At 29.7% G+C, this 57671-nt stretch carries 39 protein-coding genes (1 of these 39 running past the window's edge); 19 read left to right on the top strand and 20 right to left on the bottom strand.

Annotation, left to right across the window (positions count from 1 at the left end; all coding sequences use genetic code 11):
- Positions 1-15: 15 nt before the first annotated feature.
- Positions 16-1707: a formate--tetrahydrofolate ligase gene (locus AB0T67_RS09675; protein ID WP_455432246.1), complete on the bottom strand. Its 1692-nt coding sequence runs from the start codon at positions 1705-1707 to the stop codon at positions 16-18.
- A 190-nt stretch (positions 1708-1897) separates the two neighbouring features.
- On the opposite strand from AB0T67_RS09675, the gene secDF reads away from it, so the two are divergent.
- The 6 genes from secDF (at position 1898) to AB0T67_RS09645 (ending at position 23774) form a co-directional block, all read left to right on the top strand.
- Positions 1898-4918 carry a protein translocase subunit SecDF gene (gene secDF, locus AB0T67_RS09670; protein WP_369220135.1) on the top strand — a complete coding sequence of 1007 codons (3021 nt, stop codon included), beginning with the start codon at positions 1898-1900 and terminating at the stop codon, positions 4916-4918.
- A gap of 87 nt (positions 4919-5005) precedes the next feature.
- Entirely contained in the window at positions 5006-6124 is a 1119-nt protein-coding gene (locus AB0T67_RS09665; protein WP_369220134.1) for an adenylate kinase, read from the top strand.
- 127 nt (positions 6125-6251) lie between these two features.
- Complete coding sequence (obgE, locus tag AB0T67_RS09660; protein WP_369220133.1) at positions 6252-7241, top strand: GTPase ObgE; 990 nt, start codon at positions 6252-6254, stop codon at positions 7239-7241.
- A gap of 170 nt (positions 7242-7411) precedes the next feature.
- Complete coding sequence (locus AB0T67_RS09655; protein ID WP_369220132.1) at positions 7412-22432, top strand: HYR-like domain-containing protein; 15021 nt, start codon at positions 7412-7414, stop codon at positions 22430-22432.
- A gap of 130 nt (positions 22433-22562) precedes the next feature.
- Positions 22563-23126 (top strand): Crp/Fnr family transcriptional regulator, encoded by a 564-nt coding sequence (locus AB0T67_RS09650; protein WP_369220131.1) that lies wholly within the window; start codon positions 22563-22565, stop codon positions 23124-23126.
- Positions 23127-23192: 66 nt separating this feature from the next.
- Entirely contained in the window at positions 23193-23774 is a 582-nt protein-coding gene (locus tag AB0T67_RS09645; RefSeq protein WP_369220130.1) for an NAD(P)H-dependent oxidoreductase, read from the top strand.
- A 186-nt stretch (positions 23775-23960) separates the two neighbouring features.
- Here AB0T67_RS09645 and AB0T67_RS09640 read toward each other — a convergent pair whose 3' ends face one another.
- From AB0T67_RS09640 to surE, 4 genes are read right to left on the bottom strand one after another with little or no spacing between them, the layout of a single operon-like run.
- Positions 23961-24476, bottom strand: coding sequence for a C40 family peptidase (locus tag AB0T67_RS09640; protein WP_369220129.1), 516 nt, complete (start codon positions 24474-24476; stop codon positions 23961-23963).
- 15 nt (positions 24477-24491) lie between these two features.
- On the bottom strand, positions 24492-25604 hold the full coding sequence (gene lpxB / locus AB0T67_RS09635; RefSeq protein ID WP_369220128.1) for a lipid-A-disaccharide synthase: 1113 nt from the start codon (positions 25602-25604) through the stop codon (positions 24492-24494).
- Positions 25605-25614: 10 nt separating this feature from the next.
- Complete coding sequence (locus AB0T67_RS09630) at positions 25615-25902, bottom strand: hypothetical protein (protein ID WP_369220127.1); 288 nt, start codon at positions 25900-25902, stop codon at positions 25615-25617.
- Positions 25890-26660 carry a 5'/3'-nucleotidase SurE gene (gene surE / locus AB0T67_RS09625; protein ID WP_369220126.1) on the bottom strand — a complete coding sequence of 257 codons (771 nt, stop codon included), beginning with the start codon at positions 26658-26660 and terminating at the stop codon, positions 25890-25892. The genes AB0T67_RS09630 and surE overlap by 13 nt, the downstream gene beginning before the upstream one ends.
- Before the next feature lie 377 nt (positions 26661-27037).
- Here surE and AB0T67_RS09620 point away from each other — a divergent pair, with 377 nt between their 5' ends.
- Entirely contained in the window at positions 27038-29158 is a 2121-nt protein-coding gene (locus tag AB0T67_RS09620) for a carboxy terminal-processing peptidase (RefSeq protein ID WP_369220125.1), read from the top strand.
- 43 nt (positions 29159-29201) lie between these two features.
- Here AB0T67_RS09620 and AB0T67_RS09615 read toward each other — a convergent pair whose 3' ends face one another.
- Positions 29202-29996, bottom strand: coding sequence for a DUF2797 domain-containing protein (locus AB0T67_RS09615; RefSeq protein ID WP_369220124.1), 795 nt, complete (start codon positions 29994-29996; stop codon positions 29202-29204).
- Positions 29997-30062: 66 nt separating this feature from the next.
- Here AB0T67_RS09615 and AB0T67_RS09610 point away from each other — a divergent pair, with 66 nt between their 5' ends.
- Positions 30063-31565, top strand: coding sequence for a GH3 auxin-responsive promoter family protein (locus AB0T67_RS09610; protein ID WP_369220123.1), 1503 nt, complete (start codon positions 30063-30065; stop codon positions 31563-31565).
- Here the strand turns inward: AB0T67_RS09610 and AB0T67_RS09605 are convergent.
- A complete protein-coding gene (locus AB0T67_RS09605) occupies positions 31560-32234 on the bottom strand; it encodes an energy transducer TonB (protein ID WP_369220122.1) in 675 nt (224 codons plus the stop codon). The two genes, AB0T67_RS09610 and AB0T67_RS09605, sit on opposite strands and share 6 nt — an antisense overlap.
- Before the next feature lie 227 nt (positions 32235-32461).
- Between AB0T67_RS09605 and AB0T67_RS09600 the strand changes: the two genes are divergently transcribed.
- Together AB0T67_RS09600 and AB0T67_RS09595 are read left to right on the top strand one after the other, a co-directional pair.
- Positions 32462-33019 carry a Crp/Fnr family transcriptional regulator gene (locus AB0T67_RS09600; RefSeq protein WP_369220121.1) on the top strand — a complete coding sequence of 186 codons (558 nt, stop codon included), beginning with the start codon at positions 32462-32464 and terminating at the stop codon, positions 33017-33019.
- Between the two features lie 66 nt (positions 33020-33085).
- Positions 33086-33628: a hypothetical protein gene (locus tag AB0T67_RS09595; RefSeq protein ID WP_369220120.1), complete on the top strand. Its 543-nt coding sequence runs from the start codon at positions 33086-33088 to the stop codon at positions 33626-33628.
- 54 nt (positions 33629-33682) lie between these two features.
- On the opposite strand, the gene AB0T67_RS09590 is transcribed toward AB0T67_RS09595, so the two are convergent.
- From AB0T67_RS09590 to AB0T67_RS09580, 3 genes are read right to left on the bottom strand one after another with little or no spacing between them, the layout of a single operon-like run.
- Positions 33683-34936: a tetratricopeptide repeat protein gene (locus AB0T67_RS09590; RefSeq protein WP_369220119.1), complete on the bottom strand. Its 1254-nt coding sequence runs from the start codon at positions 34934-34936 to the stop codon at positions 33683-33685.
- Between the two features lie 6 nt (positions 34937-34942).
- Positions 34943-36454, bottom strand: a complete 1512-nt coding sequence (locus tag AB0T67_RS09585) for a M56 family metallopeptidase (protein WP_369220118.1) — start codon at positions 36452-36454, stop codon at positions 34943-34945.
- Positions 36451-36819 carry a BlaI/MecI/CopY family transcriptional regulator gene (locus AB0T67_RS09580; RefSeq protein ID WP_369220117.1) on the bottom strand — a complete coding sequence of 123 codons (369 nt, stop codon included), beginning with the start codon at positions 36817-36819 and terminating at the stop codon, positions 36451-36453. The genes AB0T67_RS09585 and AB0T67_RS09580 overlap by 4 nt, the downstream gene beginning before the upstream one ends.
- A gap of 648 nt (positions 36820-37467) precedes the next feature.
- Here AB0T67_RS09580 and lysS point away from each other — a divergent pair.
- On the top strand, positions 37468-39162 hold the full coding sequence (gene lysS, locus AB0T67_RS09575; RefSeq protein ID WP_369220116.1) for a lysine--tRNA ligase: 1695 nt from the start codon (positions 37468-37470) through the stop codon (positions 39160-39162).
- A gap of 137 nt (positions 39163-39299) precedes the next feature.
- Complete coding sequence (locus tag AB0T67_RS09570) at positions 39300-41324, top strand: ComEC/Rec2 family competence protein (RefSeq protein WP_369220115.1); 2025 nt, start codon at positions 39300-39302, stop codon at positions 41322-41324.
- A 5-nt stretch (positions 41325-41329) separates the two neighbouring features.
- Here AB0T67_RS09570 and AB0T67_RS09565 read toward each other — a convergent pair whose 3' ends face one another.
- From AB0T67_RS09565 to AB0T67_RS09550, 4 genes are all read right to left on the bottom strand, one after another.
- Positions 41330-41848, bottom strand: a complete 519-nt coding sequence (locus AB0T67_RS09565) for a thioredoxin family protein (RefSeq protein WP_271230727.1) — start codon at positions 41846-41848, stop codon at positions 41330-41332.
- 93 nt (positions 41849-41941) lie between these two features.
- The gene (locus AB0T67_RS09560; RefSeq protein WP_369220114.1) at positions 41942-43489 is read right to left on the bottom strand and encodes a peptide MFS transporter; all 1548 of its coding nucleotides are present in this window, start codon (positions 43487-43489) and stop codon (positions 41942-41944) included.
- An 80-nt stretch (positions 43490-43569) separates the two neighbouring features.
- Positions 43570-45126, bottom strand: coding sequence for a peptide MFS transporter (locus AB0T67_RS09555; protein WP_369220113.1), 1557 nt, complete (start codon positions 45124-45126; stop codon positions 43570-43572).
- A gap of 3 nt (positions 45127-45129) precedes the next feature.
- Entirely contained in the window at positions 45130-47274 is a 2145-nt protein-coding gene (locus AB0T67_RS09550; protein ID WP_369220112.1) for a S9 family peptidase, read from the bottom strand.
- 142 nt (positions 47275-47416) lie between these two features.
- Here AB0T67_RS09550 and AB0T67_RS09545 point away from each other — a divergent pair, with 142 nt between their 5' ends.
- Genes AB0T67_RS09545 through AB0T67_RS09535 form a run of 3 tightly spaced genes read left to right on the top strand, consistent with a single transcriptional unit; the run spans position 47417 to position 50891 of the window.
- Complete coding sequence (locus AB0T67_RS09545; RefSeq protein WP_369220111.1) at positions 47417-48688, top strand: hydroxymethylglutaryl-CoA reductase, degradative; 1272 nt, start codon at positions 47417-47419, stop codon at positions 48686-48688.
- Between the two features lie 4 nt (positions 48689-48692).
- Complete coding sequence (locus AB0T67_RS09540; protein ID WP_369220110.1) at positions 48693-49634, top strand: GYDIA family GHMP kinase; 942 nt, start codon at positions 48693-48695, stop codon at positions 49632-49634.
- Positions 49635-49682: 48 nt separating this feature from the next.
- Positions 49683-50891, top strand: a complete 1209-nt coding sequence (locus AB0T67_RS09535) for a BaiN/RdsA family NAD(P)/FAD-dependent oxidoreductase (protein WP_369220109.1) — start codon at positions 49683-49685, stop codon at positions 50889-50891.
- Between the two features lie 88 nt (positions 50892-50979).
- Here the strand turns inward: AB0T67_RS09535 and AB0T67_RS09530 are convergent, their stop codons facing one another.
- From AB0T67_RS09530 to AB0T67_RS09515, 4 genes are all read right to left on the bottom strand, one after another.
- On the bottom strand, positions 50980-51426 hold the full coding sequence (locus tag AB0T67_RS09530) for a KTSC domain-containing protein (protein WP_271230734.1): 447 nt from the start codon (positions 51424-51426) through the stop codon (positions 50980-50982).
- 130 nt (positions 51427-51556) lie between these two features.
- A complete protein-coding gene (locus tag AB0T67_RS09525) occupies positions 51557-52177 on the bottom strand; it encodes a hypothetical protein (protein ID WP_369220108.1) in 621 nt (206 codons plus the stop codon).
- 76 nt (positions 52178-52253) lie between these two features.
- Positions 52254-52538 (bottom strand): hypothetical protein, encoded by a 285-nt coding sequence (locus AB0T67_RS09520; RefSeq protein ID WP_369220107.1) that lies wholly within the window; start codon positions 52536-52538, stop codon positions 52254-52256.
- Between the two features lie 21 nt (positions 52539-52559).
- The gene (locus AB0T67_RS09515) at positions 52560-52793 is read right to left on the bottom strand and encodes a hypothetical protein (protein WP_369220106.1); all 234 of its coding nucleotides are present in this window, start codon (positions 52791-52793) and stop codon (positions 52560-52562) included.
- A gap of 196 nt (positions 52794-52989) precedes the next feature.
- On the opposite strand from AB0T67_RS09515, the gene AB0T67_RS09510 reads away from it, so the two are divergent.
- From AB0T67_RS09510 to AB0T67_RS09495, 4 genes are all read left to right on the top strand, one after another.
- On the top strand, positions 52990-54069 hold the full coding sequence (locus AB0T67_RS09510; protein ID WP_369220105.1) for a diphosphomevalonate/mevalonate 3,5-bisphosphate decarboxylase family protein: 1080 nt from the start codon (positions 52990-52992) through the stop codon (positions 54067-54069).
- A 107-nt stretch (positions 54070-54176) separates the two neighbouring features.
- Positions 54177-55103 carry a mevalonate kinase family protein gene (locus AB0T67_RS09505; RefSeq protein ID WP_369220104.1) on the top strand — a complete coding sequence of 309 codons (927 nt, stop codon included), beginning with the start codon at positions 54177-54179 and terminating at the stop codon, positions 55101-55103.
- A gap of 11 nt (positions 55104-55114) precedes the next feature.
- A complete protein-coding gene (locus AB0T67_RS09500; RefSeq protein WP_369220103.1) occupies positions 55115-56032 on the top strand; it encodes a geranylgeranylglycerol-phosphate geranylgeranyltransferase in 918 nt (305 codons plus the stop codon).
- Positions 56033-56078: 46 nt separating this feature from the next.
- Positions 56079-57128, top strand: a complete 1050-nt coding sequence (locus AB0T67_RS09495) for a pseudouridine synthase (RefSeq protein WP_369220102.1) — start codon at positions 56079-56081, stop codon at positions 57126-57128.
- Between the two features lie 62 nt (positions 57129-57190).
- On the opposite strand, the gene AB0T67_RS09490 is transcribed toward AB0T67_RS09495, so the two are convergent.
- Both AB0T67_RS09490 and AB0T67_RS09485 read right to left on the bottom strand, forming a co-directional pair.
- Positions 57191-57553: a heavy-metal-associated domain-containing protein gene (locus tag AB0T67_RS09490; RefSeq protein WP_369220101.1), complete on the bottom strand. Its 363-nt coding sequence runs from the start codon at positions 57551-57553 to the stop codon at positions 57191-57193.
- Between the two features lies 1 nt (position 57554).
- Positions 57555-57671: the end of a TonB-dependent receptor gene (locus AB0T67_RS09485; RefSeq protein WP_369220100.1), read on the bottom strand. It continues 2115 nt past the right edge of the window; 117 of the gene's 2232 nt are visible here — the last part of the coding sequence; its start codon lies beyond the right edge, outside the window — the gene reads right to left on this strand; its stop codon occupies positions 57555-57557.

Genomic DNA, 57671 nt, shown 5'->3' with positions numbered 1-57671 from the left:
ATTTTATAAATAGCTTTAAGATAATCCTGAAATTACACCATTATTATCAATAGTCATATTTTCTGATGCAGGTGTTGCTGGTAAACCTGGCATACGCATCATTTTTCCTAATACAGGAATTATAAATTGTGCACCAGCTGCTATTTCAATTTCCCGAACATGTACCGTAAAACCTTCAGGTCTTCCTATTAATTTATCATCATCAGAAAAAGATTTTTGTGTTTTTGCCATACAAACTGCAAAATCATTAAATCCTAATCGATTAATTCTACGTAAATTTAATTCTGCTTTTTTATCATAGGTTACTCCTACTGCTCCGTAAATTTCTTTAGCAATTCTTGCTATTTTTTCTTTCACAGGACTTTTCCAATTGTATAAAGGCTTAAATTGTGTTGCCTTATTTTCAACAACATTTACCACAGCTTTTGCTAATTCCTTAGTTCCTTGACCTCCTTTTACCCATCCTTCTGAAACAACTGCTTCAACTCCTAATTTAGCACAAGCTTCAATAACAAAATTCACTTCTTCTTCAGAATCTGAAATAAATGAATTAATCGCTACTACTGGCTCAATGTTAAACTTACGAATATTTTCGATATGCTTTTCAAGGTTTTTAAATCCATCTTGAACACATACTATATTTGGCGTATTATATGCTTCTTTCTGTGCACCTCCATGATGACGTAATGCTCTAACAGTAGCAACTAAAACCACACATTTAGGATTTAAACCTGCATATTGTGATTTAATATTTAAAAATTTCTCTGCTCCTAAATCAGCTCCAAAACCTGCTTCTGTTACTACATAATTAGATAATGACAAACCCATTTTTGTAGCAATAATAGTGTTTGTTCCTTGGGCAATATTTGCAAAAGGACCTCCGTGAATAATTGCTGGATTTTCCTCTAATGTTTGTACTAAATTTGGTTTTATTGCATCTTTTAATAAAATAGCCATCGCATCTTGTGCTTTTAAATCACGTGCAAAAACAGGCTTTTTATCAAAAGTAAAACCGATAAATATATTTGCTAATCTAGCTTTTAAATCTTCAAAGTTTAGCGACATACAAAGTATTGCCATTACTTCGGATGCCGGAGTAATATTAAAGCCATCTTCACGAGGGATACCATTTGCTGTACCTCCTAAACCAATAGTTATTTGACGCAACGCACGGTCGTTCATATCAATTACTCGTTTCCATAAAATAGTACGAGGATCGATATTTAAATTATTAGTTTTACTCTGTAAATTATTATCAATCAAAGCAGCTAATAAATTATTAGCCTTTTCAATAGCATTAAAATCACCTGTAAAATGTAAATTAATATCTTCCATCGGAAGAACTTGTGAATATCCGCCACCAGCGGCTCCTCCTTTTATTCCAAAAACAGGTCCTAAAGATGGTTCTCGTAATACAACAGTTGCTTGTTTGCCAATTTTATTTAATCCTTCAGTTAAACCAATAGAAACAGTAGTTTTGCCTTCTCCTGCAGGTGTTGGTGTTAAAGCAGTAACCAAAACTAAGTTGTTTTGTGCTATTTTTTGTTCATCAATTAAATCTAAAGGAAGCTTCGCTTTATATTTCCCATACATTTCTAAATCGTCTTCTTCTATGTTCAGTTTTGTTGCAATATGTTTAATATGCTTTAGTTTTTTTGCTTGTGCTATCTCAATATCACTTAAATGTTTTATTACTAATTCTATCATTTCTTCTTATTTTTTTCATAAAATATCGCCTAAATATACCCTTTTTGATGATTATAAAAACCAATATACTTACGTTTTATTTACGCTAAACAGACATGAATCATATAAATATAGCAAAAGAATTGGCAAACCTTTTTCGAAATACTATATTTGCTCGTTTTAAAAAAGAATTCGATTTAAATTAAAATAGATGCAAAACAAAGGTCTTATTAAATTATTTGCTATCCTTTTTGGATTAGTAAGCTTGTACCAATTGTCGTTTACATTTTTTGCTAATAAAGTAGAAGATAGCGCTAAAGTATATGCAAAGGAAAACGCTAAAGGTAACAGCGGTAGAGAGTTAGCTAGCTTTGAAAGAAAATATCTGGATAGCGTCGCAAATGACGAAGTTGTAAATTTAGGCGTTGCTAAATATACTTATAACGACATTAAGGAGCGTGAAATGAACCTTGGTTTAGACCTAAAAGGAGGTATTAATGCTATTTTACAAGTATCTGTAAAAGATATCTTAGTTGCTTTAGCTAATAACTCAGAAAACACTGTTTTTAGAACTGCTTTAGCAAAAGCTAGTGAAGCTCAAAAAGACAGTCAAGAAAACTACTTAGACTTATTTTTAACGCAATTCGAAACTGCTAGTAACGGAAAAGTTAAATTAAGTGATCCTGAAATTTTTGGAACAAAAGCTTTACGTGATCGTGAGGTTATCTTATTTAACGATAATAACGAAAAAGTAAAATTAGCTTTACAACAAGAAATTAATACTTCTATTAATACTTCTTTTGAAGTTTTACGTAGTCGTATTGATAAATTTGGTGTAACTCAACCAAGTATTCAACGTATTGGTAATTCTGGAAGAATTCAAATTGAATTACCAGGTGCTAAAGATATTGAGCGTGTTACTAAATTAATTACAAGTACTGCTGAATTACAATTTTGGGAAGTATATACAAATGCAGAAGTTCAAAACTTTTTCTTTACTGCAAATGCAAGAGTTGCTGAATTATTAAAAGATAATACAGTAACTGCTACAACAGAGGTTAAAGACACTACAAAAACAGATGATATTGATGATTTATTAGGAGAATCTACTAAATCTACAAAAAAAGCTGATACTCAAAAGAACTTATTTACTTATTTATATCCTAATGTAGCTCAAAATCAACAACAAATGAGCTCGTTAGTTGCACAAGCTAAAGTTCAAGATACTGCACAAGTAAATAGCTTACTTGCTGATAAATCTGTAAGAGCTTTATTACCTGCAAATTTAAAATATGTTAAATTTTTATGGGATTATAAAGCACAAAAAAGTGCTGATGGTACTGCTGAAATTATTGGATTATATGCAATAAAATCGAACAGAAATGATAAAGCTACTATTGATGGAGATGTAATTGCTGATGCAAATCAAGATTTCGATCAAATGAGCAAACCTGTTGTATCTATGTTAATGAACGGTACAGGAACTAAAAAATGGGCGAAAATGACTGGCGATAACGTTGGTAAATTCGTTGCCGTTGTTTTAGATAACTACGTATATACAGCACCAGTTGTAAACGGAGCTATTACAGGAGGAAGTACTCAAATTTCTGGAGGAACAATGACTGTTGAAGAAGCTCAAGATATTTCAACTGTATTAAAAGCTGGTAAATTACCTGCTCCTGCAAGAATTATTCAAGCAGAAGTTGTTGGACCATCATTAGGTCAAGAATCTATTGACGCAAGTATTTGGTCATTCGGATTAGCTATTTTATTAATATTAGGTTGGATGCTTTTATACTACGGTAAAGCGGGTCTTTATGCAAACATTGCCTTATTAGTAAACATTTTATTTATCTTCGGATGGTTAGCTTCATATAATGCAGTTTTAACTTTACCTGGTATTGCTGGTATTATTTTAACAATCGGTATGTCGGTAGATGCGAATGTTATTATTTTTGAAAGAATTAAAGAAGCCTTAAAAGGTGGACAAACTTTAGAAACTGCCGTTGATGAAGGATTTAGTTTTAAAGGAGCTTTATCTGCTATTATCGATGCAAATATTACAACATTCTTAACAGGTGTTATTTTATTTATTTTCGGAACAGGACCAATTAAAGGTTTCGCCTATACTTTAATGTTAGGTATTGCAACATCTTTATTTACTGCAATTTTTATTACTCGTTTATTTATTGATAAATCTGTTGAAAAAGGAAGTGCTTTACCTTTTAACACAAATATCTCTAAAAACTGGTTTCAAAATATAAACATTGAATTCTTAAAGAAACGTAAGTTAGCTTACATTATTTCTGGATTCTTTATTTTAGCTGGATTAATATCAATCTTTACTTTAGGTTTAAAACAAGGAGTTGATTTTAAAGGAGGTCGTTCTTATGTTGTTCGTTTTGATCAGCCAATGAATGCAACTGAGGTTGCTTCTAGTTTAAAAGATGCTTTTGGAGCTGCTCCTGAAGTTAAAACTTACGGTTCAGATAATCAATTAAAAATAACAACTGCTTTTAAAATTGATGAAGAAGGTAGTGAAGTTGATGATTCAGTTCAAAACTCATTATTTACAGGATTAAAATCTTACTTAGGAACTACTTCTTATGAAGACTTTAAACCAGGATTCGAAAAAGCAGGTAGCGGAATTATGAGCTACATGAAAGTAGAACCAACAATTGCTGATGATATTAAAAAATCAGCTTTATGGGCGGTAATCGGTTCATTAATTGTTGTTTTCTTATATATTTTATTACGTTTTAGAAAAATAGCTTTCTCTATTGGTGCAGTAGCAGCAGTATTTCATGATGTATTAGTTGTATTAGGTGTATTTTCTATCTGTTATAAATTCATGCCTTTTGATATGGAAATAGGACAATCATTTATTGCAGCAATTTTAACAGTAGTTGGATACTCGTTAAATGATACCGTGGTAATTTTTGATAGAATTAGAGAGTATGCAGGAAGCAGTAAAAACTTTACAGCTGATTTAGTTAACAAAGCATTAAGTAGTACTTTAGGTAGAACAATTAATACCTCTTTAACTACATTATTAGTAATGTTAGCAATTTTCTTCTTTGGAGGAGACAGTATTAAAGGATTTATGTTCGCATTAATCGTAGGTGTGGTTGTAGGTACGTATTCATCTTTATTCGTAGCAACACCAATTATGTTTGATACTTCTAAAGAAGAAGAGGAAAAACAAGAAGATAAAATTCAAGAAACAGTATAATTACAATTTATATTTTACAAAAACCGTTTTGAATTTTATTCAAAACGGTTTTTTCATTTACAATCAAGCAACTATCTTTGCAGTATTATGAAAATCACAAAACTTCACGATTTATATTTTAAAGAGTTTATTTCTTCAGATGAAATAGCTAGTATTGTTAAAACATTAGCAAAACAAGTAAAAGCAGATTTACCCAAAAATGAAGTTCCTTTATTTATCGGAATTTTAAACGGATGCTTTGTTTTTACTGCTGATTTTTTACGCGAATATAAAGGTGATTGTGAAATAAGTTTTATAAAGTTGGCTTCTTACGAAGGAACAACTTCTACTGAAAAAGTAAAAAACCTTATTGGTATCAACGAAGATTTAACAAACCGTACGGTTGTTATTTTAGAAGATATCATTGATACAGGAAACACTTTGCAGGAAATTTATGAGATTTTTAAAACAAAACAATTAAAAGAATTAAAAATAGTAACACTTTTTTACAAACCTGATGTGTATCGAAAAGAACTATCAATAAATTATATCGGAAAAAGTATTGAAGATAAATTTATTGTCGGTTACGGTTTAGATTATAAAGGTTATGGACGAAATTTGCCAGCTATTTATCAATTAACAACACAACCCAAAATGACAAACATCGTATTATTCGGACCTCCAGGAGCAGGTAAAGGAACGCAAGCAGATTTATTAAAAGAGAAATATAATTTAGTCCATATTTCTACTGGAGATGTTTTTCGTTTTAATATCAAAAATGAAACTGAATTAGGTTTACTTGCTAAAACTTATATGGATGACGGAAATTTAGTTCCTGATGAAGTAACTATTAATATGCTTAAAGCCGAAGTTGAAAAAAATACTGAAGCTAACGGGTTTATTTTTGATGGTTTTCCAAGAACTCAATCGCAAGCAGAAGCTTTAGAAGCTTTTTTAAGTGAAAAAAATGAACGTATTAACGGAATGGTAGCTTTAGAAGTCCCTGAAGATTTATTAGTTGAGCGTTTATTAGAAAGAGGAAAAACTAGCGGAAGAACTGATGATACTGACGAAAGTAAAATTAGAAACCGTTTTAATGAATACAATACTAAAACAGCTATTTTAAAAGATTTTTACCAAGAACAAGGTAATTATTATGGAATAAACGGTGTTGGATCTATAGAAGATATTACAAAACGTTTATCAGAAGTATTTGATAAATTATAAAAACTACTATTATTAGTAAAAGCAGTAACCTTAAAGAAACCTTAAAAAACTTCTTTAACTTGCTCAAAATAATAGTAGCTATAACGATTAGTGCTGTTTAAATAAAACAGCTAATAACTTAGAAAAAATGACTGAAGGAAATTTTGTTGACTATATAAAAATCTACGCATCTTCTGGTAAAGGAGGTCGAGGATCTGTACATTTACATCGTGAAAAGTATATTACAAAAGGTGGTCCTGACGGAGGTGACGGTGGTCGTGGAGGTCATATCATTTTACGTGGTGATAAAAGTATGTGGACACTTTTTCATTTAAAATTTAAACGTCATTTTAGAGCAGAACCAGGTGGTGATGGTAGTGCTAGTCGTAGTACTGGACATGACGCTAAAGATGTTATTGTTCCTGTTCCATTAGGTACTATTATTCGTGATGCTGATACTGATGAAATTTTATATGAAGTTTCTAAACATGATCAAGATGTAGTATTGTTAGAAGGAGGAAAAGGTGGTTTAGGTAACTGGCACTTTAAATCTTCAACAAATCAAGCACCTCGTTATGCACAACCTGGTATTGATGGTACAGATGGTTGGTTTCGTATTGAGCTTAAATTATTAGCTGATGTTGGTTTAGTTGGTTTCCCTAATGCTGGAAAATCTACTTTATTATCAGTAATAACAGCTGCAAAACCGAAAATTGCAGATTACGCTTTTACAACCCTAAAACCAAACTTAGGAATTGTAGAACATCGTAATCATAAAAGTTTTGTAGTTGCTGATATTCCTGGGATTATTGAAGGAGCTGCCGAAGGAAAAGGATTAGGTCATTATTTTTTACGTCATATTGAACGTAACTCTACCCTATTATTTTTAATTCCTGCGGATAGTGATGATATCAAAAAAGAATATGAAATTCTATTAAACGAATTACGTAAACACAATCCTGAATTATTAGACAAAGATCGTTTGTTAGCTATTTCGAAAGCAGATATGCTAGACGACGAATTAAAAGAAGAAATTAAAAAAGATTTACCTGAAGGTATTGATGCCTTATTTATCTCTTCTGTAGCTCAATTAGGTTTACAAGAATTGAAAGATAAATTATGGGATATGTTGAATTAATATTTCAACTAAAATAATTTTATAAAAAAGCAACCTCAAATGAGGTTGCTTTTTTTGTTAGTTATAAGTCTAAATTACCTTTTACTTTAACTGTTTTTATATAGAGTTATTTAACTTCTTAAACATTTTTTGTATATTTATGTTAAAATGCTAATGTTAAATCCATTCAAATGAAAAAGAAAACATTATTTATATTAATTCTATTTATATACACAAATCTACTTTTTGCTCAATTAAGTAGTGTACATTATTTACCGCCATTAAAACAAGGTGCAAATAATCAAGCTATAAAAGAACAAGCTTTTTATCTTTCAACACCAGAAACATTAGCTTTTAATATTAATGTTTTTCAAGGAACAAATACAACAGCTGTTTCAACCCTTAATATCTCAAATACCTCGCCAGGACAATACAATATTGCTAATGGTGATAATAATATTACACTTGTAACAAACGCAAATACAGGAATTCCACTTTCGAATAGTGGTTTACGTTTTGAATCTGTAAATGGCGAAAAATTTTATGTTAACTACAGAGGAAGATCACAATCTCAAGCAACATCTTTAACATCAAAAGGAGACAAAGCTTTAGGTACTTCATTTAAATGGGGAGGTAGACCAAATTATGGTAATGGTCACACATCGTTAAATGCAACATTAGGTATTATGGCTACACAAGATGGTACAACTACCATCAACATATTTAATTATGGTAGTGATTGTGAATTTAGACTGCAAGGTGATGATGATGGTATTACTGATAATAGTCTTACAGTTACGCTTACTAAAGGTCAAACTTATGTATTAGAAGCATACAGAAATGCTACTATTGCAAATATTGATTGTTGGCTAGGTGCTAGTATTCAATCGGATAAAAAAATAGCGATATCAAATGGAAACCTAAATGGAGCTCCAAGAGTCGCAAAAAATAGTAGAGATGCATCAATTGACCAACCTGTTCCTGAAAATTTATTAGGTAGAGATTATATTTTTATCCGAGGAAATGGTGTAGATGATATAGAAACTCCTATTATTATTGCAACCCAAAATAATACTGATATATTAGTTAATAATGTTATTGTTAAAACACTAAATACTGGTGAGTATTATGTTATTGATGGTAGTAATTATACACCTGCAAGTGCTGGAGGTAATATGTATGTTACAACAACTAAAGAAGTTTATGCTTATCAATATTTATCAGGAGCCAGTGGAATACATACAGGTGGACTTAATTTTATTGCACCAGTTAATTGCCTGTTACCTGATAAATTAAGTAATATATCTAATATTAAAGATGTAGATGGTAAAAATTTTAATGGAGGAATTACCATTATAGCTTCAACAAGTACTCCTAATGCAAATATAATTGTTACAGATGATACAGGTGTTAAAGCATTAATAAATGAACATAGTTTAGGTGCAACTCCTGACTGGAAAACATTTTATATACCAAACCTTACAGGTAATGTGTCTGTTGAATCAACAGGGCCTATTGCTGTAGGTTTTTTAGGTGTTAGTGGAGCTGCAGGAATTGCAGGTTATTTTTCTGGTTTTGATACCGTCCCTGTTGTTGAACTAGATATAACTGGAGGTGGTTGTTTACCTGGTGCTGATGTATTTGAAGTTTCAGCAAATTTTGATGCTTATCAATGGTTTCAAAATGGAGTAGAAATGCTCGGAGCAAATACAAATGCATTTACTCCAACAGAACCTGGCGCTTTTTATGTAAGAGTAACCAAAGGAACTTGTACTTATAATTCGGCAGTATTACCTGTATATAATTGTGATCCTGAAATATTAATCAAAAAAACTGTAGACACTTCTCCTGTTATAGAAGGTGATGTTGTTACGTTTACAATAACGGTTCAACATCTTGGTATTAATCCTGTAACGAACTTAGTTATAGAAGATTTACTTCCATCAGAATTAAATTTTCAAACAGTAACGCCTAGCTTTGGAACATGGACAGCTCCTAATTGGATTATTGGAGATATGTTTAGTGGAGAAATGTATACTTTAATTGTAAAAGCAACAGTGAACGAAGTTCCTGCAGGAATTACTGTTACAAATACTATTAACAATACTCAAACAGAAGTTGAAGCTGATATTTTAACTGATGATCCGACAGAAGATATTACCATCATAAATAATGAACTTACAATCACTAAAACCGACCAAGCTCCAACAGATGGAAGTTATGATACTGTAGGTGAAAAAATCACCTATAACTTTGTTGTAACAAATACGGGTAGCCAAATTATACCTAATGTTACTATTTCTGATATAAATATTGATGCAGGTAGCTTATCTCCTACTTCTGTAAGCAATTTAGCTATTGGAGCTGTTACTAACTTTACTGCAACACATACTATTACACAAGCTGATATCGAAGCTGATCAAGTTATAAATACTGCTACTGTACAAGGAACTTTATCTAACGGATTTATAATTTCAAGTACTTCTGATGATCCTGATACCGGAACTTTAGGTGATGCTACAATTACTCCTATTGATCAAAAAGGAGAATTAGTCTTAGAAAAAATAGCACAACCTGCACTAGATGGATTATACGATACTTTAGGTGAAGAAATAACTTATGAATTAACAGTAAAAAACACAGGAAATGTAAGTTTAAATAACATTACTATTACTGATTTAAATATTGATGTAGGAAGTTTAACACCAGCAACAATAGCAAATTTACCTGCAGGAGCGTCGGCTATTTTTACAGCAAAACATACTATTGTTCAAGTAGATTTTGATAATGGTAATGTTACAAATACTGCAACTGTTAGCGGTACTGAAGTTATAGAAGGAACACTAATAACTGATACCTCTGATGACCCTACAACAATAGCTTTAAATGACCCTACTATTGTTACTGTTCCTCAATTTGGACAATTAGAAGTAACAAAAATAAGCGACAACCAAACTAATGGACCTTATAACACATTAGGACAAACTATAAAATATACAATTATTGCCAAAAGTATTGGAAATGTTACATTAACAAACATTAACGTTGTAGATCCTAATGCCGATACAGTTATCTTAATTAATACAACAGGTACTGATACCGCTACAGATAATATTGTAGATAGTATGATGCCTAATGATACTGCTACTTTTGAAGCAACTCATGTAATTACACAAGAGGATTTGGATAATGCTCAAGTTATAAATACAGCAACTGTAGGTGCTCAAGACCCTAGTATGGGAAGTGTTACTGATTTATCTGATGATCCAACAGACAATACAACTACAACTAATGATCCAACAATAGTTCCTTTAATTTCAGTACCAGAAATATCAGTAACAAAAACAGCTGATGACGATAGTAATGTAAAAGAAGGACAAATAATTACCTATACCTATACCATAACTAATACTGGTAATGTTACTTTTGATGATATAAGTCTTTCTGATATTCATTCTGGTACAGGTACATTAGGTTCTATTACTTTACAAAGCACTACTGGTATTGATGATGGACTTGATAATATTGTTAATCAATTGGCTCCTACTCTAAATGCTATATGGACAGCAACTTATACAATAACTTCTTCAGATATTACAAATCAAACAGATATTACAAATACTGTTACTGTAAGTACTACACCTAAAACAGGTACTATAACTTCTTCTGATCTTATAGCTACAGAGGTTGTAACTGTTAATCCTGAAGAAATTATTTGTTCTAATACTACTTTAGCACATAATTTAACTGCTGATGTTAATCCCTCTGTTACATCATTTAGTTGGTCTGCAACTGATACTCCGTATATTTCAGGAGAAACAAGTACTACATCAACAAATACAAATATTACTGATACATTAATAAATATAGGTACAACAAATCAAGATGTAGTGTACACTATTATTGCTAAAAATGCTAGTAATGATGTAGTAGATACTTATACATATAAAGTTACAGTACAACCTTCACCTAATGTATTAAATACAAATCAATCTTTAAATATATGTACAGGAGGTTCTTTAAATGAAAATTTAAGTGCAGATATTGATAATTTTAATAGTGGAGTTACTTTTTCTTGGTCAGCTACTGATAATTCAAATATTACAGGAGAAACTACTACGACGAGTACAAGTAATAAAGTTGAAGATACATTAATTAATACTTCTACAAGTCCTCAAGATGTTGTTTATACTATTACTCCTACTGCTACAATCAATAATTGTACAGGATCTATCTACACTATTACAGTAACAGTTGCTCCTTCAATTATATTACCAACAGATGGAACTTCAACTGTAAGTTGTATTGCAAATGCGACACAACCAACTGCACCTATTGTAAATGATATCAATGGAAATCCGATTACACCTGTAATATCTCAAAATACAAGCCCTACTTGTGAGGGTGAAAAAATATATACCTATACATATACTGATTGCTCAGGAAATGTATCAATTTATAAATTTACTTATACTATCGATTTAATTACCGCACCAATTATTTCAACTGCAGATGGTCAAAGCGATGTAGAATGTTTGGCTGATGCAACTACTCCAACACCACCAACAGGAATTGTGGATACTTGCGGAAATACTGTAAATGCGGTGTTAGTTTCAATAATTGATACACCAAATCCGATTACTTGCGAAGGAACAAGAGTTTATAATTATACGTATACCGATTGCTCAGGATTAGTTACTCCGTGGAAATATACCTACATTATCGACTTAATTACCACACCAATTATTTCAACTGCAGATGGTCAAAGCGATGTAGAATGTTTGGCTGATACAACTACTCCAACACCTCCAACAGGAATTGTGGATGCTTGTGGAAATTCAGTTATTGCTGTTTTAGTTTCAACAATTGATACACCAAATTCGATTACTTGCGAAGGAACAAGAGTTTATAATTATACGTATACCGATTGCTCAGGATTAGTTACTCCGTGGAAATATACCTACACTATCGACTTAATTACCGCACCAATTATTTCAACTGCAGATGGTCAAAGCGATGTAGAATGTTTGGCTGATGCAACTACTCCAACACCTCCAACAGGAATTGTGGATACTTGCGGAAATACTGTAAATGCGGTGTTAGTTTCAACAATTGATACACCAAATCCGATTACTTGCGAAGGAACAAGAGTTTATAATTATACGTATACCGATTGCTCAGGATTAGTTACTCCGTGGAAATATACCTACACTATCGACTTAATTACTGCGCCAATTATTTCAACTGCGGATGGTCAAAGTGATGTAGAATGTTTGGCTGATGCAACTACGCCAACACCACCAACAGGAATTGTGGGTGCTTGTGGAAATTCAGTTATTGCTGTTTTAGTTTCAACAATTGATACACCAAATTCGATTACTTGCGAAGGAACAAGAGTTTATAATTATACGTATACCGATTGCTCAGGATTAGTTACTCCGTGGAAATATACCTACACTATCGACTTAATTACCGCACCAATTATTTCAACTGCAGATGGTCAAAGCGATGTAGAATGTTTGGCTGATGCAACTACGCCAACACCACCAACAGGAATTGTGGGTGCTTGTGGAAATTCAGTTATTGCTGTTTTAGTTTCAACAATTGATACACCAAATTCGATTACTTGCGAAGGAACAAGAGTTTATAATTATACTTATACCGATTGCTCAGGATTAGTTACTCCGTGGAAATATACCTACACTATCGACTTAATTACCGCACCAATTATTTCAACTGCAGATGGTCAAAGCGATGTAGAATGTTTGGCTGATGCAACTACTCCAACACCACCAACAGGAATTGTAGATGCTTGTGGAAATACTGTAAATCCAGTATTAGTTTCAACAATTGATACACCAAATCCAATTACTTGTGAAGGAACAAGAGTTTACAATTACACCTATACCGATTGTTCTGGATTAGTTACTCCATGGAAATATACTTATACTATCGATTTAATTACTGCTCCAATTATTTCAGCTGCGGATGGTGAAAGTGATGTAGAATGTTTGGCTGATGCAACTACTCCAACACCACCAACAGGAATTGTAGATGCTTGTGGAAATACTGTAAATCCAGTTTTAGTTTCAACAATCGATACACCAAATTCGATTACTTGCGAAGGAACAAGAGTCTATAATTATACCTATACAGATTGTTCTGGATTAGTAACTCCGTGGAAATATACCTACACTATCGACTTAATTACCGCACCAATTATTTCAACTGCAGATGGTCAAAGCGATGTAGAATGTTTGGCTGATACAACTACGCCAACACCTCCAACAGGAATTGTGGGTGCTTGTGGAAATACTGTAAATGCGGTGTTAGTTTCAACAATTGATACGCCAAATCCGATTACTTGCGAAGGAACAAGAGTTTATAATTATACGTATACCGATTGCTCAGGATTAGTTACTCCGTGGAAATATACCTACACTATCGACTTAATTACCGCACCAATTATTTCAACTGCAGATGGTCAAAGCGATGTAGAATGTTTGGCTGATGCAACTACTCCAACACCTCCAACAGGAATTGTGGATACTTGTGGAAATACTGTAAATGCTGTTTTAGTTTCAACAATTGATACACCAAATCCGATTACTTGCGAAGGAACAAGAGTTTATAATTATACGTATACCGATTGCTCAGGATTAGTTACTCCGTGGAAATATACCTACACTATCGACTTAATTACCGCACCAATTATTTCAACTGCAGATGGTCAAAGCGATGTAGAATGTTTGGCTGATGCAACTACGCCAACACCACCAACAGGAATTGTGGGTGCTTGTGGAAATTCAGTTATTGCTGTTTTAGTTTCAACAATTGATACACCAAATTCGATTACTTGCGAAGGAACAAGAGTTTATAATTATACTTATACCGATTGCTCAGGATTAGTTACTCCGTGGAAATATACCTACACTATCGACTTAATTACCGCACCAATTATTTCAACTGCAGATGGTCAAAGCGATGTAGAATGTTTGGCTGATGCAACTACTCCAACACCACCAACAGGAATTGTAGATGCTTGTGGAAATACTGTAAATCCAGTATTAGTTTCAACAATTGATACACCAAATCCAATTACTTGTGAAGGAACAAGAGTTTACAATTACACCTATACCGATTGTTCTGGATTAGTTACTCCATGGAAATATACTTATACTATCGATTTAATTACTGCTCCAATTATTTCAGCTGCGGATGGTGAAAGTGATGTAGAATGTTTGGCTGATGCAACTACTCCAACACCACCAACAGGAATTGTAGATGCTTGTGGAAATACTGTAAATCCAGTTTTAGTTTCAACAATCGATACACCAAATTCGATTACTTGCGAAGGAACAAGAGTCTATAATTATACCTATACAGATTGTTCTGGATTAGTAACTCCGTGGAAATATACCTACACTATCGACTTAATTACCGCACCAATTATTTCAACTGCAGATGGTCAAAGCGATGTAGAATGTTTGGCTGATACAACTACGCCAACACCTCCAACAGGAATTGTGGGTGCTTGTGGAAATACTGTAAATGCGGTGTTAGTTTCAACAATTGATACGCCAAATCCGATTACTTGCGAAGGAACAAGAGTTTATAATTATACGTATACCGATTGCTCAGGATTAGTTACTCCGTGGAAATATACCTACACTATCGACTTAATTACCGCACCAATTATTTCAACTGCAGATGGTCAAAGCGATGTAGAATGTTTGGCTGATGCAACTACTCCAACACCTCCAACAGGAATTGTGGATACTTGTGGAAATACTGTAAATGCTGTTTTAGTTTCAACAATTGATACACCAAATCCGATTACTTGCGAAGGAACAAGAGTTTATAATTATACGTATACCGATTGCTCAGGATTAGTTACTCCGTGGAAATATACCTACACTATCGACTTAATTACCGCACCAATTATTTCAACTGCAGATGGTCAAAGCGATGTAGAATGTTTGGCTGATGCAACACCTCCAACACCTCCAACAGGAATTGTGGATACTTGTGGAAATTCAGTTATTGCTGTTTTAGTTTCAACAATTGATACACCAAATCCGATTACTTGCGAAGGAACAAGAGTTTATAATTATACCTATACAGATTGTTCTGGATTAGTAACATCTTGGAAATATACTTATACTATCGATTTAACTACCGCACCAATTATTTCAACTGCGGATGGTCAAAGTGATGTAGAATGTTTGGCTGATGCAACTACACCAACACCACCAACAGGAATTAAAGACGCTTGTGGAAATTCAGTTATTGCTGTTTTAGTTTCAACAATTGATACACCAAATCCGATTACTTGCGAAGGAACAAGAGTTTATAATTATACGTATACCGATTGCTCAGGATTAGTTACTCCGTGGAAATATACCTACACTATCGACTTAATTACTGCGCCAATTATTTCAACTGCGGATGGTCAAAGTGATGTAGAATGTTTGGCTGATGCAACTACGCCAACACCACCAACAGGAATTGTGAATACTTGTGGAAATACTGTAAATCCAGTTTTAGTTTCAACAATCGATACACCAAATTCGATTACTTGCGAAGGAACAAGAGTCTATAATTATACCTATACAGATTGTTCTGGATTAGTAACTCCGTGGAAATATACTTATACTATCGATATTCCTACTTTTACTATTAACCAAGCTAATGGAACATCAACAGTAAATAATATTATTGATGCAGTTCAACCAACAACACCTATTGTAGAAGATGTTTGTGGTAATAATATTATTCCAGTAATTACAGAAAATGCAACTCCTATTTGTGATGGTACTAAAACATATACCTTTACATACACTGATTGCTCAGGAAATACTGATGTATATACCTACACTTATACTATCGATGTAACCTCAACTTTAAACATTGCAGATACATCAAAAATAATATGTAGTAATACATCTTTAACATCAGACCTTACTAATTTAACAAGTATTACTGGTGTTACATTTGAATGGTTAGCTACAACAAATCCAAATATAAGTGGTGCTTTAAATGGTAACGGAACAATATTAAATGATACCTTAATAAACATCTCTGGAAATAATCAAGATATAATATATACAATTACTCCTTTTAATAGCGATGGTTGTAAAGGTGATACATTTAAATATACAGTAACTGTTAATCCAGAACCTTTTAATGCAATAGCTCCTACAGATACTACTTGTAGCGGAATACCTTTAAATCATGATTTAAAAACAAATGTAAATATTACAAATACTACATTTTCTTGGGTAGCTTCACAAAATACAAATGTTACAGGACAAACAACAACAGTTTCTAATACAACGAGTATTACAGATACATTAATAAATACGACTCAAAATACACAAACAGTCATATACACAATAACACCAACTTCTAACAATGGTTGTGTAGGTATCCCTTACACATATAGTGTAAACGTTACTCCAAAAACAGATATAGCTGTCACAAAAATAGCGATATCTGCATTAGATGGAAGTTATAATCTGGTAGGAGAAATTATTGAATATCAAATTACGGTACAAAATAAAACCAATACTGATATTAACAATATTAGTATTACTGATGAAAATGCAAACACAGGTAGTATTACACCATCATTAGTAACTACAATTGCGCCACTAGGAAGTACAATTTTTAACGCTTCTCATACAATTACTCAAGCAGATTTAGATGCAGGAAAAGTAATCAACAGTGCTATAGCTACAGTAAGCGATTCTTGCGGAACAATAACCACAAGTAATTCTGATGATCCTAATACGGTAAATCCTAATGATGATACAATTACATTATTAGATCAAAACCCATCAATATCATTCGATAAAATAGTTACTTTTAATGATGAAAATAACGATGGTACACCTCAACAAGGGGAAACATTAACTTATAATTTTACCGTAACTAATACAGGAAATGTAACGTTAAGTTCTATTTTAATAAACGATCCTTTAATTACCGTTAACGGATCATTAACTAGTTTAGCTCCTCAAGTTACAAATACTACATCATTTTTTGCTACCTATACAATTACTCAAGCAAATATTGATGCAGGAAGTATCACAAATTCAGCAACTATTACGGCAACTTCACCAAGTGGTACAGTTATAACTGATACTTCGGATGACCCTAACGACTCAACAAATAATGATATCAATGAAGATGGAGAACCTGATGATACAACCATATTTACATTTATTGAAAAACCAATATTAACGCTATCAAAAACAGGAGTTTTTATAGATGCTAATGGCGATAATTTAGCACAAGTTGGCGAAACAATAATTTATACTTTTGATGTTACAAATACAGGAAATGTTACTATTTCTGATATTTTAATAACAGATCCGATAGTTGCCGTTACTGGTAACGCAATAACTTTAGCTCCAAATCAAACCAATAGTACTGCTTTTACAGCTAATTATGTATTAACTCAAAATGATATAAATAACGGAACTATTACCAATACTGCAACTGTATCAGGAACATCTCCAAACGGAACAATTATTACTGATACTTCAGATGACCCTACAACAACTGCTGATAATGATGCTACAATAACAACATTATCTCAAAATTCTCAATTATCATTATTAAAAACGGCTCAGTTTAATGATGAAAATCAAAATGGATTTCCTAACGAAGGAGAAACAATTACATACATTTTCGATATCAGAAATACAGGTAATGTTTCTATTACTAACATCATCATAAATGATCCTAAAGCGACAGTAAATGGAGGTTCAATCGATTTAGCTCCAAATCAAACTGACAACACAACATTTACCGCAACTTATACCATAACATTAGCAGATATCAATTCAGGAAACACGACTAATAGTGCAACTGTATCAGGTACAAATCCTTCAGGAAATAGTATTACTGATATTTCTGATGATCCTACAAATACAACAAACATCGATTTAAATTCCGATGGAGATTCTGATGATGCTACCATTACTACTTTAATTCCTAATCCAAAAATGAGTGTTACTAAAACAGGTGTTTTTCAAGATGAAAATAACGATGGAATAACACAAGTAGGCGAAACAATACTCTATACTTTTAATGTTAGCAATACAGGAAATGTTACCATTTCAGATATCATAATAACAGATCCATTAGTTACAGTTTCTGGAACACCAATAACTTTAAATCCGTTAGAAAACAATAGCACAATGTTTACCGCTGTTTATACTATTAATCAATTAGATATTGATACAGCAACGATTAGTAATACAGCAATTGTAAACGGACAAAGTCCTAATGGAGATATTATTACTGATACTTCGGATGACCCTAATAATGATACAAACAATGATACTAATGGTGATGGTGAACCTGATGACACAACTATTACCACTTTACCAATTAAAGGAAGTATTAGTTTAACAAAAGAATCGTTACCTGCAACAGATTTAAGTTATGATACTGTTGGCGAAAAAATCATCTATCAATTAATTGTAACTAACACAGGAAATACAACATTAAAAAACATCAATATAACTGATAGTAATGCTGATTTAGGAAGTATAACTCCAGCTACAATTTCTGAAATAATACCTGGAGCTAGTACAATTATCAATGCAGAACATACTATTACAAAAGATGATTTAAATAATGGTTTTGTTACAAATACGGCTAGTGTTACAGCTACAGATCCTTCTTTAAATATTATTGAAGATACTTCTGATGATCCTAATAACACAACAGATAATGATACAAATAATGATGGTGAACCTGATGATATAACAAATACTGTATTATCTCAAAAACCATCAATATCATTAGAAAAAACAGCCATTTTTAATGATGAAAATGATGATAATTTCCCACAAATAGGAGAAACAATAACGTATAATTTTAATGTAACAAATACAGGAAACATAACAATAAACAACATCACCGTTACAGATGCTTTAGTTGCAGTAAATGGTGGACCAATTACATTAACCTCAGCAGAAACAAATAGTAATACATTTTATGCCGAATATGTAATTACTCAATCAGATATCGATTTAGGAATTATTACCAATACAGCTACCGTAAACGGAGAAGCTATCAATGGAAATAATGTAACCGATACTTCTGATGATCCAAATAACACAACTAATAATGATATAAATAATGATGGTGAACCTGATGATACAACTAGTACGACTTTACCTAATAATCCAGAATTAACATTATTCAAAACAGGTGTTTTTATAGATACTAATAATGACGGATCAGCTCAAGTAGGAGAACAAATTAAATATATTTTTGATGTATCTAATACAGGAAATGTTACTATTTCTAACATTAACATAACAGATGCTATTGTTACAGTTTCAGGAAATCCAATAACATTAATTCCTGGAGAAACAAATAGCACTACTTTTACAGCTATCTACACATTAACTTTAGCTGATGTAAATGCTGGTAATATTATTAATACAGCAACGGTTAATGGTACAACTCCTTCTGGAAATAATATTGTAGATAACTCTGATGATCCAACAACAACAGATAATAACGATGCAACAATAACAACACTTATTAGAACTCCTAAATTAGAGCTATACAAAGTAGGAACTTTTAATGATGAAAACGGAGATGGAAATCCTCAAACAGGGGAAACAATTTCTTATACTTTTGATATTAGAAATGTTGGTAATGTTACCATCACTAATATTATTATTACAGATCCTATTGTTACAGTTTCAGGAGGAGCTATTACTTTAAATCCTTCTGAAATGAATAACACTCATTTTTCAGCTATTTATACTATTACTCAACAAGATATAGATGCAGGAAGCTTAACAAATACAGCACTTGCAACAGGTCTTGATACTGATGGTGTAATTGTTTCTGATGTAAGTGATTATTCTGATGACCCTAACAACCCTAATAATATCGATTTAAACGGAGATGGAGATCCAGATGACCCTACAGTAACAAATCTTACAGGAAATCCTCAATTAAATTTAATCAAAACAGCAATATTTAATGATATTGATGGAAACGGATTTGCAAATGTAGGTGAAACAATAAATTACACATTTACTGTTACCAACTCAGGAAACTTAACTATAAGTAATATCAATATTTCGGATCCATTAGTAAACGTTAGCGGAATGCCAATAACATTACTTCCTTCTGAAACGGACAATACTACATTTAGTGCAACATATACGTTAACTCAGTTTGATTTAGATAAAGGAACTATAACCAATAGTGCCATAGTTAAAGGGCAAGACCCTAATGGTACTATTATTTCTGATACTTCGGATGACCCTAATAATAGTACTAATGTAGATAATAACAACGATGGTAATCCTGATGATGCTACAGTTTCAATATTAAACACAAAAGAAAGCATCAGTATAACAAAAGAAACTTTACCAGCTACCGATGGAGCTTACGATTCAATTGATGAACAAATAAACTACGCTATTGTTATTACTAACACAGGTAATGTAACACTTAGCAATATTGTTATTTCTGATATCAATGCTGATGCAGGAAGTATTTTTCCTGATACAATACCTACACTTGCACCAGGTGAAAGTATAAACGTTGTAGCAATTCATACAATTACTCAAACCGATTTAAATACAGGAGTTGTTTTAAATACGGCTACTGTAAATGCGGTTGATACTTTTGGAAACACAATAACAGATACTTCGGATGATCCAAACAATTCAACAGATAATGATACAAATGGTGATGGTGAACCTGATGACACAACAAGTACAACTATGATACAAACGCCAGCAATATCATTAATAAAATCTGCTGATACAGCTCCCGATGGTTTATGGAATGCCGTTGGTGAAGTTATTACTTATACCCTAGTTGCTGTTAACACAGGTAATGTAACACTTAGTAATATTATTATTTCTGATACAAATGCTGATACAGGAAGTGTACTTCCTAATAATATTGCATCAATTGCTCCAGGAGAACAAGTTGTAATTACGGCGAGTCATACTATTACACAAGATGAATTAAATACAGGTTATGTAACAAACACAGCTATTGTTACAGCTCAAGATACTAATGGAAATAGTATTACTGATGAATCTGATGATCCAAATAACCCAACAAACAATGATACAAATGGTGATGGTGAACCTGATGATGCAACTATAACGCTTACTCCACAAAGCGCAACAATTAACGTAACCAAATCTGTTGATAAAATATCTTATACTAATATTGGAGAAATACTAACCTATAATATTACTATTACGAACAACGGTAATGTAACATTGTTAAATCTTATTATTTCTGATGCTAATGCTATTATAACAAGTGCTAATACAATTCCATCGTTAGCTCCTGGAGAAGTTTTTGTAGCCACAGCTGAACATATAATTACTATTGATGATATCAATAATGAATATGTTTCAAATACAGCTTATGTAAGTGGAACTGTAATTAATAGTACTGATACTATAAAAGAAGATTCTGATGATATCGATGATTTAACAAATACTGATATCGATAACGATGGCGATTTTGAAGATCCTACAATAAGTATTTTTAACGGTTCATCTGATTTGAGCATAACCAAAACAGTTGATAATTTAAATCCAATAGTTAACAGTGAAGTTGAATTTACTATTACACTAACAAATAAAGGTACAGTTACAGCTAATAACATCAATATAAAAGAAGTAATACCTAGTGGATATAAATTTATTTCTTACACTAGTTCTGTAGGTTCTTATTCTGATACAACAGGAAACTGGAATGTACCTACTATAAATAGTGGAGACAACGAAACCTTATATATAATTGTAGAAGTTTTAGGTATTGGTGATTATATAAATACCGCTACAATCAGCAACTTTGAAGGAGCTAATGATAGCGATACACAAAATGATACTGCCTATGCTGTAGCAGCACCTAAATGTTTAGAAGTATACAATATATTTACGCCTAATAATGATGGAGGAAATGATTCTTTTGTAATCAGTTGTATAGAAAAATACCCTAACAACACACTAGAGGTTTTCAATAGATGGGGAAATACTGTTTTTAAAGTTAAAGGTTATAAAAATAACTGGAAAGGAATTTCTAACGGAAGAGTAAATATTCAAAAATCAAAAAAATTACCTGTTGGTACTTACTATTATGTTTTAGATTTAGGAAATGATACCGAACCAAAAGTAGGTTGGATATACATTAATAGATAAACTATTTTTTATAAATAACTTTTATTAAAAAGCAATCTCAGATGAGGTTGCTTTTTAATTTTTGATAACTTCGTTACTTACCTATAAAAACAACAATACTAAGTTTAATTGAATAATGAAAAATGATTTAATGAAGAATTTTTTAAAATCTTTTGATACACTAACCGATAGTGAAATTAATGATTTTATTAATTCAGCAACAAGTAAACATTTAAAAAAACATGATTATTATATTAAAGAAGGTGAAATATGTAGCTCGATTACTTTTGTTTTATCTGGTATATTAAGGTCGTATCATACTTCCGAAAAAGGAGATGATTTTACATACTGTATTACTTTTCCTAATAATTTTATGACTGCTTACTCTTCTTTTTTAACGAATCAACCAACAAAAGAAAATATACAAGCAATTACAGAAACTGAATTGTTAATTATTCCGAAAGAAAAAATTCAACTTCTAGCCCATCAAAATAACAATTGGACACACTTTCAAAAAATAATAGCAGAACAACAATATGTTGAATTAGAAAAACGAATATTTTTATTACAAAGTAGTGATGCCAAAAAACGATATGCTAACCTGATGAAAAATCAACCTAAATATATCAAAAATATTCCGTTGCAATATTTAGCTTCTTATTTAGGTATTTCGCAAAGACATTTAAGTCGAATACGTAAAGAAATTTCTTTTTAAGACATTTGTCATGTAGAATTAAAATCGGTAACTATAATTTAGCTATTAATAATTAACAGCTAAAAAATGAGTAAGAAAATAGTAATTATAAATGGGCATCCGAATAAAAATAGTTTTAATTTTGGATTAGCAGAAGCATATAAAAAAGGAGCATTAGAAAGTAATGCTGAGGTTAAAGAAATTATTATTGCTAACTTAAAATTCAATCCAAATCTTGGAGATGGTTTTCAAAAAATATCAGCATTAGAACCCGATCTTTTAGATGCTTGGGAAAAAATTAAATGGGCAAATCATTTAGTTTGGGTTCATCCTGTTTGGTGGGGAGGATTACCCGCAATTACGAAAGGTTTTATCGACAGACTTTTTTTACCTGGTTTAGCATTTAAATACAGAGAAAATTCTGTTTTTTGGGATAAACTATTAACAGGAAAAACGGCACATATTATTACTACGCTCGATCAGCCAAGTTGGTATTATTGGTTAGTTTATGGAAAACCAAGTGTAAATCAGTTAAAAAATTCAACTTTAAAATTTTGTGGAATTAAACCTGTTAAAGTATCCTATTTTGGAATTATTAAAACTTCAGATGATAAGTTAAGACAAAAATGGATTGCTAAAGTTCAAAAACTAGGAAAACTTAATAAATAACAATACTAAAAAAAGCAACTTCATTTTTTGAGGTTGCTTTTTGTTTTTTAATTAAAACTAAATTTATATAATTAGTAAAAAATACTAGCCCCGATTGAAGCAATTGTTTGAGCTCTTTTTTGTTTTTTTCAAACAAAAAAAGCGAGTGCGGAAAGCGGGAAATTGCTTCAAATAAAAATTTAAATACTACAAAACTCTTTTTGCTTTTACAAAAGATTTTCGCCAATAATTAGTGTGTAACGAACTTATAATTACGCCACTCGAAGTACTCGAATGTATAAAACGAATATCTTTATTTTTTACCGAAGTAACCAAACCAACATGATTTACATTCCCTCTTTTCCTTGATGTTTTAAAGAATAATAAATCGCCACGCTTAACCTTTCCTAAAGAAATTTGATATCCTTTTGCATACATTTGGCGCGATGTTCTAGGTATTTGAACATTACGATGTTTAAAAGAAGTGTAAATTAAACCCGAACAATCCATTCCTCTTTTAGTCGTTCCTCCATATTTATACGGAGCTCCTTTATAACTAACGGCTGTCCAAACAATTTTATCAGCAATAGTTACTTTTTTTGATGAATTAGTAGATTTATGTGTTGATTTTTTAGGTTTTTTATAAGAGTTTACATTTTTTGACGATCCACAAGAAATCACTAAAAAAGAAAGTATTAAAATAAATAATAGTTTTTTAATCATAAATAATACTGTTTTTTAACTCGTTAAACCATCTACAATTAATTTCGCTGTTTTTTCTGATGCTCCTTTTCCTCCTAATATTTGTTCTAAATCGAAATAATCTAAAAACAGTTTATTTCTGTATTCAGGTTCTAAAATACGTTTTAATTCAATTGATAAATTTTCTTTGGTAAAATCATCTTGAATCAATTCTTTAACCACTTCTTTATTCATAATTAAATTAACCAACGAAATATATTCTAAAGTAATAATTCGTTTTGCAATTTGGTATGAAATTTTACTTCCTTTATAACAAACCACTTGAGGTACTTTAAATAAGGCTGTTTCTAAAGTTGCTGTACCCGAACCAACCAAAGCAGTATTTGAAATACTCAATAAATCGTAGGTTTTATTATTGATAAATTTCACATTTTTATCTCCAATAATAGTTTTATAAAATTCGTAAGGCTGACTAGGAGCACCTCCAATAACAAACTGATAATCAGAAAAATCATCAACTAAAGACAACATTACTGACAACATTTTTGTAATTTCTTGTTTTCGGCTACCAGGTAATAAAGCGATAATATCTTTTTGCCCCAAATCATGAGTTATTCTAAAAAGAGTTTCATCTACTTGTTCTCTACCTTCAATTCCATCAATTAACGGATGTCCTACAAAATTTACATCGTAATTATATTTCTGATAAAACTCCTTTTCAAACGGAAGAATAACAAACATCGCATCAATATCTCGTTTAATATCTGCAACTCTACCTGCTCTACTAGCCCAAACTTGAGGAGAAATATAGTAATTTGTTTTAAAACCTTGTTGTTTTGCCCATTTGGCAATACGTAAATTAAAGCCTGAATTATCTATAAAAAGAATTACATCGGGCTTAAAATTAGCAATATCTTTTTTACAAAAAGACATCATACCTAATATTTTTCTTAAATTAAGTAACACTTCAACAAAGCCCATAAAGGCACGTTCCTTATAGTGTTTTACAAGTGTACCTCCTACTTCTTGCATTAAATCGCCACCCCAAAAACGAATATCTGCTTTTGGATCTTCTTTTAATAAAGATTTCATCAAATTGGCTCCGTGTAAATCTCCAGAAGCCTCCCCTACAAGAATGTAATATTTCATTAATAGTCTTTTATATGAATTTTAAAATAAGTGAGGTTATAGCTATAACAACCGTTGTTATTAAAACACCTCTTGCTCTATAATCTTGTTTCTTTTTTAAAAACACCCAAAAAACAAATAAGTTAGGAAGTGCAGCTAAAGCTAATACAGCTCCTAAAACACCACCTTCAAGCACTTTTTTTAAGGTTTCGGTAATTGTATCATCAGAAATAAATTCTAAATAGACAAAAAGACCACAAGCTGTGGCTATTAAAGATACTAAAATCCCGATAAATACTTCTTTATTTATATATCCCATGAGTTTAATTTTTGAATTGCGTGATGTGCTGTCATATCAAACTGAACAGGAACTACTGAAATAAAACCATTTTCTAACGCCCAAATATCGGTATCTTGTCCTTTATCTCTATTGATAAATTCACCTGATAACCAATAATATTCTTTACCTGTAGGACTTTTACGTTTATCAAAATCTTCTTTCCAATATCCATTTGCTTGACGACAAACACGAATACCTTTAATATCTTTTTCTTTTAACTTCGGAATATTTACATTTAAAACTACGCCATCTGGCAATCCGTTTAGTAATACATTCAATACTATTTTCTCTATAAATTTTTTAGCGGCTCTAAAATCAGCATGCCAATCAAAATCTAATAAAGAGAAACCAATTGCAGGAATCCCTTCAATACCAGCCTCTACAGCAGCACTCATAGTTCCTGAATAAATGACATTTATCGATGAATTTGCGCCATGATTAATTCCTGAAACACATAAATCGGGTGTGCGATTTAAAATTTCATTTTTAGCCATTTTAACACAATCGGCAGGCGTACCAGAACAACTATATTCTATTTGTGGACCATCATCAATTGTAATAGGGTTACAATGCAATACATTATTTACTGTAATTGCGTGTCCCATACCACTTTGAGGGCTATCAGGAGCTACAACAACTACATCTCCTATTTTATTCATTATTTCAATAAGCATACGAATACCTGGTGCGGTAATTCCGTCATCATTCGTTACCAATATTAAGGGTCTTTCTTGCATAGTAAGTATATTTTACAACAAATGTAACATAAAAAAAGCACTATTATTTTAACATTTTGTAAAGACAAAACCCTTTATTTTATATGTAAAATTGTAATAATCAAATAAAAAACAAACTACTATCCTTCTTTATTTTTTTAACTATCTTTATTGTTATTATCTTTTCTGATAAAAATCGACTTAAATAAAGCGAAGATTCGTAACTTATATCAAAAAAAGACACTATTTATTTTTTAGACTGATAAAAAAGTATCTATTCTAAAAAATAAATTAGGTATAAAAATTAAAGAAGTAGTTATAAAAAATGCTGAAATTAAAAAATTGGCATTATTTTAGTGATTTAGTAATACAAGCACAACATTAAATTCAGAAGGTACATGAAGAAGAAATTTATCATTCCATTTTTAGCAATTATAATATTATTTTCAAATTCAATTTATTCGAATACGACTTCGGAAAAAGACCCTGAAAAAGATAAAGTAATTGTATATGTTTTAAAAAATATTTTAAGCAGATATCATTATGTTAAAAAAGAATTAAATGATGATTTTTCTGAGCATGTTTACAATAATTTTATTGATGGTTTAGACCCTAATAAAAGATATTTTACTCAAGAAGATTTAAAAGAATTTTCTCAATTTAAATATCAAATAGATGATCAATTAAAAAATACTGAAATTGATTTTTATAAATTAGTTTACAATCGATTTTTAGAAAAATTAAGTGCTGCAAAAAATAATTATCGCACTTTATTAACACAGTCTTTTAATTACAAAAAAAACGAAGTAATTAATGTTGATTATGAAGAAATTCCGTTTGCTACAAACGAAATTGAATTAGTTGATTATTGGAGAAAACAATTAAAATTATCAATATTAAGCAGAATTGAAGAAGCTGAAGATGTACAAAACAAAAAAGCTGAAAAAGATAAAAAAACAAAAAAGAAAAAGTTTTCTGAATTAGAAATTGAAGCTCGAAAAGAAGTGTTAAAAAACATGAATGAACTATATGAGCGTATTGATGAACTTGAAAATTCTGATTGGTATTCTACATTTTTAAATAGTGTTGTTAGTGGTTTTGACCCTCATACTACATATATGTCGCCTAGAATAAAATCTCGTTTTGACCAAGAAATGTCTGGTAAATTAGAAGGAATTGGAGCTCGTTTACAAAAAAAAGGAATTTACACACATATTGTTGAATTAATTTCAGGAGGTCCTGCTTGGAAACAAGGCGATTTAGAACCTGAAGATATCATTTTAAAAGTAGCACAAGGCGATGCAGAACCTTTAGATATTATTGGTATGCGATTAGATGATGCTATTAAATTTATCAAAGGAAAAAAAGGAACAGAAGTTAGGTTAACAGTTAAGAAAAAAATTGACGGATCTATAAAAATTATTCCAATTATTAGAGATGTTGTTGAATTAGATGAAACATTTGTAAAATCGAGTATTGTTGAAAAAAATGGTCAAAAATATGGACTTATCGATTTGCCAAGATTTTATATTGATTTCAATGATTTAAGCCGTAGAGATGCTGCCAAAGATATGGAGCAAGAAATTGAACGTTTAAAAAGTGAAAACGTAAAAGGTATTATTGTTGATTTACGTGATAACGGAGGAGGATCATTAAAAACAGCCATCGAAATTGGTGGATTATTTATTGAAAAAGGTCCTATTGTACAAGTAAAATATCGAGGTGAAGATCCTTTAGTAAAAAATGATACAGACTCTAAAACGCAATGGGATGGTCCTTTAGTAGTAATGGTTAATGAATTTTCAGCTTCAGCTTCTGAAATTTTTGCAGCAGCAATGCAAGACTATAAGCGTGGTATTATTATTGGAGGAAAACAAACTTACGGAAAAGGAACAGTTCAAAATGTAATGCCTATTAATCGTTTTTATGAAAAATATCCTAGCGATTTAGGTGCTTTAAAAATGACTATTCAAAAGTTTTATAGAATTAACGGTGGGTCAACTCAAATTGAAGGTGTTTATTCTGATATATCATTGCCTACAAGGTATAGCTATATGAAATTTGGAGAACGTGACTTAGACGGTGCTTTACCTTGGGATAAAGTGCAACAAGCAAAATACGATACAACCAATTCATACAGTAACTTTAACGATGTAGTATATAACAGTAAACGTCGTGTACTTGAAGATGAAAAATTTAATGAGATTAATAAATATGCCAAATGGTTAAAGAAAAACCAAGAAGAAAGAGTTTATTCTCTAAAATATAGCGCTTTTAAAAAAGAAAGTGAGAAAAAAATAAAAGAAGGATCTCTTTTTAAAGATGTTTTTAAATTCGATTCTAATTTAACATTTAATTCACCTAAATATGAATTAAATTTATTTGTAAAAGATACTGTATTAAAAGAAAAACGTGTTGTATGGCATAAAAATCTTAAAAAAGATATTTATTTAAATGAAGCACTTAATGTTTTAAGTGAATTAAAAATGAGTAAAAATTACACTATTGTAAAGCAATAAAAAAGATAAAAAAAGCAGCCAATTGGCTGCTTTTTTTTATTAATTAAGCTATATTTATTTTTACAACCAAACCCTCATTAGAACGAACGTTAAAAACAGTTTCATCTTCAAAAATTAAATACTGTCCTTTTACTCCAACTAAAACACCTGTATAATTTTGCGATTTTACGATATTTAAACTCTTCGGTTTTAATGGGTATTTTTTAACAGGAAAATTAATAAGCGTCTCTTTATTATTTTCGATAATATATTGTTGTACTTCTTCAGGTATTGCACTTTGTAATTTTTCTTTCCATGATATTAAATTTTCATCTTCAATATCATTTTTCAGCATTTTACGCCAATTAGTTTTATCTGCTACAAACTCTTTTAAAGCAACCTCTGTAATTCCTGCTAAATATCTGTTTGGAACTTCAACAACCTCAATAGCTTCGTGCGCTCCTTGATCAATCCAACGTGTAGGCACTTGTGTTTTTCTGGTAACTCCAACTTTTACATTACTAGAATTTGCTAAATACACAATATGTGGTTTTAATTGTACGCTTTTCTCATACGCTAAATCACGATCTTCTATATCTAAATGTGCTTTACTTAATTCAGGTCGCATAATCCAATCTCCTGCATTTGGTGTTTCAAAAAAACATTTTTTACAAAACCCTTGACGATATACTTCTTTTTCTAAATGACAATTTAAACATTCGTACTTAACAAAACTTAAGGTTATCTTCTTATTTATCAACTGATTCATATTTAGAAAATCAGTTTTCATATCTAAATAATACTGAACCGTATCTAAATTTTCTGTGGTCATTTTTTTTAAAACTCCTTGGTATTCCATGTCTTAAATTTTATTACATTTAGCTCCACAAACTTACAGTAAAAAAACTGAATTAAGACTCAACCTATGTCGTTTCCATTTATAAATGCTATCATTTCTTGGTTTTTAAAAAAACGTAAACATCAATTAGAATTATTTTTAAAATATCCTATTGATGTACAAAATGAATTACTTCAAAAGCTAATAAATACGGCAAAAGACACAGAATTTGGTAAGCAATATGATTTTTCATCGATAAAAAATTATGCTGGTTTTTCAGCAAAAGTACCGATTCAAGAATATGAAAGTATAGAACCACTTATTGAACGTTGTAGAAAAGGCGAACAAAACTTATTTTGGCCTACGCCTATTCGATGGTTTGCAAAAAGTAGCGGAACAACCAATGCTAAAAGCAAATTTATACCTGTTAGCAACGAAGCTATTGAAGATTGTCATTTAAAAGCAGGAAAAGATATGCTGTGTTTGTACGTTTCAAACAATGAGAATTCGAAAATGTTTAAAGGAAAAGGCTTAAAATTAGGCGGTAGTACGGCTATTTATGAAAACAATAATTCTTCTTTTGGTGATTTATCGGCAATTTTAACTAAAAACTTACCTTTTTGGGCAGATTTTAGCTCTGCTCCTAGCCACGAAATTTCTTTAATGGCAGAATGGGAAACCAAAATGGAAGCTATTATTGATGAAACTATTAATGAAAACATCACTAGTTTATTTGGTGTTCCTAGTTGGATGCTAGTACTTTTAAACAGGGTTTTAGAAAAAACAGGAAAAGATAATATTTTAGAAGTATGGCCTAATTTAGAAGTTTACTTTCATGGTGGCGTAAATTTTAGCCCATATCGAGAACAATACAAAAAATTAATTCCGAAAAAAGACTTTAAATACTATGAAACTTATAATGCTTCGGAAGGTTTTTTTGCAATTCAAGATGTCAATAATTCCGAAGAATTACTGTTAATGTTAGATTATGGTATTTTTTATGAATTTATCCCTATGGATAAATATGATGGTGAAAACTCACCTACAATTCCGCTTTCAGAAGTAAAAAAAGATGTTAGTTATGCTGTTGTAATTACTACCAACGGAGGTTTATGGCGTTATTTAATTGGTGATACAGTTCGTTTTACATCAACAAATCCATATCGTATAAAAATTACAGGACGCACCAAACATCATATTAATGTTTTTGGTGAAGAATTAATTATTGAAAATGCCGAAAAAGCTTTAAAATCGGCAAGTAAAAAAACAAATGCAAGCATTAAAGATTATACTGTTGGTCCTATTTTTATGAATGATAATAAAAGTGGTGGACACGAATGGATTATAGAATTTAGTAAAGCACCCGAAAATATAGCATACTTTACCGAATTATTAGACAATGCTTTAAAAACTATCAATTCTGATTATGAAGCAAAACGCTACAAAAATATGACCTTAGCAATGCCAATTGTACATCAAGCTCGTAAAAATTTATTTTACGATTGGTTAAAAGAAAAAGGAAAATTAGGTGGTCAGCATAAAATTCCAAGGTTATCTAATTCTCGTTGGTTTTTAGATGAATTACTATAATTTAAAATCTATTGGCATGGTGTAAACAACCCCTACATTGTGTCCGTTTTCTTTTCCTGGTAAAAAATCAGGAAACAATAATACAATACGTTTTACCTCATCTTCTAAATCTTCTTTATCACCAGAACTAAAGGTTTCTACTCTATCTACTTGACCATATTTATTAATTACAAATTTTAAAAACACACGTCCTTCAGCATTCTTTGCAACTGCTTTTTCTGGATATATAAAATTTTCTTTAAAATGGTTTTCTATATTTTTATTAAAACACTTTAAACCATCTATTTCTTTATCAACAGCAATACAATCATCAAAAACAGGTATTTTATCAACAACAACAAATAACAATTCTTCTTTTAAATCAATTTCAGCTACTTGACTTACTAGTTTCTTTACATTTAAAAACGCTACTTTTTTTCTTTTTACATTTTTTTGATGTTGACTATTATTTTTTGAAGAAAACCTCAAGTTAACTTTATTCGATATTCGAGTTTTTAATTTATTTTTATCAACAGCTGTTTCAGTATGAGCGACTAAACATTTATTAGCTTTTTCAATAGCGAACTCATCTATATTTTTTATTTCTTCTTTACATATTTTCGTGTTCTGAGAATATGCAAAAAAGCTCAAAAAAATTAAATTTACTAATAGTATTTTTTCTAATTTCATATTTCATGTTTATAATAGTTACAGGTAAATATAAACAATTAATTAACAATTTGGAAACATAAATGTCATTTACTTAACAATTAAGAAACATTAAGAACTACTAGTTAACAATTAAAACACATTAAAACTTCTTTAATTATTGATATTTATATCAATTTTAAGCTCTAATTTTATATTATCGATAAATGTAAATGTGTTAGTTTATATAAGTTAAAAGCTATTCGATTATGAGTTTTTTAGAACAAAATGCCTCTTTATTATTAGAAAACCCTGAATTAGCTACTGCTTTTGAAGAAATAATGACTTTTAAAAAATATCCAAAAAATCATATTTTACATGAATCAGGAAAGGTTTGTAATCATATGTATATAATTACTACAGGTATCGCCCGAATATTTTATTATAAAGAAGATAAAGACATTACAGTTCATATTTCGGCTGAACAAGAAAGTATTACAACTATAGATAGTTTTATTCAACGTAAAAAAAGCAAATACAATATTGAAGCTTTAGAAGAATTAGAGGTATTAGAAATAACACATGCCGATTTAGAAAATTTATTTGAATCAAATCCAAAATATGAGCGTTTTGGCAGGTTATTTTTACAGCAAATTTATATTGATCTTGTTGAAAGAATTGATGACTTACAACTACACACAACTCAAGAACGTTATGACATTTTATTAAACAAAAAACCTCATCTTTTTAAAAGAGTTTCAGCAAAACATATTGCTTCTTTTTTAGGAATGACTCCTGAAACGTTTAGTAGAATTAGAGCAAAATAGTTTTCTTGATAATTGTCAAGAATAATTAAAATACTATAAAATATCTTTGTCATATAATCTACAATTATGATAATAGCAGATGCTTTACAGCAGTTTTATAACGAAAATAACTTTGATAAAGATGGCGGAGAAAATGCAAAAACGTTTGAACTAAAATTTAAACTTTTTACTTTAAAACTTCCAAATTCTCAATTTAGAAAAGATATAATTCATGTTCATGATATTCAACATGTTTTATATAAATGTGATACCACATGGAAAGGAGAAGCTTTTATTGCTGGTTGGGAAATTTCAACTGGATTATGGAAACATTTCCCTATCGGATTAATTAGTTTATGGGCAATGGGATTCTCTTTTTTAAATCATCCAAAAGAAGTTTTTAAAGGATACAAAGCAGGATTAGAAGTAACAGGAATAATTGATTTACAACTTACTAAAAAAGAATTACTAGCTTTAAGTGTAAATCAATTAAAAGATAAAATTCAAAATAAAAAAATTGATAAATTGAATTTTATACAAATTCTATTTTATGTTTTTTGGGTATCTGTAAGTCTTTTTATATTATTATTCCCTGTTAGCTTACTTCCATTTTTATTGCTTTTTAATTAAAATTATTCTTTTTTTTAAAATATCCCCCTTTTATTATCAATTTTAAAGTATATTTTATTCTAATAGTTCGCCTTTAAAGAAATAATCTTTTTTAATTTTTTTGAGCCGAACTTTTGCTTGACTCGTTAATAAAGAATCTTTTTCTTTAAACCTATTTATATATTGTTTATAGTATTTATACGCTATTTTTTTATCCTTATAAAAACTTTCTGAAGTGTTTGCGACTTGGAATAATGCACGATAATTGCGCCCATATTCTTGATACGATTTTTTGTAAGCCTTTATCGCTTCTTTAGGTTTTTCTAACGCTTGATAAACTCTTGCTAACTGATAATATTCTGTATCACGAGCTTCTTTACCAATAAAAGTTGCGCACATATAATTAAATTCTGCTTTTTTATATTTTTTTTGATCAAAATTAATATCTCCTAAATAAGTATGGCTTGTAAAATCTGATTTATCAATTTTCAATGCTTTTTCAAAATATTTTTCAGCGATATCATATTCTTTTAATTTATAAAAAGAACGTCCTAACATTTTTTGAGTATAATGCTCGTTTGGTACTAAAGAATCTATTTTTTTTAACAAATTATTAGCTAATGAATATTCTTTCTTTTGATACAACTTATTAATCCTTAATTTATTCAATTTTATATGATTTGGATTTACTTCTAACCCTTTTTTAATAAAAATATTAGCAGAATCTTTATCTCTTAATAATGTATAACAAGTTGCCAATTGATAAATTGATTTTATATGTTCATTGTCATTTTTATAGGTTTTCAAAAAGCTATTCATCTTCAAATTTCTCTTTTTGAGCATCGTATAAACAACTCCCATTTGATAATGATATGTTGCATTATTAGAATCTTTCTCTATCAATTTATTAAAAATAGTTTTTGCTTTTAAAGGTTTTTTAACTTGTAAATAAAGTTTTCCTAATTGATATTTTATTAATAAATTTTCTGAATCAGTTGTTGTAATTTCTTCAAAAACTGAAATCGCTTTTCCTAATTTTTTTTCTTTCTGATAACTTTTTCCTAAAGCAATTTTTACGGTATAATTTTCTTTAAATAATAAGGCTTTCTCATAATATTTCGAAGCTGTTTTATGGTTATCTATTGAAGTATAAATTGTCCCTATTCTTTTATTAGATTCAAAACTAGCAGGCATTTTTTTAAGATGAAATAATGCTTTTTGATACCGACCAACATGCTGCAAACTATCTATGGATTTAAAAGCTAAAGTTTGCGCTTCAGCTTTTAAGAATCCAATTATTAACATAATAATTAAAATACTATTTTTCATATAAATTTAATCTACATTAAAGATAATTGGTAAAGCATAAGCTGTTGTAACTATTTCTCCATTCTTTTCTCCTGGTGTCATTTTAGGTAACTTTTGTATTAAATTGATTCCATGTTCTTTTAATAATTTATGTGGTGCACGTGCTTTGACATCAATAATATTACCTTTTTTATCAATTTTAAACTGAACATAAATTCTTTTTTTCCCTGATTTTAATCCCAAAGTGTTTACTAATTTAGTATCAAAATTATCTGCTACAAATTTTGTTAGACTTTTACTAAAACACTCTTTATCTACTGCTTCACAACCTGGAAATATTGGTGTTTTATCTAAATCTGAAAAAAAAATATCATCATTATTATTATCTTCTAAATTCTTTAATCTGTCAGAATCATAAAAAATCATTTTTCTATTATTAGTAGTTTCAAAAATTCTCATTTTAATTGGTAAAGAATTATCTTCTAAACTTTTTAATAAATCTTGATACTCTACACGTTCTTCACTTGATAATGCTGTAACCGTAAGTTCTTTAGCATTAGGTATATCATTTCCTGAATAAATATCAAGGTATTTACCCTGATAACCACTAGAAGGTACGGCTGTTATTTTACCATTTATAGTTTGATAAACCATTACTGGTTGTTTTACTGATTGTATAGTTTCTTTCTTTTCAACATTACAAGAAGTATATAAAACCATACTAACTAATAGCGGAATTAACACTAAATACTTTAATTGTTTTACTTCTTTTGATTTTCCTTTTGTCATCATAATAACTCTTTTTTTGATTAATGAATGTTTATAAAATTGATTGATAAATGAAATGTTGTCTACCTGAAAAACATCTGATAATAAATTATTTATATAATTTTCTTTTAATGTTTTTTTACTTAATTCATCATCAGAAAGATATTCATGTACTAAGGTTATTCTATTTTGATACACATAAACCATCGGATTAAACCACATAAAAATCCTTAGAAATTCAAAAAATAATAAATCAAGTGTGTGTTTTTGTTTACTATGTATCAACTCGTGTTGAATTATTTTTTCTTGTTTTTCTTCAGAAATTCCAGCACCTAAAAATATATAGTTAAAAAATGAAAATGCTTTTGAATTTTTAGGTAATAACACTAATTTGTAGGTTCGTTTATTTTCGCTTCCATATTTAAAAATTAAATGAATTATTCGCTGTAGTTTTAAGATAAAGATTATAAAAAATAATAAACAGCCACTAATAAAAAGTAGATCTAAATAATTTACAGATTGATAAAATGTTGATTTTTCTATAATATTTTGAGGTGATAAAAATACTTCTGGTAATAAAATAGGATATTCCTGTTTTACTACTTTTTGTATTGTTGGTATTTTTAAAAGTGGCAATAAAAATGAAATTACAGCAGTACTTAATAAATACCATCTGTTTTTAACAAAAAATGTTTCTTTACTTAAAAACAAATCATAAACAACCACAAATAATACTTGAAATAAAATTACTTGAATACTATAATTTATCATGACTTTTTGTTTTTATCAACTTCTTTTAAAATGCTTTCTAATTCTTGAATATCCATTTTATTTTCTTTCATAAAAAAAGATACCATACTTTTAAAAGAACCTTTAAAATAACCGTTCATTAATTTATGTAAACTATCATTACTATAATCTGATTTTTCTATTAACGGATGATAAATATAACCTCTTCCCTTTTGTTGATGTCCTACAAATTCTTTGGTTTCTAATATTCTGATGATTGTCGACACCGTATTGTATGCTGGTTTTGGATTTGGTAATTCAGTAATTACTTCTTTTACCGAAGCTATTTTTAAATTCCATAATACCTGCATTATTTGCTCCTCTGCTTTTGTTAATTGTTTGCTCATTATTTTACTATTTACTTTTATACACTTCAAATATAACTAAATAATTAGTTTAAACTAATTATTTAGTTCAAAAATATTTTTAAGTATTAATTGACTTATTTAGAGCCTATTTAAATTTTAAATAAAGTGTTTTTTTTAATATAAAGGTCATGCTGAATTTATTTCAGCATCGCATAAAACTAAGAACTACGGCAAATCAGGATGTGAAACTGAAATAAATTCAGTTTGACGGATTCGATTTATTAAGGATAATAAATTTTATTTAAAATACTAAATTGAGTAAATATGCCTAGCCCCGATTGAAGCAATTGTTTGAGCTCTTTTTTGTTTTTCTTTTCGAAAAAACAAAAAAAGCGAGTGCGGAAAGCGGGAAATTGCTTCAAAAAAATTAAAATTTAGCACAAAAAAAAAGCGACCCGTCTCAGGGAAGCTTTCCATTGGTTAACAAAACCATGACGCTATTTAAAGCGTCTAACAACACAACTAAATTACTAATTATAAAAATAATCAGCCTGCGAATATACATCTTTTTACGACTTTACCAAACTTTTTTAATTTTTTAACAAAAAAGCTCATTTTGATTATCATTGTTTAATGCTCCAATTGATTGTATATTTGTAGCTTCATTAAAAATAAAAAAAACAACCCATGCAATTATCAGAACAAGAAGTTGTACGTAGAGAAAAATTAGGGAAATTACGTGAATTAGGTATCAACCCATACCCTGCTGATTTATTCCCATTAGATTCAAATTCTAAAGAAATAAAAGAAAACTTCGCGGAAGATAAACAGGTGGTTATTGCTGGGCGATTAATGGCTATCAATATACAAGGAAAAGCTTCTTTTGCTCAATTACAAGATAGTGAAGGTAGAATTCAACTTTATTTTAATAGAGATGAAATTTGTACTGGAGAAGATAAAACTTTATATAATGATGTTTTTAAAAAATTATTAGATTTAGGTGATTTTATTGGTGTTGAAGGAGAGTTATTCACAACAAAAGTTGGTGAAAAAACAGTAAAAGTAAAATCGTTTAAATTATTGAGTAAAGCCTTAAAACCTTTACCAATGCCTAAAGTAAAAGATGGTGTTACTTATGATGCTTTTACAGATCCTGAGATGCGTTACCGTCAGCGTTATGCTGATTTAGTGGTAAACCCGCATGTAAAAGAAGTTTTTGTAAAACGTACAAAGTTATTTACTGCAATGCGTAACTTCTTTAATGACTCTGGTTATTTTGAGGTTGAAACTCCAATTTTACAGCCTATCGCTGGAGGTGCTTCTGCAAGACCTTTTATGACGCATCACAATGCTTTAGATGTTCCTTTATATATGCGTATTGCCAATGAATTATACTTAAAACGTTTAATTGTTGGTGGTTTTGATGGTGTGTATGAGTTTTCTAAAAACTTCAGAAATGAAGGAATGGACAGAACGCATAATCCTGAATTTACAGCAATGGAAATTTATGTAGCTTATAAAGACTACAACTGGATGATGGACTTTACCGAAAAGTTATTAGAACACTGTGCGATTGCCGTAAACGGAACTAGTGAAACTACTTTTGGAGAACATAAAATTGATTTTAAAGCTCCATATGCAAGAGTTACAATGGCTGATTCTATCAAACATTTTACAGGTTTTGATATCAATGGAAAATCAGAAGCTGAACTTTTTGAGGCTGCCAAAGGAATGGGTATCGAAGTTGATGAAACCATGGGTAAAGGAAAATTAATTGATGAAATGTTTGGTGAAAAATGTGAAGGAAACTACATTCAGCCTACTTTTATTACTGATTATCCGAAGGAAATGTCGCCTTTATGTAAAGAACACAGAGATAATCCTGAATTAACGGAGCGTTTTGAATTAATGGTTTGTGGTAAGGAAATTGCAAATGCATATTCTGAATTAAATGACCCAATTGACCAACGTGAACGTTTTGAAGCTCAATTGAAATTAGCCGAACGTGGTGATGATGAAGCTACTGAATTTATTGACCACGACTTTTTACGTGCTTTAGAATACGGAATGCCTCCTACATCTGGTTTAGGAATTGGTATGGACAGGTTAATTATGTATTTAACAAATAATGCATCTATTCAAGAAGTATTATTTTTTCCTCAAATGAGACCTGAGAAAAAAGCACCAACTGTTGAATTAAATGATGATGAAAAAAATGTGTTAGCTATTATTGAAAAATCTGAAAAGATTGAATTAAATGCTTTAAAAACACAATCGTTATTATCTAACAAAAAATGGGATAAAACAATTAAAGGATTAACTAAAAATAAATTAGCTAAAGTTGAAAAAACTGAAGAAGGTTTATTTGTTGAATTAGTGTAATTTTTTTCTTACATAGAATATAAAAAGCAATCTGAAAAGATTGCTTTTTTGTTTAAAAAAATATCTTTAAACAATTAAAAATTCAGTAATATAAATTAAACGTGTAAATAATTTATTTTTCATAACTTTAAACAGCTATGAAAAAACTATTACAATACCTACCCTTTCATTTTCTAATTTGTATAATTATTGGAATTATAATCCAATTTTACACCAATATTTGGCATTATAATTTTAGCTATTTAGCTCTTGTTTTATTGATATCAACAGGAATTTTATTTCTTCTGAAGAAAAATGTAAAAGCTAAAATTTATTATGCCATAATTACAAATTTACTATTTGTTTTTATCGGAATTTCTACCACGTTTATACACAATCCAAAGAATTATGATAATTATTATAAACATCATTTTACTGATAATTCAAGTATCGTACTACAAATACATAAGGTTTTAAAAAGTGGAAATTATAATCATAAATATATTGCTGATGTAATTCAAATTGATACTAAAAAAACAGTTGGAACAATTCTTTTAAATCTTAAAAAAGATAGTATTTCATCAGCTTTAAAAGTGGATGATTTAATTTTCACAAAAACTGAATTTAAAAAATTAAGAACACCATTAAATCCATATCAATTTGATTACAGTAATTATTTATCAAAAAAATATGTGTATCAACAAGTTTTTATTAATTCTGATAATTATCAAAAACTAGTAAAAGGTAAAACTTCAATTTATGGTTTATCTGAAAAAATCAGAAATAAGATTCAAACTTCCTTAAAAAAATATGACTTCAATAAAAATGAATTATCTGTAATTAATGCGCTCTTATTAGGAGAACGAAAAGACATTTCTAAAAGTCTTATCCAAAGTTATACAAATGCAGGAGCGATACATATTTTGGCTATTTCAGGCTTACATATCGGTATTTTACTATTGATGTTAAGTTATTTATTAAAACCTATTGAACGTTTAAAAAATGGACTATTAATAAAAAGTTTATTTCTAATTATTTTACTTTGGATGTTTGCTTTTATCGCAGGATTATCGGCTTCAGTAGTTAGAGCCGTTACCATGTTTACGTTTATTGCTATTGGAGACTCTTTCAAAAAAAAGAAAATAGTTGAATATTCTTTAATTAGCTCGATGTTTTTTCTATTACTAATAAAACCTTTATTTTTATTTGATGTTGGTTTTCAGTTGAGTTATATGGCTGTATTCGGAATTATTTGGATACAACCAGTACTTTATAAATTATGGCAACCAAAATTTTGGCTATTGAATAATTTTTGGAGTTTACTAACCGTTTCAATTGCCGCACAAGTAGGAATATTACCGATAAGTTTGTATTATTTTCATCAATTCCCTGTACTATTTATAATTTCAAATTTATTAATTATTCCTTTTTTAGGAAGTATTTTAATGGGCGGAATTTTAATAATATCACTAGCACTTTTAAAAATACCTATACAGATTTTGTTTGATTTCTACGGATTCATTATTTCATTAATGAATAAAATTGTTGATTGGGTAGCCAAACAAGAAGAGTTTTTATTACAAGAAATACCGATGTCTTTTTATCAAATGATACTTTGGTATGTTGTTATTATTTTTGCATATCAGTATATAATAAAGAAAAAAAATAAACAACTTGTTATATTACTTAGTTCTATAATTATACTACAAAGTACATTCATTTTTGAAAAATACAAACAACAAACAAAACAAGAATTAATCGTTTTTCATAAAAGTAGAAAAAATATAATAGGGCTAAGAAATGGAAGTAATTTTGATATTTTACACAATTTAGATTCTTTGAAAACTTCCGCAGAAAGAAGCATTAAAAGTTATCGAATACATGAAAATATTAAGAGTGATTTTTCTAATAAAACACCTGATATTTTCACTTTTACTTCGGATACTATTTTAATTGTAGATAATTTCGGCATTTATGATATATCAATTCAAAATCCGATTATAATTTTACAAAACTCGCCTAAAATTAATCTAGATAGATTAATTAAAAAACTAAATCCGAAGAAAATAATTGCTGATGGAAGTAATTATAAAAGTTATGTAAATTATTGGAAAACTACTTGTAAAAAACAAAAAACTCCATTTTATGATACTAAAAAAAACGGAGCTTTTATTAAAAAATAAATGTATTAAATAGCACTTTTAAATTCCTTTTCAAAAGTTACCCATTCAGTAGTTTTATAAATATCTTTTGTAAAAAAATTAATTATTTTCTCAAAACGTTGTTCACCTAAATAACCAGGAACGGTTTGAATTAATCTTTCTTCTGGGTCAAAAAATGCCGTAGAAGGATAACTCATTTGTCCTTTCATAATTTGTGCTGCTAACTCATGATATTTCATTCTATTTTGCTTTACATATTTATAGGTTTTACCATTAAAACTGATATCATCTTTACCCTCACCGTTCATTTTTACAGCATAATAATTATCATTAATAAACTTAACAATAACATTATTTTTATAAGTTGTTTTATCCATTTTTTTACACCACCCACACCAATCGGTATATAAGTCTACTAAAATAGGTTTTGGATTCTCTTTATTTTTTTCTATTGCTTGCTCAAAAGTTAACCAATTAACTTTTTCTTGTGCTTTTACTCCAACCGAAATAATAGCTAAAACTACTACTAAAATTAATTTTCTCATATATGTTAAGTATCAATAAGTGTACCCAATTTACAAAAAAACCTGTCAATTATAAAAATTGACAGGTTTTTTAAATTTTTTAAAATTTTTATGCTATCTAATTCCGTGCATTAATTTTTTAATTAACGGGTTTAAAAATAATAATAACACTCCTACTCCTGCTGGAATAATTGTGAATATTAAGAAGAAATAAGACATTGAATGTTGTTGTACAATTACATCAATATATCCACCTACAAATGCTGCTAAATAATTTCCTGCTGCAATAGCTAAATACCATAAACCGAACATCATTCCAATTTTTTTGGCTGGCACTAATTTAGATACGTAAGACAAACCTACTGGAGATAAACATAATTCACCCATAGTATGTAATAAATATGCTAAAACCAACCAAAGTAAACTAACTGAAGCTGTTTTTGCACCTTGTGGTATACCACTTGAACCATAAGCTAAAGCACCAAAACCAACACCTAATAAAATCATTCCTACTGCAAATTTAATAGCTGCCGAAGGGTTAAATTTACTTTCCCACCATTTAGAAAATAAAGGAGCTAAACCAATAATAAAAAGTGAGTTTAAAATTAAAAACCATGAAGGCTCAATTTCTGCATTTTCTTTTGGAATAATAATACTAAGTTTCCAAAGTGCAATTGCCCAAATACTTAAAAAACTAATACCTAAAGTAATGTTTGATAATGTTATCTTTTTAAAAGTTTGTCCGAATAATTTTAATAATACCCAAGAAATTATTCCTAAAGGAAGAACAGTAACTAATACATCTACAATTTTAAATATTGATGCCGAATTTCCTACTAATTTTAATTGCGTATAATTTTTTGCAAAAATGGTCATAGATCCACTTGCTTGTTCAAAAGCAGCCCAAAAGAAAACTGTTAAAAATGCTAAAATAGCAACAACAATATAACGATCTCTTTGCACATTTGCTGGTATTTTTTCTTCTACTGCTTGAGAGTTTTCAATAGCATCAGATAAATCTACTTTTGAAGTAGGTTCTTTACCAACCTCGCCAAAAATACTTCTACCAAACCAAAATTGTAACATTCCTAAGAACATAAAAACACCTGCTAATCCAAATCCCCAAGAGAAACTTAAATTACTTGCTAAGAATCCACATAAAAGAACTCCTAAAAATCCTCCTGCATTTACTCCCATATAAAAGATCGTAAAAGCTCCATCTTTTCTATCAGGATACTCATTATATAAACCACTTACAATAGAAGTTACATTTGGTTTAAATAAACCATTACCAAGTATTAATAAACCAATACCTAGATATAACATCGTTTCTGTTTCAACAGCCATTGCAGCATGTCCTAAAGTCATTGCGAGTGCTCCAATTGCTACCGCTTTTTGATATCCTAATAATTTATCAGCTAAAAAACCTCCAATAATTGGTGTTAAATATACCGAACTCGTATAAATACCTAATAAACCAATTGCTCTGTTTGTTGTCCATTCCCAACCACCATCAGCAAATGATGAAGTTAAAAATAATACAAAAATGGCGCGCATACCATAGTATGAAAAACGCTCCCACATTTCTGTAAAAAATAATACAAATAATGCAGGCTTATGACCTAGTAGTGTAAAGTCATTCTCTTTAGTTAATGTACTCATAAAAATGTTTGTTTTATTGATTTTTGAAAAAAAAATCTAAGTCATATAATATGATTTAGATTTTTTTAAATATAAATGTTTTATTGATCTGCTAATTCGAAACCTTCAGTTTCTTCATTTGAAGTTCCTTGAGTATCTTCAGCACCGTGTGTTAATCGTTTTAATGGTTTTAGTAAAGCGATTACTAGTAATCCAAAAACAACTGTAAATATTACAATTCCTGTAAAAATAGTATACTCTCCTAAATGCTCTGAGTTTTCTCCTAAAATACCTGCAACTTTACCTCCAAGCCCCGTAGCAGCAAAATATAATCCCATCATAAGAGATGCATATTTAACAGGAGCTAATTTAGTTACGAATGATAATGATACTGGTGAAGAACATAATTCTCCAATGGTATGAAATAAATAAGCTAATACTAACCATTGCATTCCTGAACTTCCATTAGCTTCGTATTCTCTTACGGCTAATATCATGAAAACAAAACCTAACCCCATAATAATAGTTCCTGTCGCCATTTTAAATAAAGAAGAAGCTTCTTTATTTTTTATTTTTCGCTTCGCCCAAATATTTGCAATCCAAACTGCAAGTAATATAATAAATCCTGCATTTAATCCTTGAAACATTGGTGTAGGAATTAAATATCCGAATAACATTCTATCGGTTTTTGTTTCTGTATAAACACTCATTAATCCTCCTGCTTGTTCAAAAGCTCCCCAGAAAACAATAACTAATAGAAAAGAAAGAAGTAATACTAAAAAACGATCTTTTAATATTTTAGTTTCTAAACTTTTATAAATCATCATCATTAAACCAACAACAAAAGACAAGAAAATAAATAATGTACCATACCCCCAATGATCAACACCTTTAAAAGTAAAACCAGCGTATATTGATAGTGCTAATAATACTACAAAAATAGTTAACTGTACTGGGTTTTTAAAAATGTTCGAAAATATTTTAACTAAAGAAACATCGTTCTTTTTTTCTTCAACTGTAGGTTTATTACCAACATGAATAATATATTTTTGCCCATAAACATATACCGCTAAACCTAATAACATTGCAATTCCTGCTAAACCAAAACCTGCATGCCACCCCCATTTAGCCACTACAACACCAATAATAGATGTGGCTAATAATGACCCTAAATTTATTCCTATATAAAAAATACTAAACCCTTTATCTCTTCGGATATCTCCTTTTTTATAAAGTCCCCCAACCATTGTTGAAATATTTGGTTTTAAACAACCTACTCCTAAAATAATTAAACCTAAACCAGCAAAAAATGCCCATTCTGCTTCTACCGCCAAAATTCCATGCCCTAGAACTAAAATAATAGCACCGAGCATAACGGTTTTTCGTTGTCCTAAAACTTTATCAGCCAAAATTCCTCCAGGAATAGAAATAACATACACTAACATTACATACCAACCGTATAATTGATACGCCTCTAAATTTGTCCATCCCAAACCAGGACCATCTTTATGTGATGCTTCAGCAATCATATAAATAACCAATAAAGCACGCATTCCATAGTAAGAAAAACGCTCCCACATTTCTGTGAAAAACAATACATATAATCCTATTGGATGCCCAAATAATTCTTTTTCGTGTGGCTTTTTTACTTCATTCATTTTTTATAAATTGTTTTTAATAAAATTTGTCATTTTAGTATATAAATGCAAACGAGTATTACCACCGTAAATTCCGTGATCTTTATCTGGATACATTCCCCATTCAAATTGCTTATTAGCTTGAATTAAAGCTTCCGCCATTCTGTACGCATTTTGAACGTGTACATTATCATCACCTGTTCCGTGAATTAATAAATATTTTCCTTTTAATAATTCAGGATAATTTAAAGGAGAATTACTATCATAACCAGTTGGATTTTCTTCAGGAGTACGCATATAACGTTCTGTGTAAATAGAATCATAAAAACGCCAAGTAGTAACTGGTGCTACTGCGATTGCCGTTGAAAAAACATCATTTCCTTTTAAAATACAATTCGTACTCATGTGTCCACCAAAAGACCATCCCCAAATACCTACTCTTTTTTCATTAACATAAGGTAAAGCTGCTAATTTTTTAGCAACTGCTATTTGATCTTCTGTTTCGTATTTTACTAAATTTAAGTAAGTTACTTTTTTAAAATCTCTACCTTTAAAACCTGTTCCTCTACCATCAACACAAACAACTATATAACCGTTTTGTGCTAACATTTGATGCCAATAATCATTTGCATTATTCCAGCTATTTTTTACACTTTGAGACCCTGGACCAGAATATTGATACATTAATACTGGGTATTTTTTATTTGCATCAAAATTAGCAGGCTTAATAGTGTACATATTTAAGTCATTTCCGTTTACATTAATAGTAGAAAATTCTTTTTTACTTAAATTATATCCAGCTACAACTTGTTTTAAAGCCGCATTATCTTTTATTGTTTTTAATACTTTTCCTGTATTATTTCTTAAAGAATATACATTCGGAGTATTAGCATCAGAAAATGTATTAATAAAGTAATTCATATTTTTACTAAATGCACCTCTATTAGTTCCTGAAGGATTACTTAATAATGTCTTATTTTCTCCTGTTAATGAAATACTATAAACACCTCTATTTATTGATCCATTTTCTACAGATTGATAATAAATTGTTTTTTTATCAGCATCAAAACCATAATAGGTAGTTACCTCCCAAGCACCTTTTGTTACTTGATTAATTAACTCTCCTTTATTATTATAGTGATACATATGGTTAAATCCATCTTTTTCACTTGACCAGATAAAACTATTACCATCTAAAAAAGTTAAATCATCATTTACTTCTACAAAAGCAGCATCTTTTTCATTCAAGATTAATGAAGTATCGTATGTTTTAGCATTAACAAAATACATTTTCAAATCATTCTGATGACGATTTAAAGTACGTACCGCTAAAACATTATCATCTTTAGTCCAATTAATTCTTGGAATATATTCATAATCTCCAAAAATCATTTTTGCAGTTCCGTTAGTTGATAACGTATAAATATGTAAAGTAACTTTTGCATTTTCTTCTCCTGCTTTTGGGTATTTAAATACCTGTTGGGTTGGGTAAATTCCTTTTCCGTACATATCCATAGAAAATGTTTTTACAGCACTTTCATCAAAACGTAAAAAAGCAAGATTATTACCATTTGCACTCCATTCAAAAGCTTTTACAAAAGCAAATTCTTCTTCGTAAACCCAATCCGTAATACCGTTTATAATTTTATTTTTTTCACCATCATTTGTTACTTGAATAATTGTATTATCAGAAAAATCTCTAATAAATAAATTATTATCTTTTGCATATGCAACTTTTTTACTGTCAGGAGAAAAAGTAGGGCGTTGAATATCTTCTCCAATTAACTTTAATGATTTTGAAGCAACATCATACATATAAAATGTACCTAAAAAAGAATGACGAAATATTTTCTTAAAATTAGTTCCTAAAATTAACTTCGTTTCGTCATTATTAAAAGAGTAAGATTTAAATGTTTTTAATCCGTTTAAATCTGCACCATTTACAATCGTTTCAACCTTTTCTAAAGTCTTGTAACTGTACTTACCTACTGTTGAAGTTCCATTTTTAGTACTTAACAACGAGTAATAATCACCATTCATTGAATTCAATGAGTTCATATAATCGGCTCTAAATGTGCCATTTCTCCATATATCTTCTAAAGAAATATCTTTTTTTTGTGCTTGTAATAACGTAGATATCCCTAGAAAAAGTATTAATATTTTCTTCATGTTAAATTGTTGTTTATCTGAAAAGTTTGCCAAGTTTACGGAAAAATCAGCAAAAAACGTGTCAAAAAAATCATAAATACTAAATAAGACACCTATTTTAACAGGATTCATTTATCTTTGAAGCACCTAAAATTAATTGAGAATGTCTAAAATTATTGCTGGATTTTCTAAACTTACTAAAGAAGAAAAAATAGCTTGGTTAACTAAAGCTTACTTTAATAATCAACCTGAAATTATACAAACATTAAAACAATATTGGAATGTTGATAGCAAACTACAACAATTACATGATGATTTTATAGAAAATACCATTTCTAACTTTTATATGCCTTACGGAATTGCTCCTAATTTTATCATAAATGGGCAAGATTATGTAATTCCAATGGTGGTTGAAGAAAGCTCTGTTGTTGCTGCGGCTTCGTTAGTTGCAAAATACTGGAGTACTCGTGGTGGTTTTAAAACTGAAGTTGTTTCTACAACCAAAATTGGACAAGTACATTTTATGTATGAAGGCAATAAAGAAAATTTAAACACCTATTTTAATAATCAAAAAGAAAATTTATATACAGCAACGGCTTCCATTACTAAAAATATGGAAAAACGTGGCGGTGGTATTTTAGATATTCAATTGATTGATAAAACCGATAAACTTGCTAATTATTACCAACTTCATGTAACTTTTGAAACAAAAGATAGCATGGGTGCAAACTTTATTAACTCTTGCTTAGAAGCCATTGCAAAGACTTTTAGACGTGATGATATAGAAATTGTAATGAGTATTTTATCGAATTACGTTCCTGAATGTTTAGTTCGTGCTGAAGTTTCTTGTAAAATTGAAGATTTAGGCGGAGAAAATCCTCAGAAATTTGCTCAAAAATTTGAACAAGCTGTTAAAATTGCTGAAATAGAACCTTACAGAGCCGTAACTCATAATAAAGGAATTATGAATGGTATTGATTCGGTAGTTTTAGCCACAGGAAACGATTTTAGAGCTATTGAATCTGGTGCACATGCCTATGCTTCAAAAGATGGGCAATATCGTAGTTTAACGCATTGCGAAACAAAAGATGGAATCTTTAAGTTTTGGATTGAAATCCCGCTTGCTCTTGGAACTGTTGGTGGTTTAACAGGCTTGCATCCGATGGCAAAATTATCCTTAGATATGATGCAAAAACCTTCAGCAAAACAACTAATGGAAATTATTGCAACTGCTGGTTTAGCTCAAAATTTTGCCGCTTTACGTGCTTTAACAACTAAAGGAATTCAGCACGGACACATGAAAATGCACTTGCAAAATATTTTAAATCAGTTAGAAGCAACATCCGAAGAAAAAGAAATTGTTGCCACTTATTTTGATAACAAAACTGTTTCTCATAGTGCCGTAGTTGATAAAGTTAACGAATTAAGAAAATAAAATTTTGAATACATTTTACAGCAACGGAAAATTATTATTAACAGGTGAATATCTTGTTTTAGATGGTGCAACATCATTGGCTGTTCCTACTAAATTCGGACAAAATTTAACAGTTGACCCCATTAAAGAACAACAACTTATTTGGGGAAGTTTTACCAATACTGGCGAATGTTGGTTTGAAGCTACTTTCGATTTACCAAAGTTACGCCTAACTTCTGCTACTTTTAATTCTGATAAAGAAGGAAATGCCGAATTTATTGCAGAAACTTTAGCAGATATTTTACAGGAAGCTAAAAAATTAAACCCTGATTTCCTAAGCAATAAAAACGCCGATAAAAATGGTTATGTTGTAAAAACAAACTTAACTTTTCCTCAAAATTGGGGATTAGGAAGTTCATCAACTTTGATAAATAATATCGCAACTTGGGCTAAAGTAAATCCGTTTATTTTGTTGCAAAATGCCTTTTCAGGAAGTGGTTACGATATTGCTTGTGCAAGTAATAACACGCCAATTTTATATCAACTAGATGAAAAAAAACCGATTGTATCAAAAGTAGAATTTAATCCTAATTTTGCGGATGAATTATTTTTCATCTACTTAAATCAAAAGCAAAATAGCCGAGAAGGAATTGCTCAATATAAAGAACACAGAGAAAATGCTAAAAAATTAATTCCCGAAATAAACGATTTAACAGAAGCATTTTTAAAGGCAGATTCTACTAAAAACATCAATAAAATAATCGTTGAACACGAACAAATTATCAGTTCGATTATCAAACAACAACCCGTAAAAAAACGATTATTTCCAGATTATTTTGGCGAAATAAAAAGCTTAGGTGCTTGGGGTGGCGATTTTGTTTTAGCTACAGGAAATGAAAATACAGTAAATTATTTTGAAGAAAAAGGATACAACACAATTGTACCTTATCAAAAAATGGTTTTATAATCGTTTTCAGAAAAATATCAAAATTATTCAAACGGATAAAAATAAATAATGAAAAAAGTAATTATTATAGGTGGTGGTGCTGCAGGACATTTTACAGCAATTAATGCAAAAGAACAAAATCCTGATTTAGATATTACCATTCTTGAAAAAGGAAAAGAAGTTTTACAAAAAGTAAAAATTTCTGGTGGCGGACGCTGTAATGTTACAAACGCTTGTTTTGAACCGAAAGAATTAGTGAAATTTTATCCAAGAGGAGAAAAAGAACTTTTAGGTCCTTTTCATCAATTTATGACAGGAGATACTTTTGAATGGTTTGATGACAGAGGTGTTCCTTTAAAAATTGAAGATGATAATAGAGTTTTCCCTGAAGAAAATACATCGCAAGCAATTATTGATTGTTTTCAAAATTCTATTGATAAATTAGGAATTAAAGTGTTGAAAAATCATGGTGTAAATTCTATTGAAAAAAATAATGAACAATGGATTATCAATACAAAAGAACAACAATTTGAAGCTGATTATTTAGTAATTGCCGCTGGTAGTTCTAAAAAAGTTTGGGATTTATGTAAAACTTTAGAACATACTGTTGTCGAACCTGTGCCTTCATTATTTACTTTTAATATCAAAGATAAAAGAATTATAGATTTAGGCGGAATATCTGTTCCTAATGCTGATGTAAAATTAGTAGGAACAAATTTAGAAAATTCAGGACCTTTATTAATTACACATTGGGGATTAAGTGGACCTGCAATTTTAAAATTATCAGCTTTTGGAGCACGTATTTTAGCTGATAAAAATTATCAATATAATGTTTTAGTAAATTGGCTAGGACAAGATTTTGATGACACTTTAGACGAATTAACAAATCTTAAAAGTTCAGAAGCTAGAAAACAAGTAAATTTAAAATCACCTTTTACTGATATTCCTCGTCGTTTATGGGAGCGTTTTGTAAGTGCTGCTGAAATAAAAACCACTCAAAACTGGGGAGATTTAAGTAATAAACAATTACATAATTTAGCAACGCAATTAACAAAAGGATTATTTAATGCTAACGGACGTACCACTTTTAAAGATGAATTTGTAACTGCTGGTGGTGTCGATTTGAAAGAAATTAACTTTAAACGTTTTGAAAGTAAATTACATAAAAACTTATTTATGGTTGGTGAAGTTTTAAATATTGATGCTGTTACTGGCGGATTTAATTTTCAAAATGCATGGACTGGTGCCTTTATTTGTGCAAAAAGTATTGCTGAATAATTAAAAATATAAACAATAAAAAAGCCTCTTTCAAATAATTGAAAGAGGCTTTTTTTATGTAATTAACAATAATTGTTAATCTAATATTTTAAGCAGTAGCTGTTGCTTTTTTCGATTTTCTGTAAGTAAAAGAATTGAAAATATTTCTTTTCCCGAAGTTATTTATCGATTTTGCATTTACAAACTTGATATAAAGTTTTCTACTAACTCCAAAGTATTCGTATGTATTACCATCAGTAAAAGTAACTTCTAATAACATACTTTTATGTTGATAATCAGCAACTCTAGATTCTGTAATAGTAGCTTTATATGCATCAGCATTAGCTTCTTTAGTTTCAGGAGCAATACTTACTAAAAAGTGATAACCATCAATAATTTTAGTACTTACTTCTTCTGCTTCTAATTTCTTCTCTTCGTCTAGAAATTTATCAGGATGCCACTCTTTTACCAATCCACGGTAAGTGGTTTTTAATTCTTTTAAAACTATAGGGCCTTCTACACTAAAAAGCTTCTTATATTCTTTTATACGTTTCATCTGTATGAAATAATTTAGCCCGCGAAATTACTCAAATTATCTGAATATGAGACACAAAGCTGTTTAAATTTTAAATATTTTATTTTATTTATCAAACATTTTATCTAAATACTTCAAAAACAATTATTAATTAATAACTCATAACAGTACCGTAATACAATAATTGAAATGTTTTTACATCTAAAAGCAAACAATTTAGTGCCATCATAATTCCATAATTAGAAGTATCTGAAAAATGATATTGAAAATAATCTAATTGATTTTCATCAAAACCATAAAAAACAGCATCTGTTTTAAAATGACCTTTATAAAAATTTTCTAATTGTGATAATTTATGAATATTAGCTTTTACTGCAAGTTCATATAAATTATCTATTTTTGATTTTAGTTTTTTTCCTTTAAAGCTTAAAGTGTGATTATCTGTAAAGAGTTCTTTTTGATAAACACCATCTTTTAACATATCATATAAAATCTGCTCGGTATTAATTTCTTTTTGCAGTGTTTCTATATATTTTGATAAATCATTAGACAGCCAATTAATTCCTGCAATTTTCATTTTTGTATTTTGAAACATCAATGGTTTTTCTTCTGATTGTTTCTCAAAAAAAGCAGTTCGACCTATAATAAGTTCGTTATTTATTCGAATAGCATTTGTTATTGATTTATGAGCTGAATAAGTAGTTAACTTATGCTGTGTAAATCCATTAAAAGCTAAAAAAAGCATGTAAATCAATAAAAAACGAACCTTCATAAATCTAATTTTACTGAAAGATAGTAAATTTTGGTTAGCTTTTATTAGAAGTAAAAACTAACCAAAACAACAAATATTATTCCTCTTCGTAACAATTAAAGATAATTGTATATCCATATGTTATAGCCTCTTCATATAATTCTTTTTGATCTTCATCAACATCATTTATCGAATCAAGAGTAAAATACTCTTCTTCTATTTCTGTTAATTTCCACCCCTCTTCTTTTATGTACATTTTGGCAAGTTGAAGAGCCCCTGAAATATCTTTATAATCGATATACAAACTTACATAAGCTCCGATAACTTCATCATAATGTTCTGATGATTTTTTTGGTTTTGCTAAAGCATTTATTAAAAACATATTTTTATTTTTTAAGTTAAATTAAGCTAATTCTCCTCTGTGAGGCTTTAAAGCATCTCTAAAAATTTTCATAATACTTTCATCAACAGTAATAAAAGCGATGGTGTGCATTGGATTAAGCTCTTCATGATTTACTTCATCATAAGCTAAACTATCTATTTGTGCAAATTCTTTTAAATGAATACAATGATGCTTAGCTGTTGCTAACCCATCTGGACCTTTAAAATCCCATATTAGTTTTATTTTTTTGCCCATATATTTATTCCTTTTTACAAAACAAAAATACTTATTTCAATTCTAAAAACAAGTGTTAAAATAATAGTTTTTAGATGATAATATTTTTCATAAAAAATTAAACTAAAAATATAATATTAATAAAAAAGAATAGCTTTTATAAAAATTAGCTAAAGTCTTGTCTAACTTTTATCTTTACTGCAAAATCGCAAGACAATTGAACACAGCTTTATTCATTCCGAAATCAATAAGTAAATCATTAAAAAAAGCTTCTTATACTTGGCAAACACCTAGTAATATTGCTTTAGTAAAATACTGGGGGAAAAGTAATCCGCAGATTCCTAAAAATGCTTCTATAAGCTTTACTCTTAATAATTGTCATACAATTACAACTATTGAATTTGAAAAAATATCAAAAAGTAATACAGCTACTTTTGAATTGTTTTTTGAAGGTAAAAAGAAAGATGACTTTAAACCTAAAATTGCTAAATTCTTTGAAAGAATTCAAAAATATTGCCCTTATATTTTAGAATATAAAATGATTATTTCTTCTGAAAATTCATTTCCTCATAGTAGCGGAATTGCATCATCAGCAAGTGGAATGAGTGCAATTGCTATGTGTTTATTGAGTTTAGAAAAAGCCTTAAATCCTGATTTAACACCCGACTTTATCAATAAAAAAGCTTCTTTTTTAGCTCGTTTAGGTTCTGGAAGCGCTAGTAGAAGTATTGAAGGTCCTTTAGTTGTTTGGGGAGAACATCCTGAAATAGAAGGAAGTTCTGATTTATTCGCCATAAAATTCCCTTATAAAGTACATAAAGTTTTTGAAAATTATTGTGATACTATTTTACTAGTCGATAAAGGAGAAAAACAAGTTTCATCAACTATTGGACATAATTTAATGCACAATCATCCGTATGCAGAACAACGTTTTAAACAAGCAAACGAAAACTTAGCTAAAATATCAAAAATACTTACTAACGGAGATATTAAAGAATTTATCACTTTAGTGGAAAGCGAAGCATTAACATTGCACGCAATGATGCTTACAAGTAATCCGTATTTTATTTTAATGAAACCAAACACCTTAGAGGTTATCAATAAAATTTGGGAATACAGAGAACAAAATAACAGTAATATCTGTTTTACACTTGATGCAGGTGCAAATGTTCATGTCTTATACCCTGCTTCGGAAAAAACTCAGGTTGAATTATTTATTAAAAATGTTTTAGCAGATTATTGTCAAAATAATCAGTATATTACTGATAATGTAGGTTTTGGATCAAAATTAATGTAATCTAAAAACCTTATTACTAAAAACAAACATTATTAAATTTACAAAAAGGTGTACTAGTTTGTAAACTAGCACTTTTACCTGTACTTTTGCCAAGCAATTAAATAGCTATGAAAGGACCTTTATTTTACGCAAAAATATTATTATTCGGAGAGTATGGAATTATTAAAGACTCGAAAGGGTTGGCAATTCCGTTCAACTCATATAAAGGTGTTTTAAAATCGGCGACCAACTTAACTGGTGAAGCTAAGAAATCGAACACAAATTTAAATAAGTATTATAATTACTTACAAACTTTAAATTCAGATTTAGTTTCTTTTGATTTAGTTTCTTTTAAAAATGATATTGATAACGGTATGTATTTTGACTCTTCTATTCCTCAAGGATACGGTGTTGGAAGTTCAGGAGCATTAGTTGCTTCAATATATGATAAATATGCAGACAATAAAATTACCGTTTTAGAAAACTTAACACGTGATAAACTGTTAGTTTTAAAGCAAGCCTTTTCATTAATGGAATCTTTTTTCCATGGAAAAAGTTCAGGTTTAGATCCGTTAAATTCTTATTTGAGTTTACCTATTTTAATCAATTCAAAAGAAAATATTGAACCAGCTGGTATCCCCTCTCAAAAACAAGGAAAAGGTGCTGTTTTTTTATTAGATTCTGAACAAGCAGGTGAAACTGAACCAATGGTAAACATCTTTATGAATAAGATGAAAAACGAAGGTTTTAGAAAAATGTTAAGCGAAGAATTTTCTTTACATACTGATGCTTGTATTGATGATTTTTTACAAGGAAACGTAAAATCGTTATTTGGTAACGTAAAAAAATTATCAAAAGTTGTTTTAACAAACTTTAAACCAATGATTCCTACTGCTTTTCATAAAGTTTGGGAAAAAGGAATTCAAACTAATGATTACTACTTAAAACTTTGTGGTTCTGGTGGTGGTGGTTACATCTTAGGATTTACTAAAGATTACGAAAAAGCAAAAACAAGCTTAAAAGATTATAAATTAGAATTAGTATATCGATTTTAAACAATGCCAACATGAGCACTTTAAAAGTCAGTATATTTCTTAAAAAATTATTCAGCCTATTATCAGTTGTTAGAGGCTACAATATTTTAGTATTAATAGCAGCCCAATATTTGGCTGCTATTTTTATTTTTTCTGATCAAAAATCAGTAAAACCCGTGCTTTTCGATTGGCATTTATTATATCTCGTTATTGCGACAATTTGCGTGGTTGCTTCAGGCTATATTATCAATAATTTTTATGATAAAGATGCTGATAAAATAAATCGACCTATAAAATCGGGATTAGATTCTTATGTAAAACAAGAAACTAAATTATCATTATACTTTGCATTAAATTTTATAGGTTTTTGCTTCGGATATTTAGTTTCTTGGAGAGCAGGTTTCTTTTTTGCAATCTATATTTTTGGAATTTGGTTTTATTCACATAAACTAAAAAAACATCCATTTGTAGGACTAATAAGTGTTACTATTTTAACAATACTTCCTTTTTTTGTAGTTTTTGTTCATTATAAAAATTTTTCAAAAGTAATTTTTGTACATGCTATTTTTCTATTTTTAATCATATTAATTCGTGAATTGATAAAAAACTTAGAAAACATAAAAGGAGCTATTCTTAATAATTACAATACGTTTCCTGTTAAATATGGCGAAAAAAACACCAAAAAATTAATCTTATTATTGATGTTTTTAACACTTGTACCAATTGGTGTGTTATTTAATTATCCTGCTATCGAATACATGAAATACTATTTTTATTTAGCAGCTATTACTTTGGTATTTATTGGATTTTATACTTGGAAGGCAACAAAAACAAAACAATACGTACTGTTACACAACATTTTAAAGATATTATTATTAATCGGCGTATTCAGTTTGCTTTTTATAGATAAATCTTTAATTTTAGATAAAGTCGTAATTGCTTTAGATTAAAAATCAAATAATTACTGTACCTTTGCAATCTTTTTAAAACACAATTATGAATTCAAAAAACTCGTCGAGAGGACGACAGGCTGACAAGAACAGCAATCCTCGTGAAAAAAAATCATCTGACAGAAATAGAACATCTTCTAGATCGGATAGAAGTTCTTCAGATAGAAATAGTGGTTCATCAGAAAGAAACAGAAATTCTTCTGATAGATCTGACAGAAATAGATCATCTTCTGACAGAAATAAAACTGAGAGAACTGAAAGAACAGATAGACCTGTTAGAAAATCATCAGAAAAACCAAGGTTTGCAACTAGTTCTTCGGATAATAAAAAACAGTTTAGAAGTGATGCCAGAAAACCAGCTGTTGAGCAAGTAAGCAAAGATGATACTGCAGGGATTCGCTTAAACAAGTACATTTCTAATTCAGGAATTTGTTCTCGTAGAGAAGCCGATACTTATATTGAACACGGAAGTGTTTTTGTAAACGGAAATTTAATGACACAAATGGGCTACAAGGTACAACCTACCGATGAAGTTCGTTTTGATGGTACTTTAATTTCAATCGAAAAGAAACGTTATATCTTATTAAACAAGCCTAAAAACTATATTACTACCATGGAAGATGAACGTGGTCGTAAAACAGTTATGGAACTTGTAGATAATGCTACCAAAGAACGTATTTATCCTGTTGGAAGACTAGATAGAAATACTACTGGTTTATTATTATTTACAAACGATGGTGAGTTAGCTAAAAAATTAACACATCCAAAACATAATGTACGTAAATTATATCAAGCTTCTTTAGATAAAAAATTATCTATATCAGATTTAGATAAATTACGTGGTGATGTTGTTATTGAAGGTAAAAAAGTTTTTATTGATGCCGTTTCTTATGTAGAAGGTGAAAGAAAAACAGAAGTTGGTATTGAAATACACTCTGGAAGAAACAGAATTGTACGTAAAATATTTGAAAACTTCGGATATGCAGTTACAAAACTAGATCGTGTTATTTTTGCAGGAATGACCAAACGTAATTTACCTCGTGGTAGATGGCGTGAGTTAACCGAACAAGAAGTAAACACTTTAAAAATGTTATAAAAAACATTTATAATAAAAATCCCGAGTTTTAAACTCGGGATTTTTTTATGCCTTATATTTTACTATTTCTTGTGGTCTTCTTGTATTTCTTCATTTCTATATTTACAACATCCATGTAAATTATCATAAGCTACTTTTGGTGCTTTTACTGCTTTGGTATCATGCCCAACATTTGCTACATTTTGTTGAATTGTTTTAACATCGGTTTTACGCTCATCAACAATTAACTTTAACTCATGTGTATTTACATTCCATTGTGCATATTTAACACCTTTTGTATTTAAAGCTGCCTTTTCAATACGTCCTTTACACATATTGCAAACACCATCAACATCTAAAGAAATCTTGGCATTTTTGTTCTTTTTTTGTGCCGATACAGACACACTCATCAATAAAATTACTAGTACTATTACTATTTTTTTCATCTTAATCTATTTTAAATCTTAAACCTGTATAATAATTACTTCCAAATATTGGGGCGTATATAATTGTTGTATCAAAATTTGAACCAAACGGATTATCACTTCCTAGTATCGGATTTTT

The sequence above is a fragment of the Tenacibaculum salmonis genome, assembly GCF_041053065.1.
Lineage (GTDB): Bacteria > Bacteroidota > Bacteroidia > Flavobacteriales > Flavobacteriaceae > Polaribacter > Polaribacter pacificus_A.
This window is presented reverse-complemented; position numbering and strand designations above follow the sequence as displayed.

Coding starts and splice junctions, on each gene's coding strand:
- AB0T67_RS09630 (WP_369220127.1), bottom strand. CDS start 25,902: ATGGGATATATAAATAAAGAAGTATTTATCGGGATTTTAGTATCTTTA.
- lysS (WP_369220116.1), top strand. CDS start 37,468: ATGCAATTATCAGAACAAGAAGTTGTACGTAGAGAAAAATTAGGGAAA.
- AB0T67_RS09640 (WP_369220129.1), bottom strand. CDS start 24,476: ATGATTAAAAAACTATTATTTATTTTAATACTTTCTTTTTTAGTGATT.
- AB0T67_RS09520 (WP_369220107.1), bottom strand. CDS start 52,538: ATGTTTTTAATAAATGCTTTAGCAAAACCAAAAAAATCATCAGAACAT.
- AB0T67_RS09490 (WP_369220101.1), bottom strand. CDS start 57,553: ATGAAAAAAATAGTAATAGTACTAGTAATTTTATTGATGAGTGTGTCT.
- AB0T67_RS09550 (WP_369220112.1), bottom strand. CDS start 47,274: ATGAAGAAAATATTAATACTTTTTCTAGGGATATCTACGTTATTACAA.
- AB0T67_RS09535 (WP_369220109.1), top strand. CDS start 49,683: ATGAAAAAAGTAATTATTATAGGTGGTGGTGCTGCAGGACATTTTACA.
- AB0T67_RS09570 (WP_369220115.1), top strand. CDS start 39,300: ATGAAAAAACTATTACAATACCTACCCTTTCATTTTCTAATTTGTATA.
- AB0T67_RS09655 (WP_369220132.1), top strand. CDS start 7,412: ATGAAAAAGAAAACATTATTTATATTAATTCTATTTATATACACAAAT.
- AB0T67_RS09500 (WP_369220103.1), top strand. CDS start 55,115: ATGAGCACTTTAAAAGTCAGTATATTTCTTAAAAAATTATTCAGCCTA.
- AB0T67_RS09515 (WP_369220106.1), bottom strand. CDS start 52,793: ATGGGCAAAAAAATAAAACTAATATGGGATTTTAAAGGTCCAGATGGG.
- obgE (WP_369220133.1), top strand. CDS start 6,252: ATGACTGAAGGAAATTTTGTTGACTATATAAAAATCTACGCATCTTCT.
- AB0T67_RS09665 (WP_369220134.1), top strand. CDS start 5,006: ATGAAAATCACAAAACTTCACGATTTATATTTTAAAGAGTTTATTTCT.
- AB0T67_RS09590 (WP_369220119.1), bottom strand. CDS start 34,936: ATGAAAAATAGTATTTTAATTATTATGTTAATAATTGGATTCTTAAAA.
- AB0T67_RS09565 (WP_271230727.1), bottom strand. CDS start 41,848: ATGAGAAAATTAATTTTAGTAGTAGTTTTAGCTATTATTTCGGTTGGA.
- AB0T67_RS09530 (WP_271230734.1), bottom strand. CDS start 51,426: ATGAAACGTATAAAAGAATATAAGAAGCTTTTTAGTGTAGAAGGCCCT.
- AB0T67_RS09650 (WP_369220131.1), top strand. CDS start 22,563: ATGAAGAATTTTTTAAAATCTTTTGATACACTAACCGATAGTGAAATT.
- AB0T67_RS09495 (WP_369220102.1), top strand. CDS start 56,079: ATGAATTCAAAAAACTCGTCGAGAGGACGACAGGCTGACAAGAACAGC.
- AB0T67_RS09675 (WP_455432246.1), bottom strand. CDS start 1,707: ATGATAGAATTAGTAATAAAACATTTAAGTGATATTGAGATAGCACAA.
- AB0T67_RS09525 (WP_369220108.1), bottom strand. CDS start 52,177: ATGAAGGTTCGTTTTTTATTGATTTACATGCTTTTTTTAGCTTTTAAT.
- AB0T67_RS09605 (WP_369220122.1), bottom strand. CDS start 32,234: ATGAAATTAGAAAAAATACTATTAGTAAATTTAATTTTTTTGAGCTTT.
- AB0T67_RS09545 (WP_369220111.1), top strand. CDS start 47,417: ATGTCTAAAATTATTGCTGGATTTTCTAAACTTACTAAAGAAGAAAAA.
- AB0T67_RS09620 (WP_369220125.1), top strand. CDS start 27,038: ATGAAGAAGAAATTTATCATTCCATTTTTAGCAATTATAATATTATTT.
- secDF (WP_369220135.1), top strand. CDS start 1,898: ATGCAAAACAAAGGTCTTATTAAATTATTTGCTATCCTTTTTGGATTA.
- AB0T67_RS09615 (WP_369220124.1), bottom strand. CDS start 29,996: ATGGAATACCAAGGAGTTTTAAAAAAAATGACCACAGAAAATTTAGAT.
- lpxB (WP_369220128.1), bottom strand. CDS start 25,604: ATGAAATATTACATTCTTGTAGGGGAGGCTTCTGGAGATTTACACGGA.
- AB0T67_RS09610 (WP_369220123.1), top strand. CDS start 30,063: ATGTCGTTTCCATTTATAAATGCTATCATTTCTTGGTTTTTAAAAAAA.
- AB0T67_RS09555 (WP_369220113.1), bottom strand. CDS start 45,126: ATGAATGAAGTAAAAAAGCCACACGAAAAAGAATTATTTGGGCATCCA.
- AB0T67_RS09600 (WP_369220121.1), top strand. CDS start 32,462: ATGAGTTTTTTAGAACAAAATGCCTCTTTATTATTAGAAAACCCTGAA.
- AB0T67_RS09595 (WP_369220120.1), top strand. CDS start 33,086: ATGATAATAGCAGATGCTTTACAGCAGTTTTATAACGAAAATAACTTT.
- surE (WP_369220126.1), bottom strand. CDS start 26,660: ATGCAAGAAAGACCCTTAATATTGGTAACGAATGATGACGGAATTACC.
- AB0T67_RS09505 (WP_369220104.1), top strand. CDS start 54,177: ATGAAAGGACCTTTATTTTACGCAAAAATATTATTATTCGGAGAGTAT.
- AB0T67_RS09585 (WP_369220118.1), bottom strand. CDS start 36,454: ATGATAAATTATAGTATTCAAGTAATTTTATTTCAAGTATTATTTGTG.
- AB0T67_RS09560 (WP_369220114.1), bottom strand. CDS start 43,489: ATGAGTACATTAACTAAAGAGAATGACTTTACACTACTAGGTCATAAG.
- AB0T67_RS09645 (WP_369220130.1), top strand. CDS start 23,193: ATGAGTAAGAAAATAGTAATTATAAATGGGCATCCGAATAAAAATAGT.
- AB0T67_RS09580 (WP_369220117.1), bottom strand. CDS start 36,819: ATGAGCAAACAATTAACAAAAGCAGAGGAGCAAATAATGCAGGTATTA.